The sequence below is a fragment of the Streptomyces sp. NPDC053755 genome (assembly GCF_040677675.1).
Lineage (GTDB): Bacteria > Actinomycetota > Actinomycetes > Streptomycetales > Streptomycetaceae > Streptomyces.
In genome coordinates this window covers 163,927-206,461 of sequence record NZ_JBFASK010000007.1, presented here as the reverse complement: position 1 = coordinate 206,461, position 42,535 = coordinate 163,927, and the positions used below count along the sequence as shown (strand labels likewise).

The window sequence follows — 42,535 nt, the reverse complement described above, 5'->3', positions numbered from 1 at the left end:
AAGCCCAGTAATGGGTGGAGCTGACCGGTACTAATAGGCCGAGGGCTTGTCCTCAGTTGCTCGCGTCCACTGTGTTAGTTCTGAAGTAACGAACTGTGCCGATTTCCGGTTGGTTAACTTCATAGTGTTTCGGTGGTCATAGCGTTAGGGAAACGCCCGGTTACATTCCGAACCCGGAAGCTAAGCCTTTCAGCGCCGATGGTACTGCAGGGGGGACCCTGTGGGAGAGTAGGACGCCGCCGAACAATCATTGTGGGAAAGCCCCGCACCTTATGGTGCGGGGCTTTTCTGCGTTCAGGGGCGGGTGCGGTGCGGGCTCCGGCAGGAGCCCCCACACTGCTTCGGTCAGAGACGGCCGGCGGCCTTCAGCGCCAGATAGGCGTCCGCCAGGGCCGGCGCCAGTTCCTCCGGAGGCGCGTCCACGACCGTGACGCCGTGGCGGCGAAGCCGGTCCGCCGTACGGTCACGCTGAGCCTGGGCTTGCGTCGCCGCGGCGGCCTCATAGACTCCGTCGACCGTGCCGCGGCCCGCGGCCATGCTGGCGGTGTGCGGATCGGCGACGGACGCCACCAGGACCGTATGGCGCTGGGTGAGCTGCGGCAGGACCGGGAGGAGACCCTCTTCGACCGGAGCCGCGTCAAGACTGGTCAGAAGGACGAGGAGCGACCTGCGCGGCGCCCGGGCCAGGGCCGTCGCCGCGAGCGCCCGCGCGTCCGACTCCACGAGTTCCGGCTCCAGCGGAGCCAGAGCGTCGACCATGGCCGGGAGGATGTCCTTCACCGAACGGCCCTGTACCTGGGCGCGGAGGCGGCGGTCGAAGGCGAGGAGACCGACCCGATCCCCGGCGCGGGACGCCAGCGCGGTGAGGAGCAGGGACGCGTCCATCGCGGCGTCGAGACGCGGCACGTCACCGACGCGGCCGGCCGAGGTACGGCCCGTATCGAGGACGATCAGGATGTGACGATCGCGCTCCGGGCGCCACGTGCGTACCGCGACCGCGGTCTGCCGGGCCGTGGCACGCCAGTCGATGGAACGGGTGTCGTCGCCGGGGACGTACTCGCGGAGACTGTCGAACTCGGTGCCCTCCCCGCGGGTGAGGACGCTGGTGCGGCCGTCGAGCTCACGGAGCCTGGCCAGCCGTGACGGCAGGTGCTTCCGGCTCGTGAACGGCGGCAGGACGCGGACGGTCCACGGAACCTCGTGGTTGCCCTGGCGCGCGGCCAGGCCCAGGGGCCCGAAGGAACGGACCGTGACCCGCTTCGCACGGCGATCACCGCGTCGGGAGGGCCGCAGCGTCGTGGTGACACGACGGCGCTCTCCCGCAGGGACCGTCAGCCGAGAACGGGACGTGGCCTGATCAGCACCGGGGAGCCACGAGCTGGGCGGCCAGGCGTCACGGAGCTGTGCCCGCAGGCGGCGGCGGGAGGCGTTGGTGACGGTCAGGTGCACCTCCGCCACGTCACCCAGTCGAACTGTTGTGTCACCGCTTCGGGTGAATCGAAGGCTTCGCACTGGCGCGGCCATCGCGTAGTCGCACAGAATTGCGAGCGAGAGGGGCGCGTTCACGGCGAGCATCCCCGTCCAGCTGGGGGCGAGGATGCCGACGGGAAGTGATCCGAGGGCGGCGAGCAGCGCGGTTCGTCCGGTGAGTGCCATGGGGCGTCGCTCTCAGCGGGGTACGGGGACGTGGGCGAGGATCGAGTTGATGACGGAGTCGGCGGTGACTCCCTCCATCTCGGCCTCGGGCCGCAGCTGCACGCGGTGGCGCAGGGTGGGGAGGGCGAGGGCCTTCACGTCGTCCGGGGTGACGTAGTCCCGGCCGGTGAGCCAGGCCCAGGCGCGGGCGGTGGACAGCAGGGCGGTGGCGCCTCGGGGAGAGGCGCCCAGGGTGAACGAGGGGGATTCACGCGTGGCACGACAGATATCGACGACGTAGCCGGCGATCTCTGGTGAGACGGAGGTCTTGGCGACGGCGGCGCGAGCGGATTCGAGCTCGGCGGGGCCGGCGACCGGACGGACACCGGCCGCCTGGAGGTCGCGGGGGTTGAAGCCGTCGGCGTGCCTGGTCAGGACGTTGATCTCGTCCGTGCGCGAAGGCAGCGGGACCGTGAGCTTGAGAAGGAAGCGGTCGAGCTGGGCCTCGGGCAGGGGGTAGGTGCCCTCGTATTCGACCGGGTTCTGGGTTGCGGCGACCAGGAACGGGTCGGGCAGGGGGCGGGGCGTGCCGTCGACGGTGACCTGGCGCTCCTCCATGGCCTCCAGGAGGGAGGACTGGGTCTTGGGGGGCGTGCGGTTGATCTCGTCGGCGAGCAGCAGGTTGGTGAAGACCGGGCCCGGCTGGAAGGAGAACTCGGCGGTCCGGGCGTCGTAGACCAGCGAGCCGGTGACGTCGCTCGGCATGAGGTCCGGGGTGAACTGGACGCGCTTGGTGTCGAGTTCGAGAGCGGCGGCGAGCGCGCGGACCAGCAGCGTCTTGGCGACGCCGGGGACTCCTTCGAGCAGGACGTGACCCCGGCAGAGCAGGGCGACGACGAGTCCGGTGACGGCGGGGTCCTGGCCGACCACGGCCTTCGCGATCTCGGTGCGCAGGGCCTCCAGGGAGGCCCGGGCGGTGTCCGAGTCCGTAGGGGTCGCGGGGGTCGGGGCGCTCATGAGGTGCGTACCTCTCTTTCGAGGGCGTCGAGGTGGTCCGCCAGGCGGATGAGAGCGGCGTCGTCGGCGGGAGCCGGGCCGAAGAGAAGGTCCCGGGCGTCTCCGGCGGTCTCGGGGACGCGTGCGGAGAACGCGGGGAGCAGGGTCTCGGGGGAGTGGGCGTCCTGTGAGGGGACGCCGAGGAGGGGAGCGATCCGGGTGCGGGTCGCGGTGCGCAGCACGGAGGCGGCGCGGTCGCGGGCGTTCGCCTTGCGATAGAGGCGGGCGCGGCCCTCGGTGGCCTCGGAGGCGCGGATGGCGACCGGGAGCCGTTCGGTCACCAGCGGGCCGAGGCGCCGGCCGCGCCAGAGGGCGGCGAGGAGGGCGGCGACGGCGAGTTGCAGGGTGCCCCACAGCCAGCCCGAGGGGACGAGAGAGAGGAAATCCTCGGCGGCGCCGTCGTCGGGGGTGCCGTCGGGGTCGCCCTCGGTGGCGGAAGCATCGGTGAGGGAGGGGAGGTACCAGACGAGATGTGGGCGGGAACCGAGGAGTTGCAGGGCGAGCGAGGCGTTGCCCTGCTGGTCGAGGCGGTCGTTGTAGAGGATGTCGGGGGAGCCGACCAGGACGGTGTCGCCGGCCGTGGAGTCCTTGAGGAGGACCAGGGTGGGCAGCCCGTCGGCGGGGTAGCAGGTCTCGGCGTGGTCGCCGGTGACGTACCGTTCGCCGCCGATGTCGACTCTGCCGGCTCGGGCGGCGGCCGGCAGGGAGCACTCCGGGTCGAGGGCGGCGACGGAGACGCTGGGTGCGGAGGTGACGCCCGGGGCGAGGGTGTCGAGGGAGGATTCGCCGGCGCCGAGGAGGACGGTGCGGCCGCCGGAGGCGCCCATGGCGGTGCGCAGGACGGTCTGCTGATGGCCGGTCAGCAGGTCCGGTGTGGTGACCAGGAGGGTGGTGTTCGCGTCGGCCGTGGCGGTGGCCTCGTCGAGGGTGGTGGCCACGCGCAGGGTGACGCCCTGGGCCTTGAGGATCTCGGCGACGGCCCGGCTGCCGTTGGGGTCCGCGGAGCGGGGATCCAGGTGGCCGTGGTGGTCGGTGGAGCGCATCGTCGCGAGGACGATGCCGCCGATGAGGATCAGACCCAGGACGAGGAGGATCCCGCGGGCGCGCGTCCAGATCTGCCGGGGGCCGAGCGAGGACGACGTGGGGCTGGTGGGCGGTCGGTTCATGCGGGCGCCCCCGTGGCGGAGGTGTCGAGGGCGGGCCGGGCTCGCTCCAGGGACGCGTCCAGCTCCTCGATGCGGCGGTACGCGCTCTCGTCGGCCGTGCGGCCGCCGTATGTGACGTCGTCGAAGGTGCGGGCGGCGACGCGGAGTTCGTCCGCCTGCGCGGGCAGGGAGCGGCCCGCCTCGGAGGCGGCCTCGTCGGCGGTGCGACCGGGGCGGGGGTCGAGGACGGTGCGTTCCTCCAGCGAGCGGACGATGGCCCGCATCCGCTCCTGGACCGCCTGGTTCCAGCGGCCGGCCGAGGCGTGCCGGGCGGCGGCCGCGCGGTGCTCCCGAGCCGTACGGAGGCCTTCGGCGAACAGGGAGTCGCCGGGGGTGGAGATGCGTTGGGGGATGCCGAGCCGCCACCACAGGGCGCCGATCACGGCGATCACGACGAGAGCGATCGCGAGGAGGCCCACCAGGCCTCCGGGCGTGGCGCCGGAGGCCGTGTCGAGAAGGTCGCCGACCCATTCCCAGAAGCGGTCGAGAGCGCGTTGGAGAAGGTTGGGATCGTTCTCGTGGTACATCGGCTTGGACAGTTCCCGCTCCGCCGCCTCGCGGGCGGGGACGCGCGGAACGTCCACCGGTACGTCGTCGCGGATCGGCGGTCGCGCCGTGATCATGCCCCCCGTGGCCCTCACCCCGTCAGCTCCCGGAAGCGCCGGCGCCCGGGGCGGGTCCGTAGCCGGGGAGGCCGGCGGCCCGGGCGAGTTCGAGGTCGAGCGCCTCGCGGCGGATGCGCTGGTCGACGTAGAGGAGGGCGGTGACGCCTGCGGAGATGGGGTAGGTGATCGCGCTGGTGATCACTCCGGCGATGCCCATCACGATGAGGTAGCCCCAGCCGAACTCGGGGGTCGAGTCGGAGACCATGGCGGACATGCTCGTGCCGTCGGCGATGATCGCGATGACGGCGAACGGGACCATGATGATCATCGAGACGAAGAAGATCAGCAGCTGGGTCAGCAGCGTGATGCCGAAGATCCGCCACCAGGCGCCCTGGACGAGCTTGGCCGACCGCTTCAGCGAGCGGACGATGCCCTGGCGTTCCAGCATCAGGGCGGGAGACGAGAGGCTGAAGCGGACCATCAGCCAGACGGTGACGACGAAAGCGGCCAGACCGCCGAGGACGGCCAGCGCGACGCCGGGGGCGTCGCCGACGAGGAGACCGGGCAGGAGGCCGACGGACATGATGGCCACGCTCATCAGGGGCAGGAGCAGCGTGAGACCGAGCATCGCCAGCAGGCGGGGCCGGGCCTCGCGCCAGGCGGTGGCGACCGTGACCGGGCGGCCCAGAACCGCGCGGCTGATGACGATGGTGAGGAGTGCGGCGCTGACCAGGGTGGCCATCAGGGCGATGAGCAGCGCCGGCCCCAGGGCGAGCAGGCTGGACTGGAAGGAGTCCAGGGCCTGGTCGAGCTGCTCGGCGGGGCTGGCGTCCGGGTTGATGTCGGCCGGCGGCGGGACGAGATAGCGCTGGGCGAGGATGTCGACGACCTGGGAGATCACCGCGACCGTGACCGAGATCGTCAGGACCGTGCGCCAGTAGCGGCGCAGGGTCGAGACGGAGCCGTCGAGGATCTCGCCCATGCCGAGGGGCCGCAGCGGGATCACGCCGGGCTTGGCGGCCGGGGGCTTGCCCCAGCCTCCCTGCTGGACGCCGCCCCAGCCGGAGTGGGGCGGAGGCGTCGGGGCCTGGCCTGCTGCCGGGGTGGCCGGCGGGGACCACTGGCCGGCGGGTGGCTGCTCCTTGGACCACTGGGGGGCGGAGCCGTTCGCGTCGCCGGGCTCGGAGGGCCTGGGCGTACCGGAGCCGTCCTGGCCGTCGGAGGGAGCAGATCCGGGCGAGGCCCAGCCCGGAGTGTCGTTCACGGTCGTCCACCTCGAGGAATGGTCGTGGGGCCGGATCGGCGAGCCGGCTGGGGCACGGCGGCCGCCTGCCTGTTCGGGCGGGGGCCGGGAGCCATCGTGCCACGCGGTGCCCGCCCGTGGGCCGGGGCCCGGGTCTCCTTCCCGCCTTCTTCGCGGGAGCGCCGGGGGCAGACTGGGTGGATGCCTGATCAGTGCGTACAAACCGCGGTGGCGGCGGGTGGAGCGGGGGCGATGTCCCTTGTCGGGGGCGGAGTCGTCTCACAGGTCCGCCTCGTGGGCTGGGGCGACGGCGGGAGGGGATGCCGGGGCGGTCTGCGGGAGGGCCGGGGTGACCTGTCGGTGGGTCGTCCGGCCGGAGTTCCGGGACGTGGGCGGAGCTCCCTGGGTGCACTCGTCTGGCCGAGTGGGGAGATCCCTTTCTCGGGCATGGGCCCGGGGCGGCCGCGCAGGGTACGGTTCTGGGCGGCCACGGGGGTGACATCTCTGTCCGACGTCGACACCCACGGAAACCGGCAGCTCACGGCGCGCAATCACGGACGTCACCGCAGGTCAGTGAGGTATCTCACCAGCCGCCTCGGGACTGATACGGAAATGGGATGATGTCGATATGAAGGGACGCGTTCTTGTCGTCGACGACGACACCGCACTGGCCGAGATGCTCGGGATTGTGCTGCGGGGTGAAGGGTTCGAGCCGTCGTTCGTCGCGGACGGTGACAAGGCGCTTGCCGCTTTTCGGGAGGCCAAACCGGACCTGGTGCTGCTGGACCTGATGCTGCCCGGACGGGACGGCATCGAGGTGTGCCGGCTCATCAGGGCCGAGTCCGGCGTGCCCATCGTGATGCTGACGGCCAAGAGCGACACCGTCGACGTGGTCGTGGGTCTCGAGTCCGGGGCTGACGACTACATCGTCAAGCCGTTCAAGCCGAAGGAGCTCGTCGCCCGGATCCGGGCGCGGCTGCGGAGGTCCGAGGAGCCCGCGCCGGAGCAGCTGGCCATCGGTGACCTGGTCATCGACGTGGCCGGTCACTCGGTGAAGCGGGACGGGCAGTCCATCGCCCTGACGCCGCTGGAGTTCGATCTGCTCGTGGCGCTGGCCCGTAAGCCGTGGCAGGTGTTCACCCGCGAGGTCCTCCTCGAGCAGGTGTGGGGATACCGGCACGCGGCCGACACCCGGCTGGTGAACGTCCATGTGCAGCGGCTGCGCTCGAAGGTCGAGAAGGACCCGGAGCGCCCGGAGATCGTGGTGACCGTCCGGGGAGTCGGCTACAAGGCGGGGCCGAGCTGACATGAGCGTTGGCAGTACTGCTCCGAAGCCCGGCGAGCCGGGGGTCCGGGCGGGGCGGACTGCCGGACCGGGACGGGGGGGCTCGCGATTCGGCCGTCTGCTTCAAGGCGGGGCGCCGGGCGGACCCGTGCTCCGGCTCTTCTCGCGCTGGGTGCGCCGCCCGTTGTTGCCCGCCGTGCGGTTGTGGCGCAGGAACATCCAGCTCCGCGTGGTCGCGGGAACCCTGCTGATGTCGCTGGGTGTGGTCCTGCTCCTCGGCCTGGTCGTCATCGGCCAGGTCCGTAACGGCCTGCTCGACGCCAAGGAGAGGGCCGCCCAGAGCCAGGCCGCCGGCGGGTTCTCCGCCGCGCAGGACAAGGCGGCGAGCACGCCGTCCGTGCCGGGTGGCCAGGACGGCGCCCGGGCGGGGGCTTCCCTGACCTGGCGTTCGACCTTGGTCGAGCAGCTCGCCAGTGGTGGCCAGAGCGCCTACAACGTCGTCGCGCTGTCCCAGGAGAGCTCGGAGGGCGCCGCGAGCCGTGGTGCCCGCGCCTCGGGCGAGGTGGACCCCGCCACGAGCATCCCCGGCGATCTGCGGCACTCCGTGGCGCAGGGGACCGGGACGTTCCAGACGTACGCCCGGATCCACTACACCGACGGCAAGGCATCGGAGGCCGGCCTCGTGGTCGGCAAGCGTCTCAACGACGCCGAGGGCACCCAGTACGAGCTGTACTACCTCTTCCCGCTGAGCCAGGAGGAGGACTCCCTCACCCTCGTGAAGGGCACGCTCGCGACCGCCGGCCTCTTCGTGGTGGTGCTTCTCGGCGCCATCGCGTGGCTGGTGGTGCGGCAGATCGTCACCCCCGTGCGGATGGCGGCCGGGATCGCCGAGCGGCTTTCGGCGGGCCGTCTCCAGGAACGCATGAAGGTCACAGGCGAGGACGACATCGCCCGGCTCGGTGAGGCCTTCAACAAGATGGCGCAGAACCTCCAGCTCAAGATCCAGCAGCTGGAGGAGCTCTCCCGGATGCAGCGGCGGTTCGTCTCGGACGTCTCGCACGAGCTGCGGACGCCCCTGACGACGGTGCGGATGGCGGCCGACGTCATCCACGAGGCGCGGGTCGACTTCGATCCGATCACGGCCCGCTCGGCCGAGCTGCTCGGCGACCAGCTGGACCGCTTCGAGTCGCTCCTCGCCGACCTGCTGGAGATCAGCCGCTTCGACGCGGGCGCGGCGGCGCTGGAGGCCGAGCCGATAGACCTGCGTCAGGTCGTGCGGCGGGTGATCGGCGGCGCCGAGCCGCTCGCCGAGCGCAAGGGCGGCCGGATCGTGGTCGTCGGTGACGAGCAGCCGGTCGTGGCCGAGGCGGACGCCCGCCGCGTGGAGCGGGTCCTGCGCAACCTCGTGGTCAACGCCGTCGAGCACGGCGAGGGCCGGGACGTGATCGTCAAGCTGGCGTCCGCGGGCGGGGCCGTCGCGGTCGCCGTGCGGGACTACGGCGTGGGGCTCAAGCCGGGCGAGGCGACGCGCGTCTTCAACCGGTTCTGGCGCGCCGACCCGGCACGCGCGAGGACCACCGGCGGTACGGGCCTCGGCCTGTCGATCGCGGTGGAGGACGCGCGGCTGCACGGCGGCTGGCTGCAGGCGTGGGGAGAGCCGGGCGGAGGCTCGCAGTTCCGGCTGACGCTGCCGCGCACGGCGGACGAGCCGCTGCGCGGTTCCCCGATCCCGCTGGAGCCGGAGGACTCGCGGCGCAACCGCGAGGAGGCCGCCGCCGGGCGGGCGCGGGAGAACGGGGCACGGCTGTCGTCGGTGCCGGCGCAGCCCGCCGGGGACCGTGCGGGGCTGGCCGTTCCGTCGCGGATACCCGGGGCGCCGCGGCCCACCGCGGATCCGACGGCCCTGCCGGGCAGCGGGGCCCGGGTGGTCCCGCGGACGGCGGGGGAGACCGAGGGCAGTGAGGCGATGGCGTCGACGAACGCCGAGCGGGAGGACGGGACACGTGGGGGCTGACTCCCGAAGGCGGCACCCGGGGCGGGGACGTGGCAGAGCCGTGCGGGTGCTCGTGGCGCTCGCGGGGGCGCTGGTGACGGCCGGTTGCGCGACGATGCCCGACAGCGGGGACGTACGGAACGTACGGGCCTCCGACCCGGGCGACGCGCAGGTGCGGGTGTACGCCGTGCAGCCGCGGGAGAACGCGGACCCGGCCGAGATCGTCGACGGCTTCCTGGAGGCCATGACCAGTGACGACCCCGGCTTCGCGACGGCGCGGAAGTACCTGACGAGGCCGGCCGCGCGGGCGTGGAAGCCGGAGCAGCGCATCACGGTCCTCACCACGGCTCCGGACCGGGGCCAGGCCGACCGGGTCACCGACCCCGGAGGTTCCGGGCGTTCGTACCCCATCAAGGGCCGGCAGATCGCCACCGTCGACGCCCGGCACGCCTACAAGCCGGTCGGTCCGGCGGACTTCAGCGACTCCATCCACGTGGTGCAGCAGCCCACCGCGGACGGCAAGGGCAAGGAGTGGCGGATCGACGGCCTGCCGCCGGGTCTGGTGCTCAGCGAGGCCGACTTCCAGCGGACGTACCGCTCCGTCGACACCTACTACTTCGCGTCGGGGCAGGACTGGGTCGTCGCCGACCCGGTCTACATCCGTCAGCGCCAGGATCCGGTCACCCGGATGGACCCGGTGACCCAGACGGTCAAGGCGCTGCTGGAGGGGCCGACGAACTGGCTGAAGCCGGCCGTCGACTCGAGCTTCCCCTCCGGGACGGCGCTGAAGGACGGGGTCACGTCGCTGTCGACGGACGACCAGTCCACGCTGAGGGTGCCGCTGAACGGCAAGGCCGACCACGTGGGCGGCGTGGTGTGCCGGCGGATGGCGGCGCAGCTGCTCTTCACGCTCGGCGACCTGACGTCCGTACGCGTGGAGCAGGTGGAACTCCAGCGGGGTTCGGACGGCGGGAAGCTGTGCTCCCTGGGCAAGCAGGCGGCGATGGAGTACGCGCCGGTCCGGGACACGGGGCGGGCGGAGAACCCGTTCTACGTCGACGCGACCGGGAAGCTGATGGCCGTGCCGGTCGGGGACAAGGCGAACGAGCAGCAGGACGGGACGCTGGGACCGTTCGGTGACGGCGTGATGCCGCTGGGGTCGGTCGCGGTGGACCGTGACGAGCGGCGGGCGGCCGGGGTCGGCAAGGACGGCCGTGAGCTGCGCGTGGCGTCGATCCTGACGGACCACGAGCTGCGTCCGGCGCTGGTGCGGAGCAACGCGGCCCGGCCCGAGGACCGGCTTTCCGCGCCGAGTTGGGACGGCCGGGGCGATCTGTGGGTGGCGGACCGGGATCCCGTGAAGCCGCGCCTGTGGATGGTGCCGGACGGCGAGGGGGACCCCGTGGAGGTCCGTACCCCCTGGCTGGCGGACGGGGACCGGGTCGAATCCCTGCGCGTCTCGGCGGACGGGGTGCGGGTCGCGCTGCTGCTGAAGGGCAAGGACGGCGGCACCACGCTGAAGATCGGGCGGGTCGAGCGCGACGGCGGCGGGAAGCAGACGGTGTCGGTCGACGCGCTGCAGCCCGTGGCGCCGCACATGGAGGCCGTCACGGCCGTGTCGTGGGCCGGCCCGAGCCGGCTGGTCGTGGTCGGCAAGGAGGCCGGCGGCGTCCAGCAGGTGCGCTACATCCAGACCGACGGTGCCACGTCGTCCTCGTCGCTGCTGCCGGGGCTCAACGGCGTGTCGGCGGTGGCCGCGCCGAACGACGACCGGGCACCCGTCGTGGCCGAGTCCGGCAACGACGGCATCGTGCGGCTCGTACCGGGCGCGAACTGGCAGCGGCTGGCCAAGGTGTCGGGCTCCGCGCCCGTCTATCCGGGGTAGTTCACCCGCTCCTCCGCGGGCCGCGGCCGGTTGTCCACAGGGGTGGCCGGCCGGGGCCGGCAGGAGGACAGTGGAGCCATGCGGGGGTGGTGGCGCGAGATCGCCGGGCTGGTGCTGCCGGTCGCCTGCGGAGGCTGCGGCAGGGCCCGTACGGAGCTGTGCCCGCCGTGCCGCGCGGAGCTGACGGAGGCGGGCCCCCGCCGGGTGCGGCCCCTTCCCGTGCCGGCCGGGCTGCCGCCCGTGCACGCGGCGGCGCCGTACGCCGACGCCGTACGGTCCGTGCTCCTCGCTCACAAGGAGCGCGGCGCGCTGTTCCTGGCCGGGCCCCTGGGCGAGGCGCTGGCCGATGCCGTCACGGCCGCTGCCGGCCCCTGTGAGACCTCCGAGGCCGCTCCCCTCCTCCTCGTACCGGTGCCCTCGTCGCGGCGTTCCGTGCGCGCGCGTGGTCACGACCCGACCCGGCGGATCGCGCTGGCCGCGGCGGGAAGGCTGCGCCGTTCGGGACGCGCCGCCCGGGTGATTCCGCTGCTGCGCCAGCGTGGTGCGGTGGCCGACCAGTCGGGGCTCGACGCCCGGGGACGGCTCGCCAACCTGGCCGGGGCGCTGGAGGTCCGCTCCGGCGGCTCGCGGCTCGTGGGGCGGGGACGGGTCGTCCTGGTGGACGATCTGATGACCACCGGTGCCTCGTTGGCCGAAGCGGCGCGGGCACTGCGTGCCGTACATCGGTCGTTCATTCCAGGATTACCCGGCGCCGGTGCGGATAGGGGTTTCGTACAACCGGTGGCGGCGGTGGTCGCCACTTCTCCGTCGTCGTTCGAAATAAACAGGAACTGACGGGGAACTCGCATCGTTGCAGGTGGTAAGAGGTGGAAACACCCGAACGGAGGTATGTGACCGCAGCGGGTGCCGACACCCGTCCGAACGAGCTATGTTCGGTTGTGAGGAATGGCGCAGGCCATCCCTCACAGAATGCACGGGTGCGCCTAGAGGACGGAGTTCAGGGCGAATTAACCTCAGGTCGGTGGGGTGGGGATCTTGCCGACTGGGGAGGAGGAGGTGAAAGTCGCCAAGTCCGAGACTCCGGTGAACATCGGAGTCTGGTGCAAAGGGAGAGGCCCAGCGGCCAGGGTGCCGGTCTGGGCGATCCGGGAACGGAGTTCTGCGTGGACATCGTCGTCAAGGGCCGCAAGACAGAGGTACCCGAGCGGTTCCGCAAGCACGTGGCCGAGAAGCTGAAGCTGGACAGGATCCAGAAGCTCGACGGCAAGGTGATCAGCCTCGACGTCGAGGTGTCCAAGGAACACAACCCGCGGCAGGCCGACCGGTCCGACCGCGTGGAAATCACCCTCCACTCCCGAGGCCCGGTGATCCGGGCGGAAGCGGCGGCAGGCGACCCGTACGCAGCGCTCGACCTCGCGAGCGACAAGCTCGAGGCGCGACTGCGCAAGCAGCACGACAAGCGGCACACGCGCCGCGGCACCGGCAGGCTGTCGGCCGCCGAGGTGGGCGACGTGGTGCCGGGCGTCGCACAGCTCAACGGCAACGGCGAGCTGGTGGGCGAGGAGTCCGACGCGGTTCCCACCAAGATGATCGGCTCGCTCGAAGTGCAGGGCGACGGCCCGCTGGTGGTCCGCGAGAAGACCCACAAGGCCGCCCCGATGACCCTCGACCAGGCGCTCTACGAGATGGAGCTGGTCGGGCACGACTTCTATCTGTTCGTCGACTCCGACAACAAGCAGCCGAGTGTCGTCTACCGGCGACACGCGTACGACTACGGCGTCATCCACCTGGAGAGCGACCCGCTTGCCGAGGGCGGCGGCGCCGGTGGTGCCCTCGGCGGCTGATCCGCCGCGGCGCGTCACCCACACGTGTCCCTCATGGTGCCCCTGGAGCGCCCCGTGCGCCCCCAGGGGCACCCCCGTGCGACCACAGGATCACCGCGCTGACGTCCGGGCATGAAATCATGGCGTGCACGCCAACCGGTGCCTCATGGCCAGTGGTTGGAGGACCGAACACGACTTCAGGCCACGGCCTCAGGGGGAGGAACGATGGCGGACAGCTTCGGGCCGGTGCACAGCGGGCGGGAGCCCGATCGTGCGGCCGGTACGGAGGGATCGGATTCGGACAGCGGGGCATGCCGCAAGGAGCCGATCCGAGTCCTCGTGGTGGACGACCACGCCCTCTTCCGGCGCGGACTCGAGATCGTCCTCGCCCAGGAAGAGGACATCCAGGTCGTCGGCGAGGCGGGTGACGGGGCCGAGGCCGTCGACAAGGCGGCGGACCTGCTGCCCGACATCGTGCTGATGGACGTCCGCATGCCCAAGCGCGGAGGGATCGAGGCCTGCACCTCCATCAAGGAGGTCGCCCCCAGCGCGAAGATCATCATGCTGACGATCAGCGACGAGGAGGCCGACCTCTACGAGGCCATCAAGGCGGGCGCGACGGGCTATCTCCTGAAGGAGATCTCCACCGACGAGGTCGCCACGGCCATTCGCGCGGTCGCCGACGGCCAGTCGCAGATCAGCCCTTCGATGGCCTCCAAACTCCTCACCGAGTTCAAATCGATGATCCAGCGGACGGACGAGCGCCGGCTCGTTCCCGCGCCCCGGTTGACCGACCGCGAGCTGGAAGTGCTCAAACTCGTGGCGACCGGGATGAACAACCGGGACATCGCCAAGGAACTGTTCATCTCCGAGAACACGGTGAAGAACCACGTCCGCAACATCCTGGAAAAGCTCCAGCTGCACTCCCGGATGGAAGCGGTCGTCTACGCGATGCGGGAGAAGATCCTCGAGATCAGATGAGGGGCGACCGGGCGGGGACCGCGGAGGGCGGGGTCACGAGAGGGCGGCGGTGAGGCGCGCGGCCATCTCGGGGCTCTCCGCCCGCTCGATCCGCACGCTGTCGCAGCCCACCCACTCGGCCGCCTCGCGCAGAGCCTTCGCCATCGCACCGACGGCCTTCGGAGAGTCCAGGGACACCTGCTTGGCCACCAGCGTCCTGCCGTCACGCGCCGGGTCGACCCGCCCCAGAAGCCGGCCGCCCGAGAGCAGCGGCATCGCGAAATAGCCGTGCACCCGCTTCTGCTTGGGTACATACGCCTCGAGCCGGTGGGTGAACCCGAAGATCCGCTCCGTCCGCGCCCGCTCCCAGATCAGCGAGTCGAACGGGGAGAGGAGCGTCGTGCGGTGCCGCCCGCGCGGCTCGCTCGTCAGGGCCGCCGGATCCGCCCAGGCCGGCTTCCCCCAGCCCGCCACCGTGACCGGCACGAGCCCGGAGGCCTCGACCACGGCGTCGAACGCCTCGCCCTTGATCCGGTGGTAGTCGGCGATGTCCGCGCGCGTGCCCACGCCCAGCGCCTCGCCCGCCTGCCGTACCAGCCGCCGCAGGCACTCGGTGTCGTCGAGGTCGTCGTGGAGCAGGTCGACGGGGATGGCGCGCTCCGCGAGGTCGTAGACCCTCTTCCAGCCGCGCCGCTCGGTGCAGACCACCTCGCCGTACATCAGTGCCCGCTCGACGGCGATCTTCGACTCGGACCAGTCCCACCACTCGCCCTTGTTCTTCGCGCCGCCCAGCTCGGTCGCGGTCTGCGGGCCCTCGGCCCGCAGCTGCCCGATCACCGCGTCGTAGGCCCCGTCCGGCAGGTCGTGGTACCACTGCGGGCGCGTGCGGTAGGCGCGGCGGCGGAAGGCGAAGAGCGGCCACTCCTCGATGGGCAGGATGCAGGCGGCGTGCGACCAGTACTCGAAGGCGTGCGGGCGCGCTCCGGACGCGCCGTCGGCGGCCGCGCCGCTCCAGTACGCCTCCTCGACCGTCGTACGGCCCACGGCGCCCAGGCGCGCGTACGGGATGAGTTCGTGCGAGCGCGCCAGGACCGAGATCGTGTCGAGCTGGACCTGGCCGAGGTGGCGCAGGACGCCCCGCACACCGGCGCGGCGGTCCGGTGCGCCGAGCAGGCCCTGGGCGCGCAGGGCGATCCGGCGGGCGTCGTCGGCGGACAGTTCGACAGCGGGCGGCGGCACAGTCGTCATGATCCGCACCCTAGAGGCAGGCACTGACAGTCCGCCCCGGGCCCCGGGGAGGCGCCGCTTCCGGTCCCCGGTCCCCGGTCCGCAGCCCGTGCCTCGCGGCCCGCGGCGTGGGTCGCAGCCCGTGCCCCGTGGCCCAGCGGCCCGGTGCGGTCGCCCCGCGGCCCGAGGAGCGGCCGGAGGCGGTCAGTCCTCGGTCCGAGGGGCCGGCAGGTAGGGCGTGGTGCCGGCCAGGCCCAGGTCGGACGGGAGGAGCGAGCCGACCCAGCTGTCGCGCAGCGTCCCCTTGTTCGGCAGGCCGGCGCGGAGCACGCCCTCGATCGTGAAGCCGGTCTTCTCGGCGATGGCGCGGGAACCCGTGTTGCCCACCTCGGCGCGCCACTCCAGCCGGGTGCAGTCCAGCTCGGTGAAGGCCCAGCGGGCCAGGGCGAGGACCGTCTCCGTCATGTAGCCGCGGCCGCGGTGTTCCTTGGCGGTCCAGAAACCGACCTCCCAGGAGCCGGAGCGCGGGTGGTGGAGGCCGGCCGCGGCCAGGACCGGGCCGCCCTCCCGGAGGCGTACGGCGAAGGTGTACTCGGTGTCGTCCCGCCACCCGTCGGGGACCACGCGCGTGAGGAAGTACTCGGCGTCCTGCCGCGTATAGGGGGACGGCACGGTGGTCCAGCGCTGGATGTCGGGGTCCTGACAGGCGGTGTGGACCTCGTCCGCGTCGTCCGGGACGAAGACGCGCAGCTCCAGGCGGGGGGTGGTGAGGGTGATCGGTTCCATGACGGGATTGTGGTGACCGGGCGGGCGCGACGCGAACACTTTTCGGGTCGCCGCGGCACCTTCCGTGCCTCTGGTGCGTTGTCTTTCCGGGCGGCGGTGACCCTTCGGGCCTGCGGGCCTCCCGGCGCGGCGGCGGTCTCGCTTACGATGGCCGTTGCGGTGGGGACCACCTGCCGTGCCCGCGCCCGAGTCATGACAAGACCCAGTGCCAGGCCCGACCGGCAAGGAGACCAGCCTCAGTGTCCGTCTTCAACAAGCTCATGCGTGCAGGCGAAGGCAAGATCCTGCGCAAACTGCACCGCATCGCGGACCAGGTCAACTCCATCGAAGAGGACTTCGTCAACCTCTCCGACGCCGAGTTGCGGGCTCTCACCGAGGAGTACAAGCAACGGTACGCCGACGGCGAGAGCCTCGACGACCTGCTCCCCGAGGCCTTCGCGACCGTCCGCGAGGCCGCCAAGCGCGTCCTCGGCCAGCGCCACTACGACGTGCAGCTGATGGGCGGCGCCGCCCTGCACCTCGGCTACGTCGCCGAGATGAAGACCGGTGAGGGCAAGACCCTCGTCGGCACCCTCCCGGCGTACCTGAACGCGCTGTCCGGCAAGGGCGTGCACCTGATCACGGTGAACGACTACCTCGCCGAGCGCGACTCCGAGATGATGGGCCGCGTCCACAAGTTCCTCGGCCTGGACGTCGGCTGCATCCTGGCCAACATGACGCCGGCCCAGCGCCGTGAGCAGTACGCCTGCGACATCACGTACGGCACGAACAACGAGTTCGGCTTCGACTACCTGCGCGACAACATGGCGTGGTCCAAGGACGAGCTCGTCCAGCGCGGCCACAACTTCGCCTGTGTCGACGAGGTCGACTCCATCCTGGTCGACGAGGCCCGGACGCCGCTGATCATCTCCGGTCCGGCCGACCAGGCCACGAAGTGGTACGGCGACTTCGCCAAGCTGGTCACCCGCCTGACCCGCGGCGAGGCCGGAAACCCGCTCAAGGGCATCGAGGAGACCGGCGACTACGAGGTCGACGAGAAGAAGCGCACCGTCGGCATCCACGAGTCCGGCGTCGCCAAGGTCGAGGACTGGCTGGGCATCGACAACCTCTACGAGTCGGTGAACACCCCGCTCGTCGGCTACCTGAACAACGCCATCAAGGCGAAGGAACTGTTCAAGAAGGACAAGGACTACGTCGTCATCGACGGCGAGGTCATGATCGTCGACGAGCACACCGGCCGTATCCTCGCCGGCCGCCGCTACAACGAGGGCATGCACCAGGCGATCGAGGCGAAGGAAGGGGTGGACATCAAGGACGAGAACCAGACCCTCGCCACGATCACCCTCCAGAACTTCTTCCGTCTCTACGACAAGCTCTCCGGCATGACCGGTACGGCCATGACCGAGGCCGCGGAGTTCCACCAGATCTACAAGCTCGGCGTCGTCCCGATCCCGACGAACAAGCCGATGGTCCGCAAGGACCAGTCCGACCTGATCTACCGCACCGAGGTCGCCAAGTTCGCCGCCGTCGTCGACGACATCGCGGAGAAGCACGAGAAGGGCCAGCCGATCCTCGTCGGCACGACGTCGGTCGAGAAGTCCGAGTACCTCTCGCAGCAGCTGTCCAAGCGGGGCATCCAGCACGAGGTCCTCAACGCCAAGCAGCACGACCGTGAGGCGACGATCGTCGCCCAGGCGGGCCGCAAGGGCGCCGTCACGGTCGCCACCAACATGGCCGGCCGAGGCACCGACATCAAGCTCGGCGGCAACCCGGACGACCTCGCCGAGGCGGAGCTGCGCCAGGCGGGTCTGGACCCGGTCGAGCACGTCGAGGAGTGGGCCGCGGCCCTTCCCGGCGCCCTGGAGCGTGCCGAGAAGGCCGTCAAGGCGGAGTTCGAGGAGGTCAAGTCCCTCGGCGGGCTCTACGTCCTGGGCACCGAGCGCCACGAGTCGCGCCGTATCGACAACCAGCTGCGCGGCCGTTCGGGCCGTCAGGGAGACCCGGGCGAGTCCCGCTTCTACCTCTCCCTCGGCGACGACCTGATGCGGCTGTTCAAGGCGCAGATGGTCGAGCGCGTCATGGCCATGGCCAACGTTCCGGACGACGTGCCGATCGAGAACAAGATGGTCACCCGCGCGATCGCCTCCGCGCAGTCGCAGGTGGAGACCCAGAACTTCGAGACGCGCAAGAACGTCCTGAAGTACGACGAGGTCCTCAACCGGCAGCGCGAGGTCATCTACGGCGAGCGCCGCCGTGTCCTGGAGGGCGAGGACCTGCACGAGCAGATCCAGCACTTCATGAACGACACGATCGACGACTACATCCGCCAGGAGACGGCCGAGGGCTTCGCGGAGGAGTGGGACCTCGACCGCCTGTGGAACGCCTTCAAGCAGCTGTACCCGGTGAAGGTCACCGTCGAGGAGCTGGAGGAGGCGGCGGGCGACCGCGCCGGGATCACCGCCGAGTTCATCGCCGAGTCCGTCAAGGACGACATCCACGAGCAGTACGCGGCCCGGGAGAAGTCGCTCGGCTCGGACATCATGCGCGAGCTGGAGCGCCGTGTGGTGCTGTCCGTGCTCGACCGCAAGTGGCGTGAGCACCTCTACGAGATGGACTACCTCCAGGAGGGCATCGGCCTGCGCGCGATGGCCCAGAAGGACCCGCTGGTCGAGTACCAGCGCGAGGGCTTCGACATGTTCACCGCCATGATGGAGGGCATCAAGGAGGAGTCCGTCGGCTACCTGTTCAACCTGGAGGTCCAGGTCGAGCAGCAGGTCGAGGAGGTCCCGGTGCAGGACGAGGCCGGCCGGACCTCGCTGGACAAGAAGGACGCGGTGCCGGCCGGTGCCGGACGTCCGGAGATCCGCGCCAAGGGGCTCGACGCCCCGCAGCGGCCGGACCGGCTGCACTTCTCCGCGCCGAAGGTGGACGGGGACGGCTCGGTCGTCGAGGGCGACTTCATCGCCGACGGCGCCTCCTCGGGTGACGGCATGACCCGCGCGGAGCGGCGCAAGGCGCAGAAGAGCAGCGGCGGGCGTCGCCGCAAGAAGTAACACCGACGGCGGCCGCACGGCGGTCGCCCACGGCGGTGAAGCGAAGGGGCCGGACACCTGGTGAGGTGGAGGGCCCCTTCGTCATGTCCGGCCGCCCGGTGAGGTGGACGGCCCCTTCGTCATGTCCGGGTGGCCTGGGCGGGCACGCGCGCGGGGAGGCTGTTCCCGGGGCCGTTTCCGCTCCGGGAGACGCTCGCGCTCCCCGATCCGTCGGCGTTGCCGTGCTGGAGGCCGTGGCCCGGCCCGTATCCGTTCGCGGGCCCGTTCCCCGGGCCGTATCCGTTCGCGGGTCCGTTCCCCAGCCCGTTCCCCGACCCGTCTCCGAGGCCGTCCACCTCGACCGCGGCGCAGCGCCAGCGGCCGTCCGCGCCGCGCTCCAGACGGAACGCCAGGGCCCTGACCCGGTCGCCGACGGCGATGCTCGCGAATGCCTCGACGGCCCCCGGCCGTGGCTGGTGGACGGAGCAGCGGCGCAGCACGGGGCGGGGGCCGCAGGATCGCAGGGGTGTCGCCGGGGCCAGCCGGACCAGCTGTTCGTAGGCCGCGCCGACCGTCCGGCCGAGCATCCAGTGGACGGGCCGGTCGCCGGTCAGGACGGCGAGGAGACGTTCGGCGAAGACGGTGTGCGGCGGGAGGGCGAGCGGCGCCGTGCGGGGGCGTTGCGGGGCGGCGGGCCGGGTACCGGCGGAGCCGCGGGGGCCGGTGCCGGCCGGGCCGCGCGGGGCGGAGCGGGGGCGGGGTGTCCGGGGGCGGGTGGTCGCGCCCGCCGGGGCCGGGCGACCGGCCGCCGAGGAGCCCGGGGCGGTGGTGGCGGGCGGCGTGCTCCGCGCTGCGCGGGCCGTCGTGGTGGCGGTGCTGTCCATGGGCGTCCCCGTCCCTCGCGCCCGTTGGTCTACCGGGCGGTAACTTCTGTTGGGGATCTTGTACGGGCAGGCTCCGAGCCCTCGCAAGGCGCGACGGTCGACGGGGCGGGGGCCTTCGGGATTCACCTATCCGGGTGAGACGGCGGGTGCGGGAGGCTGCGGGAGCCGAGGCCGGGGCATGCGTGCGGATGACCGGCGAGAGGGCGGCCCCGCAGCCCCGAAGGGGGACTCCGCACGTATCCTGAGTGCGTCCTCCGACTACGAAAGCGGCCAGCCATGCGCGTGTACGTCCCCCTGACCCTCCCCGGTCTCGCACAGGCGCACAAGGCGGGCGAGCTGGGCCCGGGCCCGCTGACCGCCTACGCCGTCACCCCCGTGCTGCGCGAGTGGTACGTCTCCGACGACATCGAGGAGCTGGAGTACGCCGCGCTCAACCGGGCGGCGGCCGCCTCCCTGCGCATGCTCGCCGGGGACCCCTCGGCGGCCCGGCGCCGGATCGTCGTCGCCGTCGACGTGCCGGACAAGGACGCCGTGGTCGACCCCGACCGCGGACTGGACGCCGGCTCCCTCGGCGAGGTGCGTATCGCCGGAGCCGTACCGCTGGCCAAGGCGGCAGCCGTGCACGCCGACGCGGACGACGCCGAGGCGGACGTCTCGGCGGCAGCCGACGCGCTGGGCGCGGCGGACCAGGGCGACGACGACGCCCGGTTCACGGTGGACGGCGCGGAGGACCACGAGCTGCTCTGGTTCGGCGTGCAGGAGATCCCGGGCCTGCTGGCCTGACGTACGGCGTTCCGGCGGGCGCGCGGGCGGTGCCCGCGCGGGCCGGCGGGCAGCGGGCCGCCTCGGACCCGGGCCGTCGGGCGCGGCCGCCCTCAGGTGTGGTCGCGCCGACGCCCCATCGCACCCCGCTCCCGCCGGCCGGGAACGGTTGTCGGAGCGTGCCGGTACCGTCTTCGCATGGGGAAGCACGGGACGAAGCGGCGGGGCAAGCATCTGGTCTGGGACTGGAACGGCACGCTGCTCGACGACATCCAGGCCGTCATCGACGCGACGAACGCGGCCTTCGCCGAGCTGGGCCTGGCGCCGATCACGCTCGCCCGGTACCGGGACCTGTACACGGTGCCGGTGCCGAAGTTCTACGAACGGCTGATGGGACGGCTGCCCACCGAGGCGGAGTGGGCGCTGATGGACGGCATCTTCCACCGCCACTACTGGCAGCGGGCCGACGGCTGCGGTCTGACCGCCGGGGCGGCGGAGCTGCTCGCCGCCCGGCAGGCGTCGGGGTTCACCCAGTCCCTGCTCTCCCTCGCCCCGCACGCGGAGCTGGTGCCGCTGGTCCGGCGCCACGGGATCGAGGAGCGGTTCGTCCGCGTGGACGGGCGGATCGGCACCTCCACGGCGGGCAAGGCCGGACACATGGTGCGCCACCTCGCAGCTCTCCAGGGCGTCGAGCCGGAGCGGATCGTGGTCATCGGAGACGCGGCGGACGACGCCCTGGCGGCGGCGCACGTCGGCGCCAGGGCCGTGCTCTACACCGGGGGGTCCCACAGCCGGTCCAGCCTGGAGGCCGTAGGCGTGCCGGTCGTCGACTCCCTCACGGAGGCGGTCGCGGTGGCGGAAGAGCTGGTCTAGGGCCGGACAGCGGCGGCGGCCCGAGGGCGCCGGTGCAGGGCCGGGGGCCATGGTCCTGGAAAGCGCGGCGGATGCCGGTCCGGAGGGCGGGCCGGGCACCGGAAGCGCCCGTCCCCGCCCCGCCGGGCGGCGCGCCCGCCCCCGGCCGAGGGATGCGCGGGCCGGGTGCGGCCCCCAGCGTCGGAAGCGGCCTGCCCTCCCGTGCGGCGCGCCGCCCCTGGCTGAGGGTTGCGGGCCGCCCCGCCCCCAGGGCGTCGGAAGCGGCCCGTCCCGCCTTCCGGGCGGCCTCAGCCCTTGGCGCGCAGGACCTTCAGGAACTCGCGCATCCAGGTCGGGTGGTCCGGCCAGGCGCGGGACGACACCAGGGTGCCGTCGACGACCGCCTCGGTGTCCTGGAAGCTCGCGCCCGCCGCCTGCATGTCCAGCTCCAGGGCCGGATACGCCGTCACCCTGCGGCCCTCCAGACCGCCGATCGCGGCCGTCAGGAGCGGCCCGTGGCAGATCTGGGCCACCGGCTTGTCCGCGTCGAAGAAGGACTTCAGGATCTTGCGCAGCTCGGGGTCGTTGCGGAGGTACTCCGGCGCCCGGCCGCCCGGGATCACCACCGCCACGTAGTCGCCCGGATCGACCTCCGAGAAGGCCAGGTCGGCGGGCCAGGTGTAGCCGGGCTTCTCGGTGTACGTGTCGAAGCCCGGCTCGAAGTCGTGCACGACGAAGCGCAGCTGTTTCCGCGCGGGCGCGGCGATGTGGACCTCGTACCCCTCTTCGAGCAGCCGCTGGTACGGGTACATCACCTCCAGCGACTCCGCCGCGTCCCCGGTCACGATCAAGATCTTCGCCATTGACGACTCCCACATCCGGTGGTGGTGGTGCCTCACGCTTCGTAGTATCGCCGTCACACTCCCGGCGGCACCGCGCTTTGCCAAGAGGACTTTCGTCGCTGTCCATAACGTCAAACTTCCACCCCCGCTTTTGTACACATACGGCTCATGACGGGTCGGGGGGAGGGAGCGATAGGCTTTTCCCGTGATCAGCGCGATACGCCGTGGGGGCAGCGAAGCCCCCGGCCTCCGCCCGGCCCGCGACAGCGGCCGGGCCGACAGGGCGTTCGCCGGCCTTCACCGTCCGAGCGCGCCGCGCACTGTGGCCGAATCCGGCTCGGACATCTCCCACCGCGGCATAACGTCGTCTTCGACCGGTACACCCGCGTCGTGGCGTTGTGTCCTTTCTTCCACCGACGTCACGCAACGGCGCGCGACAGGAGCCAGAGGACATGCAGACCAAGCTGGACGAAGCCAAGGCCGAGTTGCTCGAGAGGGCCGCTCGGGTAGCTGAGAACAGCCCGGTCGGGGGGCGACTTCCGACGGGGCCCGAGCACGGGGAGAGGCCCGACCGGGACACCCTGCTCGACTACCTCCAGCGCTACTACCTGCACACCGCGCCCGAGGACCTCACCGACCGCGACCCCGTGGACGTCTTCGGCGCCGCGCTCTCGCACTACCGGCTGGCCGAGAACCGCCCGCAGGGCACGGCCAACGTGCGCGTCCACACCCCGACGGTGGAGGAGAACGGCTGGACCTGCAGCCACTCCGTCGTGGAGGTCGTCACCGACGACATGCCCTTCCTCGTGGACTCCGTGACGAACGAGCTCTCCCGCCAGGGCCGCGGCATCCACGTCGTGATCCACCCGCAGGTCCTCGTCCGCCGGGACGTCACCGGCAAGCTCGTCGAGGTGCTCACCGCCGAGAACGGCGGGACGGCCAAGGCCGGACTCCCGCACGACGCGCTCGTCGAGTCCTGGATCCACGTCGAGATCGACCGCGAGACCGACCGCTCCGACCTCAAGCAGATCACCGCCGACCTGCTCCGCGTCCTGTCCGACGTCCGCGAGACGGTCGAGGACTGGGAGAAGATGCGCGACGCGGCGATGCGCATCGCCGACGGGCTCCCCGACGAGCCCATGGCCTCCGACCTGCGCCCCACCGAGGTCGAGGAGGCGCGTGAACTGCTCCGCTGGCTCGCCGCCGACCACTTCACCTTCCTCGGCTACCGCGAGTACGAGCTGGTCGACGGCGACGCGCTGACCGCCGTCCCCGGCACCGGCCTCGGCATCCTGCGCTCCGACCCGCACCACAGCGGCAAGGGCGACCACCACGCCCCGGTCTCGCCCTCCTTCAGCCGGCTGCCCGCCGACGCCCGGGCCAAGGCGCGTGAGCACAAGCTGCTCATCCTCACCAAGGCCAACAGCCGCTCCACGGTGCACCGCCCCTCGTACCTCGACTACATCGGCGTGAAGAAGTTCGACGCCGAGGGCAACGTCATCGGCGAGCGCCGCTTCCTCGGCCTCTTCTCCTCCGCCGCGTACACCGAGTCCGTGCGCCGCGTGCCCGTGGTCAGCCGCAAGGTCCAGGAGGTCCTGGACGGCGCCGGCTTCTCGCCCAACAGCCACGACGGCCGCGACCTGCTCCAGATCCTGGAGACCTACCCGCGCGACGAGCTGTTCCAGACCCCGGTCGACCAGCTGCGGTCCATCGTCACCAGCGTCCTGTACCTCCAGGAGCGGCGGCGCCTGCGGCTCTACCTGCGCCAGGACGAGTACGGGCGCTACTACTCCGCCCTCGTCTACCTCCCGCGCGACCGCTACACCACCGGCGTCCGGCTGCGGATCATCGACATCCTCAAGGAGGAGCTCGACGGCACCAGCGTCGACTTCACCGCCTGGAACACCGAATCGATCCTCTCCCGCCTGCACTTCGTCGTCCGCGTCAAGCCCGGCACCGAACTCGCCAAGCTGACCGACGCCGACGCCGACCGCATCGAGGCCAGGCTCGTCGAGGCCGCCCGGTCCTGGGCCGACGGCTTCGGCGAGGCCCTGAACGCCGAACTCGGCGAGGAACGCGCCGCCGAACTGCTGCGCCGCTACGGCAACGCCTTCCCCGAGGGCTACAAGGCGGACCACTCGCCCCGCGCCGCCGTCGCGGACCTGGTCCGCCTGGAAGAGCTCGGCCGGACCGGCAAGGACTTCGCGCTCTCGCTGTACGAGCCGGTCGGCGCGGGCCCCGGCGAGCGCCGCTTCAAGATCTACAAGACGGGTCCCCAGGTCTCCCTCTCCGCCGTCCTGCCGGTGCTCAACCGGCTCGGCGTCGAGGTCGTCGACGAGCGGCCGTACGAGCTGCGCTGCGCCGACCGTACGCACGCCTGGGTCTACGACTTCGGCCTGCGGATGCCGACCGGAAACGGCGACCACCTCGCCGACGACGCCCGCGAGCGGTTCCAGGAGGCGTTCGCCGCCACCTGGACCGGTGAGGCCGAGAACGACGGCTTCAACGCGCTGGTGCTCGCCGCCGGCCTCAACTGGCGTCAGGCGATGGTGCTGCGCGCCTACGCGAAGTACCTGCGCCAGGCCGGTTCGACCTTCAGCCAGGACTACATGGAGGACACCCTCCGCGACAACGTCCACACCACCCGGCTGCTCGTCTCGCTCTTCGAGGCGCGAATGTCCCCGGAGCGCCAGCGCGCCGGCACCGAGCTGACCGACGGGCTCCTGGAGGAGCTGGACGGCGCCCTCGACCAGGTCGCCTCCCTCGACGAGGACCGGATCCTCCGTTCCTTCCTCACCGTCATCAAGGCGACCCTGCGCACCAACTTCTTCCAGAAGTCCGCGGACGGCAGGCCGCACGCGTACGTCTCGATGAAGTTCGACCCGCAGGCGATCCCCGACCTCCCCGCGCCCCGTCCGGCGTTCGAGATCTGGGTGTACTCGCCGCGCGTCGAGGGCGTGCACCTGCGCTTCGGCAAGGTCGCCCGAGGCGGTCTGCGCTGGTCCGACCGGCGTGAGGACTTCCGGACGGAGATCCTCGGCCTGGTCAAGGCGCAGATGGTGAAGAACACCGTCATCGTGCCCGTCGGCGCCAAGGGCGGCTTCGTCGCCAAGCAGCTCCCGGACCCGTCCGTGGACCGCGACGCCTGGATGACCGAGGGCATCGCCTCCTACAAGACCTTCATCTCGGCGCTGCTCGACATCACCGACAACCTCGTCGCCGGCGAGGTCGTGCCCCCGGTCGACGTGGTCCGCCACGACGAGGACGACACCTACCTCGTCGTCGCCGCGGACAAGGGCACCGCGACCTTCTCCGACATCGCCAACGAGGTCGCGGTCGCCTACGGCTTCTGGCTCGGCGACGCCTTCGCCTCCGGCGGCTCGGCGGGCTACGACCACAAGGGCATGGGCATCACCGCCCGCGGCGCCTGGGAGTCCGTGAAGCGGCACTTCCGCGAGCTGGGCCACGACACCCAGACCGAGGACTTCACCGTCGTCGGCGTCGGCGACATGTCCGGCGACGTCTTCGGCAACGGCATGCTGCTCTCCGAGCACATCCGGCTCGTCGCCGCCTTCGACCACCGGCACATCTTCATCGACCCGAACCCGGACGCGGCCGTCTCGTACGCCGAGCGGCGCCGCCTCTTCGAGCTGCCCCGCAGCTCGTGGGCCGACTACGACACCGCGCTGCTGTCGGCGGGCGGCGGGATCCACCCGAGGACCGCCAAGTCGATCCCGGTCAACGCCGCCATGCGCGCGGCCCTCGGCATCGCGGACGGCGTCACCAAGATGACCCCGGCCGAGCTGATGCAGGCCGTCCTGCACGCCCCCGTCGACCTGCTGTGGAACGGCGGCATCGGCACGTACGTCAAGTCGGCCGCCGAGACCCACGCCGACGTCGGCGACAAGGCGAACGACGCCATCCGCGTCAACGGCGAGGACCTCCGGGTCAAGGTCGTCGGCGAGGGCGGCAACCTCGGTCTGACCCAGCTCGGCCGCATCGAGTTCGCCCGCAAGGGCGGCCCCGACGGCGAGGGCGGCAAGGTCAACACCGATGCCATCGACAACAGCGCCGGTGTGGACACCTCCGACCACGAGGTCAACATCAAGATCCTGCTCAACGGGCTCGTCACCGAAGGCGACATGACCGTCAAGCAGCGCAACATCATCCTCGCGGAGATGACCGACGAGGTCGGCGGGCTCGTCCTGCGCAACAACTACGCGCAGAACGTGGCCCTGGCCAACGCCGTCGCCCAGTCGCCGTCGCTGCTCCACGCCCACCAGCGCTTCATGCGCCGACTGGGCCGCGACGGACACCTCGACCGCGCGCTGGAGTTCCTGCCCAACGACCGGCAGATCCGCGAGCTGCTCAACAGCGGCAAGGGCCTGAGCCAGCCGGAGCTCGCCGTCCTCCTCGCGTACACCAAGATCACGGTGGCCGACGAGCTGATCCACACCGAGCTGCCGGACGACCCGTACCTGCGCGGACTGCTCCACGAGTACTTCCCGACGCTGCTGCGCGAGAAGTTCCCGGAGGCGATCGACACCCACGCGCTGCGCCGGGAGATCATCACCACGATCCTGGTCAACGACACCGTCAACAGCGGTGGCTCGACCTTCCTGCACCGCCTCCGCGAGGAGACCGGCGCGTCGATCGAGGAGATCGTCCGCGCGCAGACCGCCGCCCGCGCCATCTTCCGGCTCGGCGAGGTCTGGGACGCCGTCGAGGCGCTCGACAACCGGGTCCCGGCCGACGTGCAGACCCGGATGCGGCTGCACTCCCGCCGTCTGGTCGAGCGCGGTACGCGCTGGCTGCTCGGCAACCGGCCGCAGCCGCTCCAGCTCGCCGAGACCATCGGCTTCTTCGGCGAGCGGGTCGAGCGGGTCTGGGGCGAGCTGCCGCAGCTGCTGCGCGGCGCGGACCTGGAGTGGTACCAGTCGATCCTGGACGAGCTGACGTCCGAGGGCGTCCCGGAGGAGCTGGCCCTGCGGGTCGCCGGGTTCTCCTCCGCCTTCCCGACGCTCGACATCGTCGCGATCGCGGACCGTACGGACCAGGACCCGATGGCGGTCGCCGAGGTCTACTACGACCTGGCCGACCGGCTGCGGATCACCCAGCTCATGGACCGGATCATCGAACTGCCGCGTGAGGACCGCTGGCAGTCGATGGCCCGCGCCTCCATCCGCGAGGACCTCTTCGCCGCGCACGCCGCCCTCACGGCGGACGTGCTGTCGGCGGGCGACGACACCTCGACGCCGGAGGAGCGCTTCAAGGCCTGGGAGCAGAGGAACGCGGCCATCCTGGGGCGGGCGCGGACGACCCTGGAGGAGATCCAGGGCTCGGAGACGTTCGACCTGGCCAACCTGTCGGTGGCGATGCGGACGATGCGCCAGCTGCTGCGCGCCCACACCTGACCGGCCGAGTGACGGCGAAGGGCCCCGCCGGGTTTCCGGCGGGGCCCTTCGCCGGGCGCCTTGTGGCCGTGTGCCTGTGGTCGTCGGCCTCCCGGCCGCCGGCTCCTTGGCTGGCGGCCCCTTGGCTGCCGGCCTCCTCGGCCTCGGGGCTCGGACCTCGGTCCCTCACACGTCGTCGTCCTGGCGCACGGCGACCGACGCCGTCCACAGGCGCCGTGCGGCCACGACTGCCGCCGCGAGCAGCAGGCCGTTGCGGACGACCATGACCGCCAGGCCCCGGTCGGTGCCGGCCACCACCTCGTCGTAGAGGACGGGGTACGCGAGCGAGCTGAGCGCCGCGGCCGGCAGGAGCAGCAGCACCACCGGGCGCATCACGGTCTCCCGGCAGGTGAGGCAGACGGCAGCGAGGCCGAGCAGCCAGACCATGTACTGGGGGCTGATGACCCTGCTGGTGACGGTGAAGAGCAGGACGGCGGCCAGCGCCGCGTCCAGGGGGGTGGCCGCGGTCCAGGTGCGGGCCCGCAGTCGCCACAGCAGGAGCCAGACGAAGGCCAGGACGGTCAGGAGCAGGGCGAACCGGCCGATGCTGGAGACGTACGGGCCGACGTACTCGAAGGCGCCGTAGCGGTACTCCACGGTCCCCGGCCAGACGCCCGACGCCCTGCCCAGCGCGAGCGCGGTGCCGCCGAGCGACTCGATCTGGACGCCACGGCTGCCCTGCTGGCGAAGGAAGCCGAGGGAGTCCGAGAAGCAGAGCGCCAGGGTGGTGAGCAGGGCGGCGGCGGTGACGGCTGCGGCGGTCCAGGTCTCGCGGGTGGTACGGCCCCGGGGGGTGCCGATCAGTGTGAGCACCGGCCACACCTTGACCAGCGCGCCGACGGCGGCCAGGGCCCCGCCGAGGACCCGGCCGACGGCGAACCGCGACTTCATCGCGAGGAGGGCGAGGACGGCGAGGGCGGTGACCTGCACGTCGTACCGCGCGAGGGGCAGGTGCAGGAGCAGGGGCAGACCGCAGACCCAGACCCAGGAGCCGTGGGTGAGGCGGTGGCTGTCCGCGCGGGCGAGGGCGAGGACCACGGCGGCGTCGGCGAGGAGGGTGAGGGCGACGAAGGCCTGGAAGTACGTGAGCCAGGGCAGCGCGCCGGGGGACATGATGACGAGCCCGGCGCCGGGCGGGTACTGCCAGGTGACGTCGCCCACCGGGAAGGTGCCGTGCGCGAACTGGCGGTACCAGTGCTGGTAGAGGACGTGCACCTCGCGGCCCACGCCGCCGACGCCCAGGCTGTCGCGCAGCAGGAGCAGCAGCATGCCGGCCCGGGTGACCATCCAGACGACGGCCAGGGCGATCCAGGGGCCGCGGCCGACGGCGACGAAGGTGGCCGCCGTGAACGTCTCCGACTCGAAGGGCGAGCCGGTGAGTCCGGGGGGCGCGGGGGCACAGCCGGGCGGCGACTCCGCCCGGTCACCGGAGCCGGTCCGCGAGCCGGTGCCGGTCCGCGAGCCGGTGCCGGTCCGCGGGTCGGTCCGCGAGCCGGTGCCGGGCTCGATTCCGGGCTCGGCGACCGGGCCCGGGGTGCCGGTGGCGCTGCCGGGCGGGGGTGCTGGGGTGGAGTCTCGATGCGTCGTCATCGGAACTGCACTCTATGGCGCTTGGTGGCCTTATCTCCCTTTTTGTCCCGCCGTCCTGGTGACGTCCTCGTGCGCGTCCACCACCTCCGCCGCCGGGCCGGCCGGACCCGGGCGGGCATCGTTTCCTCGGCGATTCCCTCAATTGTTCGAACCGATCAGGCCAATCGCCTCGCCTCGCCTCGCCTCGCCTCGCGCCGAAGCCGAAGCCCCGCCCTCGTCCCCGTACGGCGTCCGTGCCGTGCGTCGCTCCGGCGCCGCTACTTCACCGCGCCCGCCATCACGCCCGAGACGAACTGCCTCTGGAAGGCGAAGAACACCGCCAGCGGGATCACCATCGAGACGAACGCGCCCGGCGCCAGGACGTCGATGTTGTTGCCGAACTGGCGGACCTGCTGTTGCAGCGCCACCGTGATCGGCGGCGAGTCGGAATCCGCGAAGATCAGCGCGACGAGCATGTCGTTCCACACCCAGAGGAACTGGAAGATTCCCAGCGAGGCGATCGCCGGTCCGCCCAGTGGCAGCACCACCCGGGTGAAGAGCCGGATCTCGCCCGCCCCGTCGAGACGCGCCGCTTCGAGCAGCTCCCTCGGGATCTCCGCGAAGAAGTTCCGCAGCAGGAAGATCGCGAACGGGAGGCCGAACGCGGTGTGGAACAGGACGACCCCGAGCGTGGTCTCGAAGATCCCGATCGTGCCGAAGAGCTTCGAGACGGGTACGAGCGCGACCTGGACCGGGACGACGAGGAGGCCGACCACCACGAGGAACCACCAGTCCCGGCCCGGGAAGTCCAGCCAGGCGAAGGCGTACCCGGCGAGCGAGCCGATCACGACCACCAGGACGGTCGCCGGGACCGTGATCAGGATGGTCGAGACCAGCGAGCCGGTGATCGTCTCGTCGGCGAGGAGGTCGGCGTAGTTCTCCGTGGTGAGCTGCGCCGGGGCGGTGAAGACCTTCCACCAGCCGCTCTCGCTGATGTCGGACGGGCCGCGCAGCGACGACAGCAGTAGGCCGACCGTGGGCATCAGCCAGAAGAGTCCGACGAGGACGAGGAAGACCCGCATCGCGCCCCCGGCGGCCCGGGAGGCGATCCGTGCGCCCAGGCCGTCCTCACGCTTCGACGCGGTCACCGGCGGGCCTCCTTTCGCATGCGGCGGATGTTGAAGGCCATCACCGGGAGCACCAGCAGGAGCAGCAGGACGGCGATCGCGGAGCCGATGCCGAGATCCGCGTCCGTGCCGAAAGACGACCGGTACAGCTGGAGCGCCAGGACGTTCGCGTCGTCCTGCGCCGAGCCCGGCGCGATGATGAAGACCAGGTCGAAGACCTTGAGGACGTTGATCATGAGGGTCACCAGGACCACGGCGAGGACGGGTGCGAGGAGCGGGACCGTGATGCGGCGGAAGACCTGCCACTCGTTCGCCCCGTCGACGCGGGCCGCTTCGAGGAGTTCGCGTGGCATGCCGGCCAGGCCGGCGGCGATCAGCATCATCGCGAACCCGGCCCACATCCACACGTAGCTGCCGATGACGGCGGGCGTGACGAGTGAGGGGCCGAGCCACTCGACGCCGTTGTACTGCTCCCGGAAGTTGCTCGCCGGCAGCCGCAGGACGGCTCCGTCCGCGGTGGCCGGCAGGACGAACCGTCCGTCGGCGGCGGCCGTGGTGCTCGCGACGACCCGGCCGTCCTTCACCGCCTCGATCCGCAGCCCCTGGAGACCGAGCTCCTTCGGGTCGACGACGTTCGGCTTTCCGCCCCCGCCCCTGGTGAAGTCCAGCCAGGCCGTGCCGGCGATCCCACCCGGCGCGGTCGCGGCGGTGCGCGCCGGCCGGGCGTCCGGGGGCATCTGCGCCGGCGGGACCCCGATCAGCGGAAGCTGTGCGGACTCGCCCGCGCGGACGGGGTCCTTCGTGACGTACGCGCCGCCGCCCGCCGCCTCGAGCGGATGCACCGGGAGGGGGCGGGCCCGCGGGAAGACGGACGACTCGGCGAAGGTGTCGTGCACCCCGACCCAGACGGCGTTGGCGACCCCGCGGTCCGGATCCTGCTCGTAGACGAGGCGGAAGATGATCCCGGCGGCGAGCATCGATATCGCCATGGGCATGAAGACGACCAGCTTGAACGCCGTCCCCCAGCGCACCCGCTCGGTGAGCACCGCGAAGATCAGCCCGAGAGCGGTGGCGACGGTCGGGGCGAAGACCACCCAGATCGCGTTGTTCCTGACCGCCGTGAGGAGGGTGTCGTCGGTGAAGAGTTCCCGGTAGTTGTCCAGGCCGGCGAAGGAGGTCCCGGCCGTGTCGAAGAACGACCGCTGGACGGAGTACCCGATCGGGTAGACGACGAGCGCACCGAGCAGCAGCAAGGCGGGGAGGAGGAACCCAGCCGCCACCGCCTTACGGGTGCCGGTGACGCTCTTGTACGGAGTGCGGGGCGTGCCTTGCCCCCCTGTGCGCGGCACCGAAGCCATGACGGCGGCTCAGCTCCGGTACGCCTTGGCCGCGTCGGCCTCCAGCCGTGCCTGGGTCCCCGCGATGTCCTTCGGGTTCTTGAGGAAGTCCTGGAGCGCCTTCCACTCGCCCTTGCCGGGGGTTCCGCCGAACGACTGCGGCATCTGGTCCGACATGTCGAAGCGGAAGTCGTCGCCGGCCTCGATCAGCGCTTTGGCGATCTTCCGCTGGACGTCGTTCGGATACGCGGCCGGGTCCAGGTTCCTGTTGGGGGAGAGGAAACCGCCGGAGCCCGCCCAGATCCTCGCCGCGTCGGGGGAGGCGAGGAAGGTCAGCAGCGCCTGCGCGCCCTTGGTGTCCTTCAGCGCCACCGCCGCGTCGCCGGCCGTCACGACCGGGGACTCCGCGCCCACGGCGGGGAACGGGAACACCTTCGCGTCCGTACCGATCTCGGCGTCCGTCTGCGCGATGTTGACGGCGGCGAAGTCGCCCTCGAACACCATCGCGCCCTTGGGCTGGTCGCCGCCCGTGAACGTCTGGGTGACCGAGGCCGGGAACTCCGTCTGCAGCGCGCCGTCCGCGCCGCCCGCGATGAGGGCCGGCTTGCCGAACAACTGTGCGAGGGTGGTCAGGGCCTGGGTAACGGACGGATCCGTCCACTTGATCGCATGCCGGGCCAGTTGGTCGTACTTCTCCGGGCCCGCCTGGGAGAGGTAGACGTTCTCGAACCAGTCCGTGAGGGTCCAGCCGTCGGCGCCGCCCACCGAGACGGGGGTGACGCCGGAGGCCGAGATGGTCTCGGCGGTGGCGAGGAACTCCTTCCAGGTCTTGGGCTCGGAGGCGCCCGCGTTCTCGAAGGCAGCGCTGTTGTACCAGATCAGGGACTTGTTGGCGGCCTTGAAGTAGACGCCGTACTGCGTGCCGTCGACCGCGCCGAGGTCCTGCCAGCCCTGGGAGTAGTTCTTGGCGAGCTGCGCCTTTGCCTCCGGGCCGACCGGCTTGATCCACTTCTGGGCGGCGGCCTGCTTGATCGCGCCGACCTGGGGGAGCATCGCCACGTCCGGCGGGGCACCGCCGGCGATCTTCGTACCGAGGAAGTTCACGATCGGGTCCTGGGCCGGAACGAAGGTGACGGTCGCGCCCGTGCGCTTCTCGAACTCCTTCAGGACCTTCGTGAAGTTCTCCTGCTCGGGGCCCGTCCAGACGGCGGCGACCTGGATGTTCTCGCCTTTGAGGGAGGGGAGGGAGACCGAGCCCCCGCCGTTCTCCGCGGTGCTGGTGGGACCGGCCGGCGGCCCTGCTTCCTTGCTCTCGCCGCCGCAGCCCGCGAGGGCGAGTGCGGTGAACGCGGTGATGGCGGTGATCGTCGTCGCGGCTTTGCGTGTACGAAGAGGTGTACGCATGACTGCCCCGTCTCCCTGTGCGCGTGCTCGTCCCGTGCTCGTGCCAGTGCCGACAGGTCTACGCCCGGTGATCGGGGGCCCGCAATACCGCCTCCCGCGCCGGGCGGGGGATCGTGATGGGCTCGTGACGGACGCGGCGGGGCGGGATCGGGTGGCACCGGACGGGACCGGATGGGGCGGGCGGAGCCGGGGACGGTGGGCGGGCGCGGGCGGGCCAGGCGGGCCGCGCGGTGGGACCAGGTCGAAGGCGTCTCGGGTCGAAGGCGGGTCAGGGCAGCGGTGCGTCGGTGCGTGGGTGCGTCCGGGTGGCGAGGCGTCCGGGTGGCGGAACGTCAGGGGTGGCGGGGCGTCAGGGCGTCACGGGTGGACGGCGGGTGCGGTGAGGGGCGCCACGGGGGTGGCCTCGACGGAGCGGGCCGCGCGGTCGAGGGCGCTGGCGAGGAGGGCCAGATCGGTCGGGCCGTTGCCCAGCTCGCGCACGGGTCTGCGGGTGGGCGGGTCGCCCATCCGCTCCCACTCCAGGGGGACCACGGTCGGCCGGAGCGTCGCCGTCCGCGGGATCCGGCTCGTGACGCGTCCCGCCTGGAAGGCGGTCACCCGGCCGTCCGGGTGCCCGAGCCGCCCCCGGCCGGGCGCGGGCTCCTCGGAGCCGGGCGTCGCGGGGGGAGCGTCGAGCACGATCCGCAGCCGGGCGCCGTGGGCCAGCTCCGTGTCCGCCGTACGGTCCGGGCGGGCCGACGCCGCGACGAGGTGCACCCCGAGCCGCGCGCCGCCTCGCACGACGGCTTCGAGAGCCCGTACGACGGAGCCGGCGGCGGGTCGCCCGGGGGCGCCGAGGGCGGGCGCCACCAGCGCGTCGAAGTCGTCCACGAGGACGACGAGCCGGGGAAGCGCCACGGACGTGCCGCTCTCGCCGGGGCCCCCGGCGAGAACGTCGCCGACCGGGGTCGCTTCCGTCCGCGCCCTCGGCGACCCGTCCCCGGGCGACTCGGACTCCGGGGCCGGGCGCGGGACCCGGCCGCTGGACCGGTCGGCGAGATCGGCGCTGCCCCGCAACGGCAGCCGGCCGCTGGGCCGGTCGCCGAGCGTGCCGTCCCCGCCGGGGTAGGGGGTGCGGCCGCTGGGGGAGGGCGGGAGGTCGTCGGGCGTCCGGCGGAGGGGCCGCCCCCCGGGCGTGCCGTCGCCTCCGGGGCGGGAGGGGCGGGACGGGGAGTCCGCCGGGTCGGCGCCCGGCTGCCGGAGGCCGGGGCGGTCGCCCGTCGGGGACTGGCCCAGGCGCAGGGTGCGGCTGCTGGGGAGGTACGTCAGGTCCTCGGGTCCGGTCCTGACCGTGCGGCCGCTCGGGCGGTCGGTCGGGCGCTCGCCCGCCGTGCCGTCCGGGCCCGGACGGTCCGTGCGGCCCGAGGAGCCGCGCGGGTCCGGGACACGGGCCGTCGCACGCGCGCCCGGCGCCACGCTCTCCGCCGGGCTCGCCGCCCGCTGCGCGACCAGGCGGTCCGTGACGGGACGCCGCAGGGCCATACGGCGGTCCGCGAAGTGCCCGTCGCCCAGCAGCTCGGCGCGGCGCTTGAGCTCCGCGCCCAGCGCCTGGGCGAACGCGCGCATGCGGACCGGGTCGGAGGCGACCAGGTGCTCGGTGACATGGGGCAGTTCCGTGCAGGCCGCCAGGCCCTCGCCCCGCTCGCCGCCCGCACCGTCCACCAGGAGCAGCCCCAGCCGGTCGGGGCGGCCCCCGGCCGCGAGGGAGGCGGCGATCGACCGCAGCAGCTCCGTGCGCCCGCTGCCGGCCGGTCCCTCGATGAGCAGATGGGGTCCCTCCGCCGTCAGGTCGACGGAGACCGGCCCGCGCGGCCCCGCCCCCAGCACGACCGTCCCGTCCGCCGCCGACGCCCAACGGGCCAGCAGCGAGGCCGGGGTCGCCCGGGCGAGACCCAGCTCGTCGAGCAGCCGGGCGGACCGGGGCAGCGCCGCCGCGGCCCGGCCGCGCGGTGCGGCTGCCGCTTCCGTGCGCAGCGGGGCCAGGGCCCGCCCGAAGCGCTCGGCCCAGGCGACCGAGACGGCGTCCACGACGCCCACGGTGCCGTGTCCGGCGGCTCGCCCCCCGGCCGTGCGCAACAGTCGCAGGGCCGTCGCCACATCACCGCTCAGCAGGGCGACGGCCCCGCACTCGCGGAAGGGGAGGGAGACCGCGCACGCGCTCTCGTACGTCGCCGCCACCGGCGAGACCGGTGAGGCGGCGGGGGCCTCGGCGAGGCAGATCAGATGGATGCCGGCGGCCGCGCCCGCTCCGGCGAGCCGCGCGGTCGTCTCGCGCAGCGCCGCCGAACCCGGGTCCCCGTCCACGATCACGACCGTGGCCGGGCCTTCGTGGCGGGCGGCGGCCTCGGCGACGGCCGCGCGGTCGGCGCTCGGCCAGCCGGGGCCGAGCGGTCCGTCGTCGAGACGGCGGGTGAGTTCGGTCGTACGGGCCTCGGCCTGCTCGCGGTCGTAGGCGAGGAGCAGGCGGCAGTCCTGACCGTGCGCGGGTCGCAGATGGGGGAGCCAGCCGAGCCAGCCCCAGGCGCGGCGCCGCTCCTCCAGGGAGCGGCCGCGGTCCGCGCTGATCAGCACGATCTCCAGCTCGGCGGGGGAGTGCAGGGCGGCGAGCTGGGCCACGACGGAGCGGGCGAGACCGGCGAGGCGGTCACCGGGCCCGGCCAGTCCGAGCGACCCGGCCTCCCGCAGCCCGACGGTGACGGGCACGCCGGACAGCTCGGCGCGATCGGTCGTCCCCAGCCGGACCACGAGCGCTTCGGGGTGGCCCGGTCCGCGCTCCCAGAGCCGGGGGCCCGGGCCGAGCGCGGTCAGCAGCACGGCGGCCGGGTCCGGCCAGGTCTCGGGGGCCGGGAGCGGCCGCCCGTCCGCCCGGTCCGCGGCGAACACCCCGCCGACGCCGGGGCCGTCGCCCGCCTCGGCGGGCGTCGCCTCGCCCCTGGCCCCGGTCAGCCGGCGCGCCCACGCCCCTATCCCGCGCTTGCCGCGCACCGGAGGGGCGGCCTGACGGCGGGTCCTGCCGTGGGCCTCGCCCTCGGCGTCCCAGGGCTCCTCGGCGCGCGCGTGGCCGAGGGGGCCTCCGTGGGTGGCGTCATCGGTGCGGGAGTGGGCGGGGTGGGGGCGCAGCCCGTCGCGCGCGGTGGCCGCGCCCGGCGCCGGGGCGGGGACCGGCCAGGAGTCCGTGGCGCGGTCCGCCGCGGCACCGTGCGGGCCGGCGCCCGCGGGGCCGGTGGCCGGGTCCCGCCGCGAGTCCGGGGGCGTCCCGCCCGTGCGAAGGCCGTCGTCCGTGCCGGCGCGGCGGGCGTCCGTGACCGCCCGGTCGCGCGCGTCCGCGGGGTGCCCGGTCCCGGAGGGCGTTCCCGATGCCGTCCCCGAGGCGGTGCTCCGGTCGGGGCCCGCGCCGGTCCCGGCCGGGTCGCCTCCGGCCCCGGTCCCGACCCGCAGGTGGCCTTCGCCGTCGGGGGTCGTGGGCAGCGAGTCCGTACCGCAGTCGCCCGGGCCGGCCAGGCGCACCGCGGACTCGCCCAGACGCAGGAGCGCGCCGGGCGCCAGGCGGACGGGGCGGGCGCCGACGGGCTCGCCGTCCAGCGTCGTGCCGTTCGTCGAGCCGAGGTCCGCGACCGTGACCCGGCCGTCGTCGCCGACCGTCACCGTGCAGTGCACCCGGGAGACGTCGGGGTCGTCGAGCGGGACGTCCGCGTCGAGGGAGCGGCCGACCCGGATCGGGCCGCCGTGCAGGAGGTGCACCCCGCCGGCGTCCGGACCCGCGACCACGTGGAGCCGGGCCGAGGCGCCTTCGCCCACCCGGTCGTCCTCGCCGGGGACCTGGAGGGTGAGGACCGCGCCGTCGACCAGCGGGGGCTCGCCGAGGGAGCACCGCCGGGTGTCGAGCCGCTCGCGGCCGGCGTAGAGCACGGTGGTGCCGGAGGAGGAGGTCTCCGGGCCGGAGACGGCCGCGGCGAGCTGGGAGGCCACGGCTGCCAGCGCCGTCCCCGCGGGGGCGGTGACGAGCACGTCGCAGGCGCGCCCGGTGCCGTGGCCGGCGTGCGGCGCGAGGACGGTCAGCCGGATCTGCATCGCCGTCAGCGGTCCCTTCTGCGCGTGGTGCCCGGCAGGGGAGCCGCCCTGTGACCTCCCCCACCCGCACGGACGCGTCGTCCGGTACAGGTCGGCACGGCGCGGGGCTCCCGACCCCTCGATGCGACGTGCTGTGTGCATCCTCGCACCTGCCGCTGACAACCCGCCCGCGGGTCGCCTCGAAGTGATCTTGAATGGTCGGCTGTGGACGTAAAAGTGCCTGGTTGGGCACGGCTCGCGTCGCTTCCCGCAACCTCCGGTACGACAAATGCGTCTTGTTTTCGGACAAGTCCTGCGCCGGAATCGGCCGTCTCGCGATCGTCCGCTGACCCGTTCGGCGGCACTAAAGTGGGTTGGACCCCCGGACGGGTCACAAAAGAGGACAGGGACCGCGGGGGGTCCAGGACCACGATCAGCAGGGAGCGCGTGACGTGCGGCCAATCGGCAGCAAGTACCTGCTCGAGGAGCCGCTCGGCCGCGGCGCCACGGGCACCGTCTGGCGAGCCCGCCAGCGGGAGACGGCGGGCGCCGAGGCCGCCGTGCCGGGCCAGCCCGGAGAGACCGTCGCGATCAAGGTCCTCAAGGAGGAGCTGGCCAACGACGCGGACATCGTGATGCGCTTCTTGCGCGAGCGGTCCGTGCTCCTCCGGCTCACCCACCCCAACATCGTGCGGACCCGCGACCTGGTCGTCGAGGGTGACGTCCTCGCCCTCGTCATGGACCTCGTCGAGGGCCCGGACCTGCACCGCTACATCCGTGAGAACGGTCCGCTCACCCCGGTCGCCGCGGCTCTGCTCACCGCGCAGATCGCCGACGCCCTCGCCGCCAGCCATGCCGACGGCGTCGTCCACCGCGACCTCAAGCCCGCCAACGTCCTGCTCGCCGAGCGCGACGGACGGATGCACCCGATGCTCACCGACTTCGGCATCGCGCGCCTCGCCGACTCCCCCGGCCTGACCCGCACGCACGAGTTCGTCGGCACGCCCGCGTACGTCGCGCCGGAGTCGGCCGAGGGCCGCCCGCAGACCTCCGCCGTCGACATCTACGGCGCGGGCATCCTGCTCTACGAACTGGTCACCGGCCGTCCTCCGTTCGCGGGCGGCACGGCCCTGGAGGTCCTGCACCGGCACCTCAGCGAGGAGCCGCACCGCCCCTCGACCGTCCCGGGGCCCCTGTGGACGGTGATAGAGCGCTGCCTGAGCAAGAACCCGGACCGCCGGCCCAGCGCCGAGAACCTGGCCCGCGCCCTGCGCACGGTCGCGTCGGGCATCGGCGTGCACGCCACGCCCGCGCAGATCGAGGCGGCCGACGGCGTCGGGGCCCTGCTCGGTCCCGACCCGGCGCCCGCGCCGGTCCCGGAGACGCCCGGAGCGGCCGACCCGACCCAGGTGCTGCCCAGTGGCGCCGGGGCCCACCAGTACGACCCGGCCGCCGCCACCAGCGTCATGCCGACCAGCGGTCCGGGGGCGGGCGCCGACCCGACCGCGGTCCTGCCGCCCGTACCCGCCCAGCCGCCGCAGGCTCCGCAGAGCGACGAACCGCACCCCTGGCAGAGCCAGCTGCGCGCGGCGCGGGACCGCAACGAGCAGACGCAGGTGCAGTACCTGGACCCGAGCCAGGACCCGCTGCGCCGGCGCCCCCAGCGCCAGCCGCAGCCCTACACGCCGCAGCCTCAGCCGCCGCAGCGACAGCAACCGCAGCAGTACCAGCAGCCGCAGCACCAGCAGCCCCAGCACCAGCAGCGGCCGCCGCAGCGGCAGCAGTACGCCCCGCAGCAGCCTCCGCAGCAGCAGTACGCGCCGCAGCCTCAGCAGCAGCAGTACCGGCCGCCGCAGCCGCCGCCCCAGGCGCCGGCCCCGCGTGAGCCGCGCCCGCCGCGCGCACGCAGCGCGAACCCCATGCGGATCCCCGGGCTCGGCTGCCTCAAGGGCTGTCTGTTCACGATCGTGCTGTTCGTGGTCGCCGGCTGGCTCATCTGGGAGCTGACCCCGCTGCAGAGCTGGGTCGCCGAGGGCAAGGGCTACTGGGAGGCGATCGGGGACATGATCTCGTCGGTCTCCACCTGGGTCTCCGAACTCGGCAGCAGCACGGGCAGCGGGACGACCACGGGCGGTACGGGGCACTAGTTCCGCCCCCTACCGGCGGTACGGGGCGGCAGTACTGCCGATTTATCGACTTCCGAGGGGTGATTTCCCCTCGGAAGTGACGACCGGCGCCCGGGGACGCGTAACTTTGTCGCGACCGCCAGCCGCTGAGGGAGCAGTCTTGGCACGGAATATCGGCAGCCGCTACACGGCCCATCAGATCCTCGGGCGGGGCAGCGCCGGCACGGTGTGGCTCGGCGAGGGCCCCGAGGGACCCGTCGCCATCAAGCTGCTGCGCGAGGACCTGGCCTCCGACCAGGAGCTCGTCGGACGCTTCGTCCAGGAGCGGACCGCCCTGCTCGGTCTCGACCACCCGCGGGTGGTCGCCGTCCGCGACCTCGTCGTCGACGGCAACGACCTCGCGCTCGTCATGGACCTGGTCCGCGGCACCGACCTCCGCACCCGTCTCGACCGCGAGCGGCGGCTCGCCCCCGAGGCGGCCGTCTCGATCATCGCCGACGTCGCCGACGGGCTCGCGGCGGCGCACGCCGCCGGAGTCGTCCACCGGGACGTCAAGCCGGAGAACATCCTCCTCGACATGGAGGGACCTCTCGGCCCCGGCGGCTCCCATCCCGCGCTCCTCACCGACTTCGGTGTCGCCAAGCTCATCGACACCCCGGGCCGCACCAAGGCCACCCGGATCATCGGGACCCCGGACTATCTGGCCCCGGAGATCGTCGAGGGCCTGCCCCCGCGCGCCGCGGTCGACATCTACGCCCTGGCCACGGTGCTGTACGAACTCCTGGCCGGGTTCACGCCCTTCGGCGGCGGCCACCCCGGCGCGGTGCTGCGCCGGCACGTCACCGAGACCGTCGTCCCGCTGCCGGGCATCCCCGAGGAGCTGTGGCAGCTGATCGTCCAGTGCCTGGCGAAGGCGCCCGCCTCCCGCCTGCGCGCCTCGGAGCTGGGCGTCCGGCTGCGGGAGGTCCTTCCGCTGCTCGCCGGCATCCCGCCGCTCGACGTGGACGAGCCGGACGCCGAGCCCGCCGCCGAGCCGCAGGACGAGGACCCGTACCCGACGGGCGCCGCCGCGACGGCCGGTGGGCCCGCCCCGCGCCGGGCCGCCGTCCCGCTGGTCCCGGGCGCCTCGCCCGACTCCAACCGCGACACGCACACCTCCATGCGCGTGCCCGCCCCCGACGAGCTCTCCGGCGGTCCGCTGGGCACCGCCCGCGCCCCCCGCCCGGCGGGCGCCCGGCGCCCCGGCTCCGCCCGCCACAAGGCGGAGGCGGTCCGCAAGCGCCGTCTCACCCTCTCCATCGCCGCCGTCGTGGTCGTCGGCGCCCTGGGCGCGGGCGGCTACCTGGCGACGGCGGGCGACTCCGACACCCCGCCGCAGGACTCCAAGACGTCCACGCATCCCTGAGATCCCCGGGCCCGGCCCGACTGACGCCCCCGGCCCGGACCGGGGACCCGGCCCCCTCGACCCGGCCCACCGCCCCGGGCCGGGCCCGCCCGGCCCGGGACCCGTCCTCCGCAGGCCGCTCCGCCCCCGGGAGGCGGGCGGCGGGCCGGGGATCGGCGGGGAGCCGTTACGCTGGACGCGTGGCAGTCGTCGATGTATCCGAAGAGCTGAAGTCCCTCTCCTCGACCATGGGGTCGATCGAGGCCGTCCTGGACCTCGAACAGTTGAGGGCCGACATCGCCGTGCTCGAAGAGCAGGCCGCGGCCCCGTCCCTCTGGGACGACCCGGAGGCGGCGCAGAAGATCACCAGCAAGCTTTCGCACCTCCAGGCCGAGGTCCGCAAGGCCGAGGCCCTGCGCGGCCGGATCGACGACCTCGCGGTGCTCTTCGAGCTCGCCGAGGAGATGGACGACCCGGACACCCGCACCGAGGCCGAGGCGGAGCTGGTCTCCGTCCGCAAGGCGCTGGACGAGATGGAGGTCCGTACGCTCCTGTCCGGCGAGTACGACGAGCGCGAGGCGCTCGTCAACATCCGCGCCGAGGCGGGCGGCGTCGACGCCGCCGACTTCGCCGAGCAGCTCCAGCGCATGTACCTGCGCTGGGCCGAGCGCCACGGCTACGGCACGGAGATCTACGAGACCTCGTACGCGGAAGAGGCCGGCATCAAGTCGACCACCTTCGTGGTGAAGGCCCCGTACGCCTACGGCACGCTCTCCGTCGAGCAGGGCACCCACCGCCTGGTGCGCATCTCGCCCTTCGACAACCAGGGCCGCCGTCAGACCTCCTTCGCGGGCGTCGAGATCCTCCCGGTCGTGGAGTCGTCCGACCACGTGGAGATCGACGAGTCCGAGCTGCGCGTGGACGTCTACCGGGCGTCGGGCCCGGGCGGCCAGGGCGTCAACACCACGGACTCGGCGGTGCGCATCACGCACATCCCGACCGGCATCGTGGTCTCCTGCCAGAACGAGCGCTCGCAGATCCAGAACAAGGCGAGCGCCATGAACGTCCTCCAGGCCAAGCTCCTCGAGCGCCAGCGCCAGGAGGAGCGGGCCAAGATGGACGCCCTGAAGGGCGACGGCGGCAGCTCCTGGGGCAACCAGATGCGTTCGTACGTCCTGCACCCGTACCAGATGGTCAAGGACCTGCGCACGGAGTTCGAGGTCGGCAACCCGCAGGCGGTCCTGGACGGTGAGATCGACGGCTTCCTGGAGGCCGGCATCCGCTGGCGCAAGCAGCAGGAGAAGTAAGGACTTTCGGCTCACCGCGCCGGGCCCCTCGCACACGTCGAGCGAGGGGCCCGGCGTTTTCGCGCCCCACGGCCGGCGCGAGCGAGGAGGCTGACGAACCGTCAGGTCGCCAGGCGTCGTTCGCGGGCGCAAGCGGAAACACCGCTGGTGGGGAGCTTTGTCGACAAGGGAACTGCCGTGGGAGAGGCGGAAGTTCCGCGTTTACGTCACAGTTGCATCCCCGCATGCCGGTCACCTGGTGATCTTTCGGGCATCGCACGCGCAACGACCTTGACGCGTATGCGGAAACTCGCAAGGGTGACACGCGGCATGCGTAATTCTGGGGCGCGTGTGAAGGGGGACCGGTTGAGTGATCGCCGCTCCCCAGGCCCGCGGCCCCGGGCGCAGCCCCATGACGAGATTGAGCTACTGGGGGTAGCAGGCATATGACGAAGAAGACGCGGGTTCGCCTCGCGCGGATAGCTGCCGGGACGGTAGTCGTCGCCGGTGCGTCCCTGACCGCGGCCGGTGCCGCGCAGGCGGTCGGTGTAGGGGTCGAGATCGGCGGCCTCAGCGCCTCGGTCGAGGTCGCCTCCGACCCGTGTGAGGAAGTGGGCGGAGTCTGCGAGGAGACCACCGGCGGCGGTGGTGAGGAGACCACCGGTGGCGGTGGTGAGGAGACCAC

General features: G+C 72.6%; 27 protein-coding genes, 1 rRNA gene and 1 pseudogene. 15 read left to right on the top strand and 14 right to left on the bottom strand.

Annotated features, from left to right (window positions below; all coding sequences use genetic code 11):
- The first annotated feature begins 128 nt into the window (after positions 1-128).
- A 5S ribosomal RNA gene (rrf, locus tag AB0K65_RS10720) occupies positions 129-245 on the top strand.
- A 100-nt stretch (positions 246-345) separates the two neighbouring features.
- On the opposite strand, the gene AB0K65_RS10715 is transcribed toward rrf, so the two are convergent.
- Genes AB0K65_RS10715 through AB0K65_RS10695 form a run of 5 tightly spaced genes read right to left on the bottom strand, consistent with a single transcriptional unit; the run spans position 346 to position 5,765 of the window.
- On the bottom strand, positions 346-1,656 hold the full coding sequence (locus tag AB0K65_RS10715; RefSeq protein ID WP_365715419.1) for a DUF58 domain-containing protein: 1,311 nt from the start codon (positions 1,654-1,656) through the stop codon (positions 346-348).
- A gap of 12 nt (positions 1,657-1,668) precedes the next feature.
- Entirely contained in the window at positions 1,669-2,652 is a 984-nt protein-coding gene (locus AB0K65_RS10710; RefSeq protein WP_365715418.1) for a MoxR family ATPase, read from the bottom strand.
- Positions 2,649-3,857 carry a DUF4350 domain-containing protein gene (locus AB0K65_RS10705; protein ID WP_365715417.1) on the bottom strand — a complete coding sequence of 403 codons (1,209 nt, stop codon included), beginning with the start codon at positions 3,855-3,857 and terminating at the stop codon, positions 2,649-2,651. The genes AB0K65_RS10710 and AB0K65_RS10705 overlap by 4 nt, the downstream gene beginning before the upstream one ends.
- Positions 3,854-4,519 carry a DUF4129 domain-containing protein gene (locus tag AB0K65_RS10700; protein ID WP_365715416.1) on the bottom strand — a complete coding sequence of 222 codons (666 nt, stop codon included), beginning with the start codon at positions 4,517-4,519 and terminating at the stop codon, positions 3,854-3,856. Before AB0K65_RS10700 ends, AB0K65_RS10705 begins: the two co-directional genes overlap by 4 nt.
- A 22-nt stretch (positions 4,520-4,541) precedes the next feature.
- Positions 4,542-5,765, bottom strand: a complete 1,224-nt coding sequence (locus AB0K65_RS10695) for a hypothetical protein (protein ID WP_365715415.1) — start codon at positions 5,763-5,765, stop codon at positions 4,542-4,544.
- 607 nt (positions 5,766-6,372) lie between these two features.
- On the opposite strand from AB0K65_RS10695, the gene mtrA reads away from it, so the two are divergent.
- From mtrA to AB0K65_RS10665, 6 genes are all read left to right on the top strand, one after another.
- Positions 6,373-7,050, top strand: coding sequence for a two-component system response regulator MtrA (mtrA, locus tag AB0K65_RS10690; RefSeq protein ID WP_009333493.1), 678 nt, complete (start codon positions 6,373-6,375; stop codon positions 7,048-7,050).
- Between the two features lies 1 nt (position 7,051).
- The gene (gene mtrB, locus AB0K65_RS10685; RefSeq protein ID WP_365715414.1) at positions 7,052-9,043 is read left to right on the top strand and encodes an MtrAB system histidine kinase MtrB; all 1,992 of its coding nucleotides are present in this window, start codon (positions 7,052-7,054) and stop codon (positions 9,041-9,043) included.
- Positions 9,044-9,137: 94 nt separating this feature from the next.
- Complete coding sequence (locus AB0K65_RS10680) at positions 9,138-10,907, top strand: LpqB family beta-propeller domain-containing protein (protein ID WP_365715434.1); 1,770 nt, start codon at positions 9,138-9,140, stop codon at positions 10,905-10,907.
- A gap of 78 nt (positions 10,908-10,985) precedes the next feature.
- Entirely contained in the window at positions 10,986-11,741 is a 756-nt protein-coding gene (locus AB0K65_RS10675) for a ComF family protein (protein ID WP_365715413.1), read from the top strand.
- Between the two features lie 329 nt (positions 11,742-12,070).
- A complete protein-coding gene (raiA, locus tag AB0K65_RS10670) occupies positions 12,071-12,751 on the top strand; it encodes a ribosome-associated translation inhibitor RaiA (RefSeq protein WP_365715412.1) in 681 nt (226 codons plus the stop codon).
- A 204-nt stretch (positions 12,752-12,955) separates the two neighbouring features.
- On the top strand, positions 12,956-13,711 hold the full coding sequence (locus AB0K65_RS10665; RefSeq protein WP_365715411.1) for a response regulator transcription factor: 756 nt from the start codon (positions 12,956-12,958) through the stop codon (positions 13,709-13,711).
- Positions 13,712-13,744: 33 nt separating this feature from the next.
- On the opposite strand, the gene AB0K65_RS10660 is transcribed toward AB0K65_RS10665, so the two are convergent.
- Both AB0K65_RS10660 and AB0K65_RS10655 read right to left on the bottom strand, forming a co-directional pair.
- On the bottom strand, positions 13,745-14,938 hold the full coding sequence (locus AB0K65_RS10660; protein ID WP_365715410.1) for a crosslink repair DNA glycosylase YcaQ family protein: 1,194 nt from the start codon (positions 14,936-14,938) through the stop codon (positions 13,745-13,747).
- 183 nt (positions 14,939-15,121) lie between these two features.
- On the bottom strand, positions 15,122-15,703 hold the full coding sequence (locus AB0K65_RS10655) for a GNAT family N-acetyltransferase (RefSeq protein WP_365715409.1): 582 nt from the start codon (positions 15,701-15,703) through the stop codon (positions 15,122-15,124).
- Between the two features lie 239 nt (positions 15,704-15,942).
- Between AB0K65_RS10655 and secA the strand changes: the two genes are divergently transcribed.
- Entirely contained in the window at positions 15,943-18,756 is a 2,814-nt protein-coding gene (secA, locus tag AB0K65_RS10650; protein WP_365715408.1) for a preprotein translocase subunit SecA, read from the top strand.
- A gap of 119 nt (positions 18,757-18,875) precedes the next feature.
- Here secA and AB0K65_RS10645 read toward each other — a convergent pair whose 3' ends face one another.
- A complete protein-coding gene (locus AB0K65_RS10645) occupies positions 18,876-19,619 on the bottom strand; it encodes an Rv3235 family protein (RefSeq protein ID WP_365715407.1) in 744 nt (247 codons plus the stop codon).
- A gap of 276 nt (positions 19,620-19,895) precedes the next feature.
- Here AB0K65_RS10645 and AB0K65_RS10640 point away from each other — a divergent pair, with 276 nt between their 5' ends.
- Positions 19,896-20,402, top strand: coding sequence for a hypothetical protein (locus AB0K65_RS10640; protein WP_365715406.1), 507 nt, complete (start codon positions 19,896-19,898; stop codon positions 20,400-20,402).
- Positions 20,403-20,579: 177 nt separating this feature from the next.
- Positions 20,580-21,254 carry an HAD family hydrolase gene (locus AB0K65_RS10635; protein ID WP_365715405.1) on the top strand — a complete coding sequence of 225 codons (675 nt, stop codon included), beginning with the start codon at positions 20,580-20,582 and terminating at the stop codon, positions 21,252-21,254.
- Positions 21,255-21,541: 287 nt separating this feature from the next.
- Here AB0K65_RS10635 and AB0K65_RS10630 read toward each other — a convergent pair whose 3' ends face one another.
- The gene (locus AB0K65_RS10630; RefSeq protein ID WP_365715404.1) at positions 21,542-22,096 is read right to left on the bottom strand and encodes a DJ-1/PfpI family protein; all 555 of its coding nucleotides are present in this window, start codon (positions 22,094-22,096) and stop codon (positions 21,542-21,544) included.
- Positions 22,097-22,527: 431 nt separating this feature from the next.
- Between AB0K65_RS10630 and AB0K65_RS10625 the strand changes: the two genes are divergently transcribed.
- Positions 22,528-27,489: an NAD-glutamate dehydrogenase gene (locus tag AB0K65_RS10625; RefSeq protein ID WP_365715402.1), complete on the top strand. Its 4,962-nt coding sequence runs from the start codon at positions 22,528-22,530 to the stop codon at positions 27,487-27,489.
- A gap of 165 nt (positions 27,490-27,654) precedes the next feature.
- Here AB0K65_RS10625 and AB0K65_RS10620 read toward each other — a convergent pair whose 3' ends face one another.
- From AB0K65_RS10620 to AB0K65_RS10600, 5 genes are all read right to left on the bottom strand, one after another.
- Entirely contained in the window at positions 27,655-28,815 is a 1,161-nt protein-coding gene (locus tag AB0K65_RS10620; RefSeq protein WP_365715433.1) for a glycosyltransferase 87 family protein, read from the bottom strand.
- Between the two features lie 560 nt (positions 28,816-29,375).
- On the bottom strand, positions 29,376-30,179 hold the full coding sequence (locus tag AB0K65_RS10615) for a carbohydrate ABC transporter permease (RefSeq protein WP_365715432.1): 804 nt from the start codon (positions 30,177-30,179) through the stop codon (positions 29,376-29,378).
- Between the two features lie 62 nt (positions 30,180-30,241).
- Positions 30,242-31,582, bottom strand: a complete 1,341-nt coding sequence (locus AB0K65_RS10610; protein WP_365715401.1) for a sugar ABC transporter permease — start codon at positions 31,580-31,582, stop codon at positions 30,242-30,244.
- Between the two features lie 9 nt (positions 31,583-31,591).
- On the bottom strand, positions 31,592-32,965 hold the full coding sequence (locus AB0K65_RS10605) for an extracellular solute-binding protein (protein ID WP_365715400.1): 1,374 nt from the start codon (positions 32,963-32,965) through the stop codon (positions 31,592-31,594).
- A gap of 357 nt (positions 32,966-33,322) precedes the next feature.
- Positions 33,323-37,075, bottom strand: coding sequence for an FHA domain-containing protein (locus AB0K65_RS10600; protein WP_365715431.1), 3,753 nt, complete (start codon positions 37,073-37,075; stop codon positions 33,323-33,325).
- A gap of 431 nt (positions 37,076-37,506) precedes the next feature.
- On the opposite strand from AB0K65_RS10600, the gene AB0K65_RS10595 reads away from it, so the two are divergent.
- The 4 genes and pseudogenes from AB0K65_RS10595 to AB0K65_RS10580 form a co-directional block, all read left to right on the top strand.
- On the top strand, positions 37,507-39,201 hold the full coding sequence (locus AB0K65_RS10595) for a serine/threonine-protein kinase (RefSeq protein WP_365715399.1): 1,695 nt from the start codon (positions 37,507-37,509) through the stop codon (positions 39,199-39,201).
- A gap of 139 nt (positions 39,202-39,340) precedes the next feature.
- Complete coding sequence (locus AB0K65_RS10590) at positions 39,341-40,585, top strand: serine/threonine-protein kinase (RefSeq protein ID WP_365715398.1); 1,245 nt, start codon at positions 39,341-39,343, stop codon at positions 40,583-40,585.
- Between the two features lie 179 nt (positions 40,586-40,764).
- On the top strand, positions 40,765-41,871 hold the full coding sequence (gene prfB, locus AB0K65_RS10585; protein WP_365715396.1) for a peptide chain release factor 2: 1,107 nt from the start codon (positions 40,765-40,767) through the stop codon (positions 41,869-41,871).
- Positions 41,872-42,296: 425 nt separating this feature from the next.
- Positions 42,297-42,535, top strand: a pseudogene (locus AB0K65_RS10580) (hypothetical protein); the annotation flags it as partial.

Bases quoted from the DNA above. Each gene is read 5' to 3' on its own strand.
- AB0K65_RS10715 (WP_365715419.1), bottom strand. From the start codon at position 1,656: ATGGCACTCACCGGACGAACCGCGCTGCTCGCCGCCCTCGGATCACTT.
- AB0K65_RS10710 (WP_365715418.1), bottom strand. From the start codon at position 2,652: ATGAGCGCCCCGACCCCCGCGACCCCTACGGACTCGGACACCGCCCGG.
- AB0K65_RS10705 (WP_365715417.1), bottom strand. From the start codon at position 3,857: ATGAACCGACCGCCCACCAGCCCCACGTCGTCCTCGCTCGGCCCCCGG.
- AB0K65_RS10700 (WP_365715416.1), bottom strand. From the start codon at position 4,519: ATGATCACGGCGCGACCGCCGATCCGCGACGACGTACCGGTGGACGTT.
- mtrA (WP_009333493.1), top strand. From the start codon at position 6,373: ATGAAGGGACGCGTTCTTGTCGTCGACGACGACACCGCACTGGCCGAG.
- mtrB (WP_365715414.1), top strand. From the start codon at position 7,052: ATGAGCGTTGGCAGTACTGCTCCGAAGCCCGGCGAGCCGGGGGTCCGG.
- AB0K65_RS10680 (WP_365715434.1), top strand. From the start codon at position 9,138: ATGCCCGACAGCGGGGACGTACGGAACGTACGGGCCTCCGACCCGGGC.
- AB0K65_RS10675 (WP_365715413.1), top strand. From the start codon at position 10,986: ATGCGGGGGTGGTGGCGCGAGATCGCCGGGCTGGTGCTGCCGGTCGCC.
- AB0K65_RS10665 (WP_365715411.1), top strand. From the start codon at position 12,956: ATGGCGGACAGCTTCGGGCCGGTGCACAGCGGGCGGGAGCCCGATCGT.
- AB0K65_RS10660 (WP_365715410.1), bottom strand. From the start codon at position 14,938: ATGACGACTGTGCCGCCGCCCGCTGTCGAACTGTCCGCCGACGACGCC.
- AB0K65_RS10655 (WP_365715409.1), bottom strand. From the start codon at position 15,703: ATGGAACCGATCACCCTCACCACCCCCCGCCTGGAGCTGCGCGTCTTC.
- AB0K65_RS10645 (WP_365715407.1), bottom strand. From the start codon at position 19,619: ATGGACAGCACCGCCACCACGACGGCCCGCGCAGCGCGGAGCACGCCG.
- AB0K65_RS10640 (WP_365715406.1), top strand. From the start codon at position 19,896: ATGCGCGTGTACGTCCCCCTGACCCTCCCCGGTCTCGCACAGGCGCAC.
- AB0K65_RS10635 (WP_365715405.1), top strand. From the start codon at position 20,580: ATGGGGAAGCACGGGACGAAGCGGCGGGGCAAGCATCTGGTCTGGGAC.
- AB0K65_RS10630 (WP_365715404.1), bottom strand. From the start codon at position 22,096: ATGGCGAAGATCTTGATCGTGACCGGGGACGCGGCGGAGTCGCTGGAG.
- AB0K65_RS10625 (WP_365715402.1), top strand. From the start codon at position 22,528: ATGCAGACCAAGCTGGACGAAGCCAAGGCCGAGTTGCTCGAGAGGGCC.
- AB0K65_RS10620 (WP_365715433.1), bottom strand. From the start codon at position 28,815: ATGGTCACCCGGGCCGGCATGCTGCTGCTCCTGCTGCGCGACAGCCTG.
- AB0K65_RS10615 (WP_365715432.1), bottom strand. From the start codon at position 30,179: ATGCGGGTCTTCCTCGTCCTCGTCGGACTCTTCTGGCTGATGCCCACG.
- AB0K65_RS10610 (WP_365715401.1), bottom strand. From the start codon at position 31,582: ATGGCTTCGGTGCCGCGCACAGGGGGGCAAGGCACGCCCCGCACTCCG.
- AB0K65_RS10605 (WP_365715400.1), bottom strand. From the start codon at position 32,965: ATGCGTACACCTCTTCGTACACGCAAAGCCGCGACGACGATCACCGCC.
- AB0K65_RS10600 (WP_365715431.1), bottom strand. From the start codon at position 37,075: ATGCAGATCCGGCTGACCGTCCTCGCGCCGCACGCCGGCCACGGCACC.